Annotated in this window: 56 protein-coding genes, 1 tRNA gene and 1 pseudogene (1 of these 58 cut by a window edge); 21 read left to right on the forward strand and 37 right to left on the reverse strand. The window is 45.6% G+C overall.

The window, feature by feature from the left end; translation table 11 throughout:
* The 8 genes from JGK36_RS19270 to JGK36_RS19305 form a co-directional block, all read right to left on the reverse strand.
* Positions 1-852: the 5' end (the start) of a glycosyltransferase gene (locus JGK36_RS19270; protein WP_293197371.1), read on the reverse strand. Its footprint begins 1,278 nt before the window's first position; only the first 852 of its 2,130 coding nucleotides appear in the window; it begins with the start codon at positions 850-852; its stop codon lies off the left edge, out of view.
* 10 nt (positions 853-862) lie between these two features.
* Complete coding sequence (locus tag JGK36_RS19275) at positions 863-1,396, reverse strand: hypothetical protein (protein WP_293182890.1); 534 nt, start codon at positions 1,394-1,396, stop codon at positions 863-865.
* A 108-nt stretch (positions 1,397-1,504) separates the two neighbouring features.
* On the reverse strand, positions 1,505-2,578 hold the full coding sequence (locus tag JGK36_RS19280; RefSeq protein ID WP_293182892.1) for a glucose-1-phosphate thymidylyltransferase: 1,074 nt from the start codon (positions 2,576-2,578) through the stop codon (positions 1,505-1,507).
* 426 nt (positions 2,579-3,004) lie between these two features.
* Complete coding sequence (locus tag JGK36_RS19285; RefSeq protein WP_293182894.1) at positions 3,005-3,715, reverse strand: M15 family metallopeptidase; 711 nt, start codon at positions 3,713-3,715, stop codon at positions 3,005-3,007.
* A gap of 24 nt (positions 3,716-3,739) precedes the next feature.
* The gene (locus tag JGK36_RS19290) at positions 3,740-4,093 is read right to left on the reverse strand and encodes a DUF5615 family PIN-like protein (RefSeq protein ID WP_293182896.1); all 354 of its coding nucleotides are present in this window, start codon (positions 4,091-4,093) and stop codon (positions 3,740-3,742) included.
* A complete protein-coding gene (locus JGK36_RS19295; RefSeq protein ID WP_293182898.1) occupies positions 4,093-4,329 on the reverse strand; it encodes a DUF433 domain-containing protein in 237 nt (78 codons plus the stop codon). Before JGK36_RS19295 ends, JGK36_RS19290 begins: the two co-directional genes overlap by 1 nt.
* 126 nt (positions 4,330-4,455) lie before the next feature.
* Positions 4,456-5,118 carry a class I SAM-dependent methyltransferase gene (locus JGK36_RS19300; RefSeq protein ID WP_293197373.1) on the reverse strand — a complete coding sequence of 221 codons (663 nt, stop codon included), beginning with the start codon at positions 5,116-5,118 and terminating at the stop codon, positions 4,456-4,458.
* Positions 5,119-5,238: 120 nt separating this feature from the next.
* Positions 5,239-5,547 (reverse strand): hypothetical protein, encoded by a 309-nt coding sequence (locus JGK36_RS19305; RefSeq protein WP_293182902.1) that lies wholly within the window; start codon positions 5,545-5,547, stop codon positions 5,239-5,241.
* Positions 5,548-5,888: 341 nt separating this feature from the next.
* Between JGK36_RS19305 and JGK36_RS19310 the strand changes: the two genes are divergently transcribed.
* From JGK36_RS19310 to JGK36_RS19330, 5 genes are all read left to right on the forward strand, one after another.
* Complete coding sequence (locus JGK36_RS19310) at positions 5,889-6,359, forward strand: MarR family transcriptional regulator (protein WP_293197375.1); 471 nt, start codon at positions 5,889-5,891, stop codon at positions 6,357-6,359.
* Positions 6,360-6,525: 166 nt separating this feature from the next.
* Positions 6,526-8,208 carry an HlyD family secretion protein gene (locus tag JGK36_RS19315; protein WP_293182906.1) on the forward strand — a complete coding sequence of 561 codons (1,683 nt, stop codon included), beginning with the start codon at positions 6,526-6,528 and terminating at the stop codon, positions 8,206-8,208.
* A gap of 506 nt (positions 8,209-8,714) precedes the next feature.
* A complete protein-coding gene (locus JGK36_RS19320) occupies positions 8,715-9,347 on the forward strand; it encodes a Panacea domain-containing protein (RefSeq protein ID WP_293197377.1) in 633 nt (210 codons plus the stop codon).
* A gap of 71 nt (positions 9,348-9,418) precedes the next feature.
* A complete protein-coding gene (locus tag JGK36_RS19325) occupies positions 9,419-9,817 on the forward strand; it encodes a hypothetical protein (RefSeq protein WP_293197379.1) in 399 nt (132 codons plus the stop codon).
* A 14-nt stretch (positions 9,818-9,831) separates the two neighbouring features.
* Positions 9,832-10,188 (forward strand): hypothetical protein, encoded by a 357-nt coding sequence (locus tag JGK36_RS19330; RefSeq protein WP_293197381.1) that lies wholly within the window; start codon positions 9,832-9,834, stop codon positions 10,186-10,188.
* A gap of 101 nt (positions 10,189-10,289) precedes the next feature.
* Here the strand turns inward: JGK36_RS19330 and JGK36_RS19335 are convergent, their stop codons facing one another.
* Entirely contained in the window at positions 10,290-10,736 is a 447-nt protein-coding gene (locus tag JGK36_RS19335; RefSeq protein WP_293197383.1) for a hypothetical protein, read from the reverse strand.
* Positions 10,737-10,933: 197 nt separating this feature from the next.
* Between JGK36_RS19335 and JGK36_RS19340 the strand changes: the two genes are divergently transcribed.
* The gene (locus tag JGK36_RS19340; RefSeq protein WP_293197385.1) at positions 10,934-12,337 is read left to right on the forward strand and encodes an NB-ARC domain-containing protein; all 1,404 of its coding nucleotides are present in this window, start codon (positions 10,934-10,936) and stop codon (positions 12,335-12,337) included.
* A gap of 19 nt (positions 12,338-12,356) precedes the next feature.
* On the opposite strand, the gene JGK36_RS19345 is transcribed toward JGK36_RS19340, so the two are convergent.
* Both JGK36_RS19345 and JGK36_RS19350 read right to left on the reverse strand, forming a co-directional pair.
* Positions 12,357-12,767, reverse strand: a complete 411-nt coding sequence (locus tag JGK36_RS19345) for a putative toxin-antitoxin system toxin component, PIN family (protein WP_293197387.1) — start codon at positions 12,765-12,767, stop codon at positions 12,357-12,359.
* Complete coding sequence (locus tag JGK36_RS19350) at positions 12,757-12,981, reverse strand: hypothetical protein (RefSeq protein ID WP_293197389.1); 225 nt, start codon at positions 12,979-12,981, stop codon at positions 12,757-12,759. The genes JGK36_RS19345 and JGK36_RS19350 overlap by 11 nt, the downstream gene beginning before the upstream one ends.
* 110 nt (positions 12,982-13,091) lie before the next feature.
* Between JGK36_RS19350 and JGK36_RS19355 the strand changes: the two genes are divergently transcribed.
* The 3 genes from JGK36_RS19355 (at position 13,092) to JGK36_RS19365 (ending at position 15,198) form a co-directional block, all read left to right on the forward strand.
* Positions 13,092-13,259, forward strand: coding sequence for a hypothetical protein (locus tag JGK36_RS19355; protein ID WP_293193523.1), 168 nt, complete (start codon positions 13,092-13,094; stop codon positions 13,257-13,259).
* 39 nt (positions 13,260-13,298) lie between these two features.
* Positions 13,299-14,084, forward strand: coding sequence for an exodeoxyribonuclease III (gene xth / locus JGK36_RS19360; RefSeq protein ID WP_293182924.1), 786 nt, complete (start codon positions 13,299-13,301; stop codon positions 14,082-14,084).
* A 238-nt stretch (positions 14,085-14,322) separates the two neighbouring features.
* A complete protein-coding gene (locus tag JGK36_RS19365) occupies positions 14,323-15,198 on the forward strand; it encodes an SDR family oxidoreductase (RefSeq protein WP_293197391.1) in 876 nt (291 codons plus the stop codon).
* A 110-nt stretch (positions 15,199-15,308) separates the two neighbouring features.
* On the opposite strand, the gene JGK36_RS19370 is transcribed toward JGK36_RS19365, so the two are convergent.
* Positions 15,309-15,382 (reverse strand) — tRNA-Pro (locus tag JGK36_RS19370).
* A gap of 100 nt (positions 15,383-15,482) precedes the next feature.
* On the opposite strand from JGK36_RS19370, the gene lipA reads away from it, so the two are divergent.
* The 4 genes from lipA (at position 15,483) to JGK36_RS19390 (ending at position 21,408) form a co-directional block, all read left to right on the forward strand.
* Positions 15,483-16,352, forward strand: a complete 870-nt coding sequence (lipA, locus tag JGK36_RS19375; RefSeq protein ID WP_293197393.1) for a lipoyl synthase — start codon at positions 15,483-15,485, stop codon at positions 16,350-16,352.
* A gap of 1,155 nt (positions 16,353-17,507) precedes the next feature.
* Positions 17,508-18,776 (forward strand): RNA polymerase sigma factor SigC, encoded by a 1,269-nt coding sequence (gene sigC, locus JGK36_RS19380; protein WP_293182930.1) that lies wholly within the window; start codon positions 17,508-17,510, stop codon positions 18,774-18,776.
* A 447-nt stretch (positions 18,777-19,223) separates the two neighbouring features.
* Complete coding sequence (locus JGK36_RS19385) at positions 19,224-20,519, forward strand: hypothetical protein (protein ID WP_293182933.1); 1,296 nt, start codon at positions 19,224-19,226, stop codon at positions 20,517-20,519.
* Between the two features lie 361 nt (positions 20,520-20,880).
* A complete protein-coding gene (locus JGK36_RS19390; RefSeq protein WP_293147815.1) occupies positions 20,881-21,408 on the forward strand; it encodes a transcriptional repressor in 528 nt (175 codons plus the stop codon).
* A 175-nt stretch (positions 21,409-21,583) separates the two neighbouring features.
* Here JGK36_RS19390 and JGK36_RS19395 read toward each other — a convergent pair whose 3' ends face one another.
* From JGK36_RS19395 to rpmH, 10 genes are all read right to left on the reverse strand, one after another.
* A complete protein-coding gene (locus JGK36_RS19395; RefSeq protein WP_293197395.1) occupies positions 21,584-23,164 on the reverse strand; it encodes a peptidoglycan-binding protein in 1,581 nt (526 codons plus the stop codon).
* Between the two features lie 390 nt (positions 23,165-23,554).
* Positions 23,555-23,731 (reverse strand): hypothetical protein, encoded by a 177-nt coding sequence (locus JGK36_RS19400; RefSeq protein WP_194010918.1) that lies wholly within the window; start codon positions 23,729-23,731, stop codon positions 23,555-23,557.
* Positions 23,732-24,165: 434 nt separating this feature from the next.
* Positions 24,166-24,642 (reverse strand): SH3 domain-containing protein, encoded by a 477-nt coding sequence (locus JGK36_RS19405; RefSeq protein ID WP_293181953.1) that lies wholly within the window; start codon positions 24,640-24,642, stop codon positions 24,166-24,168.
* Between the two features lie 379 nt (positions 24,643-25,021).
* On the reverse strand, positions 25,022-26,530 hold the full coding sequence (locus JGK36_RS19410) for an AAA family ATPase (RefSeq protein WP_293181951.1): 1,509 nt from the start codon (positions 26,528-26,530) through the stop codon (positions 25,022-25,024).
* Positions 26,531-26,869: 339 nt separating this feature from the next.
* Complete coding sequence (locus JGK36_RS19415; protein WP_293181949.1) at positions 26,870-27,388, reverse strand: YceD family protein; 519 nt, start codon at positions 27,386-27,388, stop codon at positions 26,870-26,872.
* Positions 27,389-27,639: 251 nt separating this feature from the next.
* Positions 27,640-28,113, reverse strand: a complete 474-nt coding sequence (locus JGK36_RS19420) for a R3H domain-containing nucleic acid-binding protein (protein WP_293181947.1) — start codon at positions 28,111-28,113, stop codon at positions 27,640-27,642.
* Positions 28,114-28,121: 8 nt separating this feature from the next.
* A complete protein-coding gene (gene yidC / locus JGK36_RS19425) occupies positions 28,122-29,270 on the reverse strand; it encodes a membrane protein insertase YidC (protein WP_293181945.1) in 1,149 nt (382 codons plus the stop codon).
* Positions 29,271-29,602: 332 nt separating this feature from the next.
* Positions 29,603-29,998, reverse strand: coding sequence for a PH domain-containing protein (locus JGK36_RS19430; RefSeq protein WP_293147797.1), 396 nt, complete (start codon positions 29,996-29,998; stop codon positions 29,603-29,605).
* Positions 29,970-30,374 (reverse strand): ribonuclease P protein component, encoded by a 405-nt coding sequence (gene rnpA, locus JGK36_RS19435; protein ID WP_293181943.1) that lies wholly within the window; start codon positions 30,372-30,374, stop codon positions 29,970-29,972. The genes JGK36_RS19430 and rnpA overlap by 29 nt, the downstream gene beginning before the upstream one ends.
* 37 nt (positions 30,375-30,411) lie before the next feature.
* The gene (gene rpmH, locus JGK36_RS19440; protein ID WP_006632320.1) at positions 30,412-30,549 is read right to left on the reverse strand and encodes a 50S ribosomal protein L34; all 138 of its coding nucleotides are present in this window, start codon (positions 30,547-30,549) and stop codon (positions 30,412-30,414) included.
* A 256-nt stretch (positions 30,550-30,805) separates the two neighbouring features.
* On the opposite strand from rpmH, the gene JGK36_RS19445 reads away from it, so the two are divergent.
* Together JGK36_RS19445 and JGK36_RS19450 are read left to right on the forward strand one after the other, a co-directional pair.
* A complete protein-coding gene (locus JGK36_RS19445) occupies positions 30,806-31,237 on the forward strand; it encodes a DUF433 domain-containing protein (protein WP_366039122.1) in 432 nt (143 codons plus the stop codon).
* Positions 31,234-31,626 carry an ACP S-malonyltransferase gene (locus tag JGK36_RS19450; RefSeq protein WP_293191699.1) on the forward strand — a complete coding sequence of 131 codons (393 nt, stop codon included), beginning with the start codon at positions 31,234-31,236 and terminating at the stop codon, positions 31,624-31,626. Before JGK36_RS19445 ends, JGK36_RS19450 begins: the two co-directional genes overlap by 4 nt.
* Positions 31,627-31,886: 260 nt before the next feature.
* On the opposite strand, the pseudogene JGK36_RS19455 reads toward JGK36_RS19450, so the two are convergent.
* From JGK36_RS19455 to cysC, 5 genes and pseudogenes are all read right to left on the reverse strand, one after another.
* Positions 31,887-33,527: pseudogene (locus JGK36_RS19455) on the reverse strand (acetolactate synthase large subunit); the annotation flags it as partial.
* Between the two features lie 205 nt (positions 33,528-33,732).
* Entirely contained in the window at positions 33,733-35,100 is a 1,368-nt protein-coding gene (locus JGK36_RS19460) for an NAD-dependent succinate-semialdehyde dehydrogenase (protein WP_293197399.1), read from the reverse strand.
* A 496-nt stretch (positions 35,101-35,596) separates the two neighbouring features.
* Positions 35,597-37,921, reverse strand: a complete 2,325-nt coding sequence (locus tag JGK36_RS19465) for a tyrosine-protein kinase domain-containing protein (RefSeq protein ID WP_293181934.1) — start codon at positions 37,919-37,921, stop codon at positions 35,597-35,599.
* 289 nt (positions 37,922-38,210) lie between these two features.
* On the reverse strand, positions 38,211-40,016 hold the full coding sequence (locus JGK36_RS19470) for a polysaccharide biosynthesis/export family protein (RefSeq protein ID WP_293197401.1): 1,806 nt from the start codon (positions 40,014-40,016) through the stop codon (positions 38,211-38,213).
* Positions 40,017-40,053: 37 nt separating this feature from the next.
* On the reverse strand, positions 40,054-40,578 hold the full coding sequence (cysC, locus tag JGK36_RS19475) for an adenylyl-sulfate kinase (protein WP_293181930.1): 525 nt from the start codon (positions 40,576-40,578) through the stop codon (positions 40,054-40,056).
* Between the two features lie 496 nt (positions 40,579-41,074).
* Between cysC and JGK36_RS19480 the strand changes: the two genes are divergently transcribed.
* The 4 genes from JGK36_RS19480 (at position 41,075) to hetR (ending at position 46,165) form a co-directional block, all read left to right on the forward strand.
* Positions 41,075-42,958 carry an FAD-dependent oxidoreductase gene (locus JGK36_RS19480; protein WP_293197403.1) on the forward strand — a complete coding sequence of 628 codons (1,884 nt, stop codon included), beginning with the start codon at positions 41,075-41,077 and terminating at the stop codon, positions 42,956-42,958.
* A gap of 95 nt (positions 42,959-43,053) precedes the next feature.
* Positions 43,054-43,281: a hypothetical protein gene (locus JGK36_RS19485; RefSeq protein WP_293181926.1), complete on the forward strand. Its 228-nt coding sequence runs from the start codon at positions 43,054-43,056 to the stop codon at positions 43,279-43,281.
* Positions 43,282-43,960: 679 nt separating this feature from the next.
* Positions 43,961-44,179, forward strand: a complete 219-nt coding sequence (locus JGK36_RS19490) for a hypothetical protein (protein WP_293181924.1) — start codon at positions 43,961-43,963, stop codon at positions 44,177-44,179.
* A 1,080-nt stretch (positions 44,180-45,259) separates the two neighbouring features.
* Complete coding sequence (gene hetR / locus JGK36_RS19495; RefSeq protein ID WP_293181922.1) at positions 45,260-46,165, forward strand: heterocyst differentiation master regulator HetR; 906 nt, start codon at positions 45,260-45,262, stop codon at positions 46,163-46,165.
* Between the two features lie 206 nt (positions 46,166-46,371).
* Here the strand turns inward: hetR and JGK36_RS19500 are convergent, their stop codons facing one another.
* Positions 46,372-47,265 (reverse strand): TIGR00297 family protein, encoded by an 894-nt coding sequence (locus tag JGK36_RS19500; RefSeq protein ID WP_293181920.1) that lies wholly within the window; start codon positions 47,263-47,265, stop codon positions 46,372-46,374.
* 26 nt (positions 47,266-47,291) lie between these two features.
* Here JGK36_RS19500 and JGK36_RS19505 point away from each other — a divergent pair, with 26 nt between their 5' ends.
* Positions 47,292-47,747, forward strand: coding sequence for a VOC family protein (locus JGK36_RS19505; RefSeq protein ID WP_293181918.1), 456 nt, complete (start codon positions 47,292-47,294; stop codon positions 47,745-47,747).
* On the opposite strand, the gene JGK36_RS19510 is transcribed toward JGK36_RS19505, so the two are convergent.
* Complete coding sequence (locus tag JGK36_RS19510) at positions 47,731-48,372, reverse strand: alpha/beta fold hydrolase (protein WP_293181916.1); 642 nt, start codon at positions 48,370-48,372, stop codon at positions 47,731-47,733. The genes JGK36_RS19505 and JGK36_RS19510 overlap by 17 nt on opposite strands.
* A gap of 315 nt (positions 48,373-48,687) precedes the next feature.
* Here JGK36_RS19510 and JGK36_RS19515 point away from each other — a divergent pair, with 315 nt between their 5' ends.
* On the forward strand, positions 48,688-49,137 hold the full coding sequence (locus tag JGK36_RS19515; protein WP_293181914.1) for a hypothetical protein: 450 nt from the start codon (positions 48,688-48,690) through the stop codon (positions 49,135-49,137).
* A 104-nt stretch (positions 49,138-49,241) separates the two neighbouring features.
* Here JGK36_RS19515 and JGK36_RS19520 read toward each other — a convergent pair whose 3' ends face one another.
* The 8 genes from JGK36_RS19520 to sir all read right to left on the reverse strand — a co-directional run bounded on the left by JGK36_RS19520 (position 49,242) and on the right by sir (position 56,331).
* The gene (locus JGK36_RS19520) at positions 49,242-50,399 is read right to left on the reverse strand and encodes a tol-pal system YbgF family protein (protein ID WP_293197405.1); all 1,158 of its coding nucleotides are present in this window, start codon (positions 50,397-50,399) and stop codon (positions 49,242-49,244) included.
* A 191-nt stretch (positions 50,400-50,590) separates the two neighbouring features.
* A complete protein-coding gene (locus tag JGK36_RS19525; RefSeq protein ID WP_293191689.1) occupies positions 50,591-51,364 on the reverse strand; it encodes a PPC domain-containing protein in 774 nt (257 codons plus the stop codon).
* Between the two features lie 104 nt (positions 51,365-51,468).
* Positions 51,469-51,909, reverse strand: coding sequence for a hypothetical protein (locus JGK36_RS19530; RefSeq protein ID WP_293181908.1), 441 nt, complete (start codon positions 51,907-51,909; stop codon positions 51,469-51,471).
* A gap of 3 nt (positions 51,910-51,912) precedes the next feature.
* Complete coding sequence (locus JGK36_RS19535; RefSeq protein WP_293181906.1) at positions 51,913-52,269, reverse strand: lysozyme inhibitor LprI family protein; 357 nt, start codon at positions 52,267-52,269, stop codon at positions 51,913-51,915.
* 117 nt (positions 52,270-52,386) lie between these two features.
* A complete protein-coding gene (locus JGK36_RS19540) occupies positions 52,387-52,773 on the reverse strand; it encodes a type II toxin-antitoxin system PemK/MazF family toxin (protein WP_293181904.1) in 387 nt (128 codons plus the stop codon).
* The gene (locus JGK36_RS19545) at positions 52,763-52,993 is read right to left on the reverse strand and encodes a hypothetical protein (RefSeq protein WP_293181902.1); all 231 of its coding nucleotides are present in this window, start codon (positions 52,991-52,993) and stop codon (positions 52,763-52,765) included. Before JGK36_RS19545 ends, JGK36_RS19540 begins: the two co-directional genes overlap by 11 nt.
* 59 nt (positions 52,994-53,052) lie before the next feature.
* Positions 53,053-53,889, reverse strand: a complete 837-nt coding sequence (locus JGK36_RS19550; protein ID WP_293181901.1) for a 16S rRNA (uracil(1498)-N(3))-methyltransferase — start codon at positions 53,887-53,889, stop codon at positions 53,053-53,055.
* Between the two features lie 450 nt (positions 53,890-54,339).
* Positions 54,340-56,331, reverse strand: a complete 1,992-nt coding sequence (sir, locus tag JGK36_RS19555) for a sulfite reductase, ferredoxin dependent (RefSeq protein WP_293197407.1) — start codon at positions 56,329-56,331, stop codon at positions 54,340-54,342.
* Between the last annotated feature and the right edge of the window lie 24 nt (positions 56,332-56,355).

Consider the following 56,355-nt stretch of genomic DNA (forward strand, 5'->3'; position numbering starts at 1 on the left):
GATTTCCGGTTTCTGATAATCTAGCAGTTTTTTAATCGCGAAAAACAAACTCTCGAACAGCAAATCGTACTGCTTGTTACTAAAAAAATCCGAAGTATGAATCGATTTCACTAATTGCAGAGGTTCGTGTTTCGCCAAATACAAAAACCGATTGCGGTTGCAGAAATACTCGGTGAGTTTGCTACCTTTACTCGAACCTCGATACTCGTGATGGGCGATAGCTGCGGGAGTATAAAGCATTTTCCAACCGCGTTTTTGGCAGCGTTTGGAAAACTCTACATCTTCAAAATACATCACAAAATCTTCATCGATCGGCCCGACATCTTCCAGACATTCCCTGCGGAAAAGCACCGCCGCCCAACAAAGCCCTTCTACTTCCCTTTCTGTATTATACTGTCCCGCATCTTTCTCGCCAAAACCGACATCTTGCCAATAAAAATTAGGTAATTGCTGAATGCCCGCGCTGTTGATTCGCCCGTCTTTAAACAGCAATTTGCCACTAGCTGCACCAACTTTATTGTCAGTTTCTAGGCGTTTAACTAATATTTCCAGCCAGTGACTGTCAAGGGTTGCATCATTATTGAGAAAGCCGATGTATTGCCCTTTTGCTTCGCTGATGCCGAGGTTGAGGGCTTTGGCAAAGTTGTTGGCGGTATTCACAAAGATCCGAACTTTTGGAAACAGTTCGCGCAAAGCATGAACCGAATCGTCTTGAGAACAATTATCAATTACGATTAAATCGAGTTGTGATTCTGGATACGCAAGTTTTTGTAGGGATTTCAAGCAGTCTTTGGTGTGGCGCAGACCATTATAGTTAACTATAATAAATGAGCATATAGGAAGTGTAGTCATCTTTGATGCTTTATGGTTGTCGATCGCCCAATTGAGCGCTAATCTCCTCTAAAATAGCAGTATGTTGCTGCTGTACTGCTTTGATTTGCTCTACTTCAGACTGAAAATTTGCGATCGCCTGTTGTTGACTCTCAAGCTGCGCTGTCACTTCGGGAAACCCGCTGCTGAATTCCGATGTAAGTTTTTTCTCTAGAGTTTGTTGATTTTCTTGCAATTTTTGCAACTGTGTGCTCAAGGTTTGCACGACGCGGGTATTGGCGAAATTGTAAATTACTTGTCTGTCTAGTACGGGCTTGAGCAATTTTCGGACAATTTTTCTGACGGCGATGACTGCGGAACCGAGCCGCCTTTGGTAAGATGTAATTGGAATGTTATAAATGTCAAAGCCCGCTTTGAGAAGCGCAATGTCTTCGTCATCTTCATTTTGGGCGATCGCACTATTTGGTCTTTCCGACAGCGACAACTCAGCAATACCAATTCGCGGCTCCAAAGTTTGCCGCAGTTTATCTATAATTTGTTGAGTCGGTATTTCTTCGTACTGCAATCTTCCGCCTCCTTTAAATTTATGGTGCGCCGAGGGGCACCATCTCGTAGACGTAGCAACGCGCACCATCGGGTAAATTGCCGCTACGAGAATAGTGCAAATCCTAAGTTATACTAACTCGATTTGACTGTCATCACCAATCATAAACCGCAACGCTTTAGGACGCGGCGGCGCATTTGTGAGTTGAGCTCGCTGTCCGATCACGCTGTCAACAATTCGCTGGTGAATGCCAACAATTTTCGCCCCTTGCAATATTACACTGTGTTCGATATCAGCATCAACCATCGTCACGCGATCGGCAATACTGCTGTAAGGCCCGATAAAGCAATTTTCAATGCGGCAATTTTCCCCAATTACCACAGGCCCGCGAACTGTAGAATTAATGATTTCACTACCTTCCCCTACTTGCACTCGCCCGATAATTTGACTTTTGGCATCTACTTTTAATTCAGTTGAAGCTACAATACAGCTATCTAAAATGATTTGGTTTGCACTCAGCAAATCATCTTTTTTCCCGGTATCCAACCACCAACCATCTAAATTGCAGGCTTCTACGTGTTTTTCTTGATTGATTAGCTGTTGGATAGCATCAGTAATTTCGAGTTCCCCGCGGGGCGAGGGTTGAATTTGATCGATCGCCTCGTGAATAGTAGGAGCAAAAAAGTAAATCCCCACCAGTGCTAAATTAGACGGCGGAACTATGGGTTTTTCTACTAACTGTAAAACTCGCCCATTCTCATCAACCTTTGCTACACCGAAAGCACTGGGATTGGGAACTGGGCGCAGCAAAATTAGAGCGTCTAGTTTTTGCTTATTAAAATTCTCTAAAAACGGATCTAGCTGACTCTGAATTAAGTTATCTCCTAAATACATAATAAATGGAGAATCACCCAAAAATGGTCTCGCAATTTTTACTGCATGAGCGAGTCCCGCCGGCTCTGATTGTAAGATATAAGTAATTTTTGCACCGAAGCGAGAGCCATCTCCTGTTTTCGCCTTCACCTCTTCACCTGTTTCAGGACTAATAATAATCCCGATATCCGTAATCCCAGCCGCCACAATGCCTTCAATTCCGTACCACAGTATAGGCTTATTTGCCACAGGAACCAACTGCTTAGCACCCGTATAGGTGAGGGGACGCAAGCGTGTTCCTTTGCCGCCAGAGAGGATGAGTGCTTTCATTGGTGAAATCTAAGTTATCCTTTAGAGTTTGCGGTGCTGGCTTGATTTGCCTGCACTTGTTAGCTCTCGTTAATTTTAAAGCACGGCTACCCCGCTGGCAATAGCTGACCCAAAAGAAGGAAGAATTGACAGTTGACAATTGACGGTTGACAATTGACAGTTGACAATTGACAGTTGACAGTTGACAGTTGACAGAAGGAAGAAGTAATCAAAGCAGGGGTTTCAGGAATCAAGAAGGTTTTCAGTATAGCAACCGCCACATGGGTGAAGACATAAATAACTTCATGAATAGAGTCGATTCCCGTTCTGCATCAATGATTTGATTCCCGTTCTGCAACTGTCAACTGTCCACTGCTATATCTTAGCGGTTGCAATCCAAATGATTTATAGCGATCGAGCATTCAGTCGTCTCAAATCTAAAATGGTTTAATAGCGGCCGTATCGGGCGATAACTTGACTACCACTATTCTTGTTATTTGTCAACCACGCCCACATCTGATCGCCCACAGAAAAATGCCACCACTCGTTAGGATGTTGCTCAAAACCAGCAGCTATCATCGCATCTTTCAATATTTGCCGGTGCAGGTGGTATTGCTGTTGTTGCGCGTCCTTGCTATTACCAAAATAATCGGGATAAGAACGTTCTGATATTTCATCAATCGGAGAACCCATATCAATTGGTCGATTATGTTCATCGACTAAAGTTACATCTAAAGCTGCACCTGTACTGTGAGGAGGAGGCGTCGCGCGATCGAGGCTCGGCACAGCCCAAAATTGATACACGTGTTCTATAATTACTTGGCGTTTGTCTTCGGAAACCGGAAATTCGCAGCCTTGAGCTACGGCAATTTGATTGAAAGTATAATCTACCATAAATTGCTGGACTTCCACGGGTCGATAAGCATCAAATATCAGAATTTTCCAATTTTGATGATTTTGCTGTAGCTGAGTTTGAGCTGCTACTAAACTATCTACAACTCCTTGCCGCAAATAGTAAGGTGAATCTGCTTTGCTGTTGTGATAGGGAGCACCCAACTTTTGATAAGGGTGCGGAATTTCAAAGGCAAAATCTTCTGGTGGAATTGGGACTAAAGGCTCGCCGCATTCGTCAATTTCTATTTGCTGATATGGTTTCATATCAAGGTTTTACCTACTTAATTATTACTGGTGAACTACAATTGTATCGCGATTCATTTCTATCAATGAATGTTCCTCAAACATTTCAACCAAATGCGGCAAATTATTCACAAATAAGTCTATAAGTTGGTTGTTATTTATGTTGCCAGTCGTCAATATTAACAGCTTGTAAGGTTGCTGGCTAATCAGAAATGAATCGAGAAAATCTCGATCTTTGGTGATAACAATTCTGCTTTCTTGCATTGAAAGCAAGTTAATTTCTGAATCGGGAGTTGCGTTGAGTCGAGGTAAATCCTTAGTATGAATAGTATCGCAACCAGCAGATTGCAAAACGCGTGCCAGACGTACTGGTAATTGTGCATCTACCAAAAACTTCATTACACTAATACTCGATATATGCTTTTCACTTGAGTCAGCCGTGCTGCAAATAGCAAAGCAGCTAGAATATCTTCATGTTCTAAATCATCATAATCATCTATAATTTCTTTAGCATTCATACCTGAACTAAGTAATTCAAGAATCAACTCTACTGGATATCTGAGACCGCGAATACAGGGTTTTCCGTGACAGATATTTGGATCGAGTGTGATGCGTTGCAAAAGTTGGTTGTCCATGTTTTAGGAGCCACTGTTAAATATATTCTAAGAGAGAGCGTAACTCTAGCTCGGTTTGTAGTAAAGACTTTAGTGCTCAAAAAAATCAGCGGACTAAAGTCCTCACTACAAACATTTAAAAAAATCCTAACTTTGGCGGTAAGCAACTACCGCATAAAATGGATCGCCGCCTCCCATCCCCAGCATTTGCATAAAACTCGGCAAGCTAGACTGTTTAGCAATTACTTCCGGCTTGCTAAATCCGGGTATATTCGCTCCTTTGACGGAATCAAAGTAACCCTGGACTAATTTTACCCGATCGCCCTCCGAACCTTCCCGCCAAGCCGCAATTGCTTTCTGATAAAACATCCGGTTGGAAAAACTGATAATTGCGACGCCCCCCGGCTTCAAAATCCGGTGCATCTCGGCAAAAATCGCATCCGGGTTTTGCAAATACTGCACCGAAACGCAGTTGACAACCGCGTCAAACTCTGAATCGGGCAGTGGCAATTTAGGATTTGCGTTCAAATTCTGCACGAAATAATGATTCAGTCGGGGATTTTTTGCCAACTCCTCTTCATTCATGCCGTGTCCTTCGACATGAGCAAATTCCATTTCCTCGGGCAAGTGAGACACCCAACTGCTCATCATATCAAAAATCCGAGTATTCGGTTTCAGGCGTTCCCGATACAAGTCGGTTAGTTGCTGAATGAATCCCTCGTCTACGTGCGTCACAAACCGGGGATAGGAATAAAACAGATTGTCGTCGGTGTCGTCTAACTTGGTGCGCTGATTTCCTTGGAGTGGCATAACGTGCGATGTGCGATCGTAACTTTACTCTTCTTATTTTACTAATAATTAAGAAATGTAAACAGATTCCCCAGGATGGACTTTCCGGGACTCGCCTGATCCAATTTTAAATCATTCTCTTCAGAGTTTACTCAGTATTTTTATTATGCAAGACTCTGCTTCATTCAGCTTGTCACCACAGATTCCGGCTCGTTTATGCGTTGATTCAGAACTAAGAATAGCTGAATGAGCTGCTTCAAAATAAGGCATGAGCTGGCTCTTTATAGACGGATCGATCGACTCATTTTTTTTTAAATCATCACACAGGCTAGACACGGCCCATTTGGCATCACTCATCATTGTTGTTTCGTAGGCTTCTTGCACCTCGGATTGGGCGTTCTTTAATTGCTGAATGATTTGATCTAATTTTTTTCTTTGCTCTTCGCACATCACATTAATCACTCCTTGAGAGACTAAATTATATAGGAATAGAACAAATTATTATCGTCGGTATTATTGAACTTGGTGTACTGATTTCCTGGGACTAGAATAAAGTGCGATCGCAACTTTGAGCTTCCTATTTTAGGAATAATTAAGAAATCCAAACAAGTTTGACGAAAATTTAGCTGTTTTTTGCGATCGAGCGTGGGCGATCGCCCTCATTATACTGACTTACTTGCTGCCGACTCCATCTCAAATCTCAAATCCGATGACCGAAAATCCGCGATCGCCCCTTGACAGCTCCCAAATAACATCTTACACTAATAATACGAACGCTAAGTAATAAACCGATGGTTACTATATCCACAGTCGATCGCAAATATCTAGCTAGGTGGCACGACGTTCTCGCCCCCTACAGCCTGGGCTACCGCATCAAACTGCTAGGGCAGCTAGGGACTCGCAGGTTGCAAGAGATACTCGAACCATTTGGGCTGACACCATTTCACTGGTTGGTACTGTGCTGCTTGTGGCAAGAAGACGGGTTGCCAACTTCCAGTATTGGCGACAAACTGCAACAGGTAGGCGGTACACTCACAGGCGTACTCGATCGCATGGAAGAAAGAGGCTTAGTCCGCCGCGAGAGAGACACGCGCGATCGGCGGATTTGGCGAATTTGGCTAACGGATGCAGGCAGGGAACTGCAAGACGTGCTGCCACCGCTGGTGGCGGAGATCCGAGAGAAGTCAATGACTGGCATTTCCAAAGCCGATCGAGAACTCTTCTCCCAATTGATCGATCGGGCGATCGTCAATCTTTCCTAAACCGCCAACAAATAGCTCTTTCGACTGAAGCGCAGCAGCATCTACCTCAACTACATTAAAAACAACTCAAAAATACTACGCACTCTTAAAACAAGCAGTCTTACTAAATAAAAACTACGTACCCTAAACAAACGACATCTTACTAAAGTATCAGGAGTCAAATACCATGAAAGGCACAAACGAAATCAACCCAGAAGAATTCAACGGTAACGGCAAAGGCAAAGCAGTAGCCCTCTTAGAAAAGCCGATCGACAACACCATAGCAAAAAGCCTACCAGTAATCCCCGCGCCAGAAACAGAAATCAGCGCCCCCGCAGAGCTAAAAACCAGCCCAGAAACAGAAATCCAAGCACCCCTGCCGGCGCCGGAAACGCCGAAGAAAAAAGCCCCGAAAGCGATAATTTTAGCAGCGCTGGGCATCGGGGCGATCGCAGCAGGCAGCTTTGGCTACAATTATTGGCAATACGCCTCCATCCACCAAGAAACCGAAAACGCCACAGTAGCCGGACACATCCACCAAGTCAGCAGCCGCATCAACGGTACAGTCGGCGAAGTCTTAGTAGAAGATAACCAACAAGTAAAACCGGGCCAACTGCTGATCAAACTCGACCCCCGCGACTACCAAGTTAAACTGCAACAATCCCAAGCAGCCTTAGAAAACGCCCGCCGCCAAGCCGAAGCAGCCCAAGCGAATATTTCCCTAGCCTCTCAAACCAGCCAAGGTAAAACAGCCCAAGCCCAAGGAGATATCGGCACCGCCAACGCTGGCATTTCCACCGCCCAAGCAGCAATTAGAGAAGCCCAACAAGGCGTACCCGCAGCCGAAGCTGCTGTCGCTCAAGCTGAAGCCGGCGTACCCGCAGCGCAAGCGAAAGTCGCCCAAGCAGAAGCCGGAATTCCCCAAGCTCAAGCTAAAGTGACGGAAGCCGAAGCCGGAATTGCCGCAGCGCAAGCTCAGTTAGTGCAAGCGCAAGCTAATCTTGTGAAAACGCAAGCAGATTATAAACGGTACGAAAGTTTGCAGCAAGAAGGTGCGATCGCCGGCCAGCAATTAGACGCAGCGAGAGCCGCCTACGAAGTCGCCCAAGGCCAAACCACCGCAGCCCAACAAGGAATTGCCCAAGCTAGAGCCAGGTTAGCCCAAGCCAAGGAAGGCGTAACCGCAGCGATCGCAGCAGTAGCGCAAGCTCAAGAAGGAGTAAAGCAAGCTGAAGCTCAAGTCGCGCAAGCCAAAGTCGGCATCGCCAGCGCCCAAGCTAAAGTCGCTGTAGCCCAAGAAGGAATCAGCACCGCCGAAGCCAAACTGGCTGCATCGAAGGGCGGATTGCAACAAGCTCAAGCTACGGGCGAGCAAACTAAGGTCAGTCGATCGCAGTATGATGCTGCTAAGGCTGCGATCGCCCAATCGGAAGCTGCGGTTAAAGACGCTCAACTGCAACTTTCCTACACGAATATCACCGCACCCGCCGCCGGACAAATCGGGCGCAAATCGGTTGAAGTGGGGCAGCGGGTGCAGTCGGGAACTCCGTTAATGGCGATCGTCAGTAACGATTTATGGGTAATTGCTAACTTCAAAGAAACGCAACTGGCAAACATGAAACCAGGCCAAAAAGTAGAAATCAAATTAGATGCTTTTGGTAGCCGCAAATTTGAAGGTCGTCTCGATAGTTTTTCTCCCGCTTCTGGCGCTCAATTCTCCTTATTGCCTCCCGACAATGCCACGGGAAACTTCACCAAAGTAGTGCAGCGGATTCCGGTGAAAGTTGTGTTTGATGCCGAAAGCATTAAAGGCTATGAATCGCGGATTGCACCGGGGATGTCTGCTACTGTAAATGTTGAACTGAAATAAAATCAGGATTTACGCAGAAAATCATGTAGGTGTATACTGCCCTCACTGTCAAGATTTTCTGCGTCTAGAAGTCCCTCTCTCCGATTAAAACCTCATAGTTTGTGGGTGTGTATTGCTAGCCAGCGATTGGTGCGATGGCTTACCAGAAAGAATTGGTTTAAAGCCTCTCTTTTTTAGGGAGAAATTAAAATCAGACGATTCATTACTCCAATCCTCTGACTTCCAGGTAGAGGTCGCTGTCAACTGTCAACTGTCAACTGTCAACTGAATGAAGCCCCACTTCGCGACGACTCACTTTACCTCATCGTACTGGTACCCAATCAGTAATCTGTCGGCTGGCTACACGCGCTTTTTCAGAAAATGGGAGACGAAGGGCGATCGGGCTTTGACTCTCAGACCTGACTCTATTTCTATTTTTTCAGCATAAATCATACTATAATTTTAATTACGAGTATTGTAGAACAGTTTGCTATAATTATTTTAGTCAACGCTAAGAAATCCTAGCCATGACCCAAGCTCCTTCAATCAAAACTGAATATCAAGTAACTGTAAATTATCCAGTCTGGCAAAGAGTTGAGCAAATTGCTGAACAATTCAACTTGTCTGTTTCTGAACTATTGGAACATCTAGCTAAAGGTGAACTGAAAGTTGTTGCTGTTTCAACTAATTCGGAAACACTGAGCGATCGCGAGATTGCCAATTATTTCATTTGGTTAGCCTCGCAATTCGATGTAGAAATAAATGCTTACAAGCTACAAAAACTCGTGTATTACGCTCAAGCTTGGCATTTAGCAATTTATGGCACGCCACTCTTTAATGCGGATTTTCAAGCGTGGGTTCACGGCCCGGTGATTCCTGATTTACTAGAGAAGTATCAAAGCCAATTTAGCTGGGAACCAATTGTAGAAAGAATCGAGCGCCCGAAACTTTCTGAAGAAATCGGGGAATTTCTGGAAGAAGTTGCAGATGCCTATTTGGAGTATGATGATGAAACTTTGGAACGAATGATTTGCGGTGAAATGCCAAGGCAAGAAGCGAGAGGGGATTTGCCCAGAGACGCATCTTGTCATGGGATTATTTCTCAAGAATCGATGAAAAAATATTATTCGGGCCGTGTCAAAGAAGAAACCTCAGTCTAAAATCGTCCCTTCTCAAGGGAAACCGCACGCATAAATATGATACAATACAAACTACGCTCTTTGTAAAAGCCATGTCTCAAGCAACATTAACTGATGTTTCCTTGGATCCAATATTAGAGCGTTTGACGCAACTTGCCCAACTAGAACCTGACTGGGATTCTTATGGTGCATTAGCAATTTCGCCCGTTGCATTTGTAAAAGCCTGTCAGTTACTTATTCATATCAAATACTCTCTTTCGCCTTTAGTTGGCGATCTAATTTTACCCTATGATGCAGCACCAATTGCTAATGGTAGCCTACAACTGGAATGGCGAAGCCCACACGGCAATTTAGAAGTGGAAATTAAACCTGATATGAGTTTCAGCTATCTACTAATTAAGGGAGAGGGAAGCGAGAGAAAATTTGAGGAAAAAAACGAGGTGTCATTATCTGAAGTCCTGAATGTGGTGTCTCAGCTATTGATTGCATAAGTCAGGATGAGATAATGCTAGAAGAAATTGCAGACAATGATATTCTTTATCGTCGAATTCCTAATGTACATCTCTATGAGGATGGTACTGTAAAATCAGTTGCTTTCCAGGTTAGAGGAAAACCTGATAACAGTATCTCAGTTGAGTTAGCGAGGCTAACAACTCCCCAAGAAATTTTAGCTCGTGCGAGAAATCCTGACACTACTAAAGTGGGTGTTTTGGTAGCAGGATCTGCCCGTTCTTTAGGCTTCATTATCCGGCATGACCCCTTGGAGGATAATCCAGCTCATTGTCTGATTGAGGGCGAAAACAATAAAGTCAAGTGTAAACTATTGGCTGAGGCTACAACTATTTTAACTTTGCTTGAGTAAAGGCGATCGCACTTTTTGACAAATTGGGATGTAAGGGCGATCGCCCTTTTTTAGAAAATAGGGAGAGGAGTTTTTAAGACTCTATTTCCCACTTCTCTTAGTTAGTAATCTACATCGTAGTTCATCAAGAAATCAACTTGATTCCCCCCATCCCGATATCTCTTTGCGTCCAGTACATTAAACCTAAAAGAGCAAACCCCTTGTGCAAAGAAAGACCTGTTAGGAAAGTCAATATAGTTTTGACCTGTAGAACTGGTGGAAATATCTTTTGACCCAGTAATCTCCTTACCATCGCATAGCCTCGCGCTCCATCTGATAATAGCAGAAGAGTCTGGACTTGTTAGATTTACATAAAACCCAGCTATTCCCCAAGCATTAGAAGGTTTTTGATAGTCCTGATTCTTATTATATGTATCGCAAACTTGATTTACCAGACAGCTACCACGATTTTCTGGAACAGGCCATCGCTCTCCCGCTCGTGCGATTGAACCGAAAGAAAAACTCGATACAACAGTAACAAACAACAAACCCATTTTTAAGCGGTGCATCAGCTTTATTATCTTTATGGTGTCTATTTATAAATTATTTCCTAAATGCCAAAGTTTTTCAAGCCATATAAAGCCATGTTTAGTAGTTTTTTCCCCTCCCAACTAAGTCATAAAAAGTCATATTTAGCTGGTCAAGTTTGAAAAAGTCATATTTAGTTACGCTATAATCAAGTCGAACCCTTGCATCTGCGTGACTAATGGATATTGAAGAAGCCTTAAAGTTTACTGACAATCTAGCTTTAACTACTACGGGAAAACACTTAGATAGTCTGCAAAAAGCTATACTGCGCGGCGCTTGGGACAATCAAAAATATAAAGAAATTGCACAGGAACACCACCGCTCAGAGAAATATGTTAAAGAAGTTGGTTTCAAATTATGGAAACTTCTATCAGTTGCATTAGGCGAGGAACAAGTATCTAAAGCAAATTTTAGAGCAAAGCTGGAAAATTTACAAGTTTCCAATGTCTCACTCGTCGGGAATGGCTGTATTCATATTCGTAACATCTCCGCAGATACTTTTTACTCTCCCAAAGTCTCACAACCTGCACCGCAAGACAAGGATAAATTTCATGAAAAAACTAGCAATTCCGAACCTAAAATACATTTAGACTTATCCGACGCACCAGAACCCAACCTATTCTATAACCGCACATCCGAACTCTCCACCCTCGAAAACTGGATTTCAAGCCGCACCCGTCTCGTCACCATCCTCGGCTTATCAGGTATTGGCAAAACCGCGCTGACACTCCAACTAATCCCACAAATTCAACACGAATTCGATCGCATTATTTACCGCAGTTTCCGCAACTCCCCACCCCTGGCATCACTCCAAACCGACTTAATTCAATTCTGTAGGGGCGGTGCCCCCGTGCCCGCCCCCTCCCCCGAAGAAAGGGCAACCACGGGGGGATTGCCCCTACTAGAATATCTGCGATCGCACCGCTGTCTGATCGTACTCGATGATATCCAAACCATCTTCAGCAGCCAACAACTCGCAGGCCACTACCAACCAGGCTATGAAAATTACGGCACATTCTTCAAACAAATAGCAGAATCATCCCACAACAGTTGCCTAATCCTACTGAGTTGGGAAAAACCCAGAGAAATAGCCGCCTTAGAAGGCGAAAACCGCCCCTGCAAATCGCTGCAACTCAACGGTTTAGGCACGGAAGCACAAGAAATATTCAGAGAAAAAGGTTTAGCAGAACCGGAGAAATGGTCAGAACTAATCGACCTTTACCGAGGCAATCCCTTATGGTTAAATATAATTGCCACATTGATTCAAGACTTATTCGGCGGCAGCGTTTCCGAATTCTTATCCTATGATACCCTATTCTTAGGTGACTTAGAATCACTATTGGAGCAGCAGTGCGATCGGCTAACCGAACCAGAAAAACAAGTGATATCCTCGTTAGCTAGTGAAGCTGCACCAGTTGAAATATCAAAAATTTCAGCCCATCTCGAATTATCCCCATCAGCATTATTACAAGCTGTGCAATCCTTGGGACGGCGTTTATTAATTGAAAAAGTGAAACAAGGTCAGAAAACACTTTTCACACTCCAGCCTGTATTGATTGAGTATCTGAAAAACCAGCATTAATAACTGACTGAGTTGGCGATTAACTAAATCTATCAATAAACATATCGGGAGTAATAATTTCTACTGTCCTAAAAGGATTTAATATCAACAAATCCATATCCCCCGTAACAATTATATTGGCATTACCACTAACAGCCAACTCTAAAAACTTATTATCTTTTTCATCTCGACACACTGCGATTTTTTCGGTAATAGAGACTAACTGAGAAGAACTGATAAATTTCAGCAAAAATACCTTTCTGTCCTCTAAAGAAAGATACTTGTTAAACTTTTGACGATTCAGAACTTGCTCTAATTCTTTTAAAGTCGCTTCAGAATATAAAATTATTCCTTGTTTTTCTGCCAATTCGATCGCCCGAAATGGTACTGAGGTTTTAAAAAGCAAAGCACTGATTAAAACATTAGTATCGATCGCAAATCTATTCGTCATTATCGGCTAAAATCTCCTGTAATATTTCTGGTGTCAAGCCGCGCTGTTGTGCTTTATCAGAAATTTCTGCCATTACCTCTGTTAAAGTTTTGCTGTGTAAATTTTCTCTCAAAAACAATTGAATGATCGAGCTTAACTGTTTCTGAGTCTCAGGAGTAGCCCCTTCAAACGCCTTCTTAATATCTTCATCAACTTGAATTGTAATTGTTGTCATAACTAAAAAAATAAAAACTTAATAAGAAAACAATTTCTTGCTTAAATTTATTGTATCACAGGGTGTGAAGTTCAATTTCTAGGAAGACCCCATATCCCTCAGCTTGCGCCATGCTATCAGCCAAATCTGCCTCAATGCGCTTACGTGCGATTCACGCTCGGGATAGCTTCGCCGATCGCACATCCGAACTCACCAGCCTCAAACTGTACTATACTATAGAGCGTCCCACTGGCGACCATCGCTCACGAGCATCCCGATCGCACTCCGATGCAGAGTAAATCTAAAATCTAAAATCGACTAATCTATTACTTACTATAATGAAAATTGCCACCTGGAACGTCAACTCAATTCGCATCCGCATAGAACACATTACTAACTGGTTGCAAACCAACCAAATCGACGTTCTCTGCTTGCAAGAAACCAAAGTTACAGACAAAGACTTTCCCCTGCAACCCTTCCTCGACATCGGCTACAACTGCTACATCTCCGGTCAAAAATCCTACAACGGCGTCGCTATTTTTAGCCGATCGCCCCTGTCACAAGTCAGCGCCGGATTTGCCCCCATTCTCGGCGACGCAACCGTCGGCAGCTTCGACGAACAAAAGCGCCTCATAGCCGGGGTTATAGACGATATTTGCATCATTTCCGTATACGTTCCCAACGGTTCCGAGGTTGGTTCCGAGAAGTATCAATACAAACTGCATTGGCTCAAACTGCTGCAAGAATACCTGAAAATAGCACTAGACAAATCGCCCAACCTGTGCATTTGTGGCGACTTCAACATCGTACCGGACGATCGAGATATATACAATCCCAAAGCTGCTGCAAACTCCGTTGGCCTATCAATACCCGAACGCCAAGCATTAACAGAAATCACCGAATTAGGATTAAACGACCCCTTTCGCAAATTCACATCAGAAGGCGGACATTATAGCTGGTGGGACTACCGCGCCGCCGCATTTCCCCGCAACAACGGCTGGAGAATCGACCACCATTATCTCAGTTTGCCCTTGTACGAACAAGCAAAAAACTGTACAATAGACATGGCTCCCAGAAAATTAGTTAAACCCAGCGACCACGCCCCCGTAATTGTCGAAATTTGATTTATCAGTTATAAATAGGACTAAGGCAAAAGAAACCCGGTTTCTACCATAAATCTTAGGTTGAGCAACGAGAAATTCAAGAAACCGGGTTTCTAAAACCCTAGGTGATGCTTGGCAAAAGAAACCCGGTTTCTAACATAAATCTTAGGTTAAGCAACGAGAAATTTAAGAAACCGGGTTTCTAAAACCCTAGCTTCTTTCTTCTTCCTTCTTCTATAACAACCAACACCCAAAAATCATGTTCTTAGTAACTGGAGCAACAGGCCCACTAGGCCGCCGAATAGTACGAGAAATCAGACAGCAAGACAAACCTGTCCGCGCATTTGTTCGCCTCGCTTCTCGCTATTCAGAACTAGAAAACCGAGGCGCCGAAATTTTTATCGGCGACTTGAAACAAGACAAAGATATCAAAAAAACTTGCCAAGGAGTGCAGTACATCATCAGCACCCACGGCACCGGCGGCGACGTTCAAGCAGTACACTACCGCGCCAACATAGAACTGATCGACTGCGCCAAAGAAGCCGGAGTTGAGCACTTTGTATTTCTTTCTGTACTGGGAGTCGATCGCGGATACGAAGATTCAGCAGTATTCAAAGCCAAGCGAGAAGTCGAAAAATACCTGCAAAACAGCGGATTAAATTATACCATTTTGCGGCCAGCCGGTTTCGCTTCGAGTTTGCTGCCCCTAGCAGAAAGATTTCGAGAAACCGGACTTTACCTGCTGATTGGCGACGGCAAAAACCGCACCTCTGTTGTCAGTACCGACGACTTGGCTCATATTGCAGCAGACTCGCCAACAGTAGAAGGCGCGCGCAACCAAATTTTATCAGTCGGCGGCCCCGATGTGCTGACCAGAGACGACATTGCCCGCATTTTTGGCCGCTTATTCAAGCGCGAACCGATCGTAATTAACCCGCCAATGGTTGTCTTTGACGGATTGCGAAATGCCGTGGGTTTATTGAACCCTCAAGCTCAAAAAGGCTTGGGAACTTTGCGGGTATTGCTGGCTAACGAGTTTTTCTGCACTCCCGAAGAAGTCCAGCACTTAGAATCTATTTACGGCATGAGAATGGAATCCCTAGAAAGCTTTTTGCGGCGCAATTTGAGCGTTTAAAAAACTCGTTCGCAGTTGCGCTTATTTCTCGTTACCAGGCAGAGCCTGGTAATGAATATCCAGAGGCTCTGCCTCGAAATTGCTGCGGAATATCCGATTTACTTTAACAATCGGGATGACAGGATTTGAACCTGCGACCCCCTCGTCCCGAACGAGGTGCGCTACCAAGCTGCGCTACATCCCGAAATTAGTCAATAGATTTTTATGATATCACATTTTTAAGTCAAAACTTAGCCACCTCCTAGTATAATGTTTTGTAAAACACTACTCAGACGGAGGCAGGCGTGACAGTTAAGCCCCAGTGGTTGCGAGTTAAAGCCCCCCAATGGGAGCGCGTCGGCAACGTCAAAGAAATTTTGCGGGATTTATCCCTGAATACGGTTTGCGAGGAGGCGTCGTGTCCGAACATCGGCGAATGCTTCAACGCAGGTACTGCTACATTTTTGATTATGGGGCCGGCTTGTACCCGCGCCTGTCCTTACTGCGATATCGATTTTGAGAAAAAGCCCCAAGCTTTAGATCCGACGGAACCCCAAAGATTGGCGCAGGCGGTGCAGCGACTCAAACTCAATCACGTTGTGATTACTTCTGTTAACCGCGACGATTTGCCGGATGGGGGCGCGTCTCAGTTTGTCGAGTGCATTCAAGCTGTACGATCGACAATGCCCGATACAACTATAGAAGTTTTGATTCCCGACTTGTGCGGCAACTGGCAAGCTTTAGAAATTATTCTCGCAGCCCGGCCCGAGGTACTCAACCACAATACCGAAACCGTAAAGCGACTTTACCGCAAGGTGCGGCCGCAAGGAAAGTACGATCGCACCCTGGAACTCTTACAGCGCAGCCGCCAACTCGCACCGGGCGTTTATACCAAATCCGGGATTATGGTGGGACTGGGAGAAACAGATGCCGAAATTCGCGAGGCGATGCAAGACTTGCGGGCTGTTGGCTGCGATATTTTGACCCTGGGACAGTACCTGCAACCGACTCAAAAGCACTTGAACGTTGAAAATTTTGTGCCGCCGGAACAGTTTGATGCTTGGAGAAAGTTTGGCGAATCTTTGGGATTCTTGCAAGTTGTCGCTTCTCCCTTAACTCGCAGTTCCTATCACGCCGAACAGGTGAGAGAATTGATGAAACTTTACCCGCGCTAGTAATTTAAGTTTAACTGAACTGGCGCGAGAGAGAATGATTGTCACTCAAACTCGATCGGGTAACAGCATTGTTAAACAGTTGACAGTTGACAGTTGACAGTTGAGTGCGAAGTGATAAGAACGGAGATTTAAACTCCGCTCTTATCACAATCTGCCGACCTGAGTAAGGGCTTCAAACCCATGCTATTCGGTGACAATTTAACCTAGGGAAGCATTTGCTCCTCAGCAATTATACTTACAGCTTGCTCTAATTTTGGGTGAAAAACTGAGATTTAGGCGATCGATATAGCTGCAAGCTTCCCTAACGTCCGGAGTGCCATATCGATCGCCCCTCGCCCCCAAATTGCGAATTTTACACTCCTAAAAAAACAGTTTTTTCGGTAATCTTACTGATTGACAAATGCAATGCCATTCTTAACTTTTCACCAATAGGTAACGGCGAGGAAAAACCTACGCTTTCTGTGCCAGCGGGAGTTCAAAAGACCCGGTTTTTGATGCCGATCATATTGGGTGAGGTTAAATGGGAAGCCCCAGCCAACACCAAAAAAGTTATAGATCGATCGCCACATCCAACTCCCAACCTACGCCAAATACATCGATTAACCGGGTTTTTTCCTGGAATTCCTGGGTTGAAATGCCGAATTTTTGTCAGGAAACCCGGTTTTTCCCTTAACTGCCAACTCGATAAGGGAGACTCAAAAAACCATGAATCTCATATGGTGCAAGGGATTAAGCTTCCTGTGAGCTGTGGGGTATTTAATCAAGAACCCCGAATTATATAAAGTTTTATTAAAAAAATCCCTATTTTGGCGAAGTGATCGGGAACGAGGTTATTGGTGATGAAGATTAACTTAACTTCTGACCTTGGTCACTTGTTTATAGCCAGTCTCTATCTATACTAGCTATATAAACAAAGAAGTACAACGCACTTTTCGGGGCTTCAAACTGTTACATCAGAAAGTTCTTAGCGTTTTCCCGAATCTTGGTAAAACAAGTGGGGCAGCCAAAGCTCGATCTCTCCAACAGCACAAAAGTCAGAAAAGTTAGTAAAGAAACAAACAGCGGTGATGCTTCGTCTTAACAAAGTGGGCATCATAATTATAAATAACCGCTAAGCGTAGCATCTTTTCACCCGGAGCCATTGAGAAAATCACTATGCCAGCCACCTCTTTTTACGCTCAAGCTGAATTCGACGAACAACTGCGAGTCAATCCCTTGCAAGATGTAGATGTGTTGGATGAAGATGCTGAAGAAGCTGGAGACGAACCCATCGACCAAGACTCAGCAGAGACTGAAGATGCAGACACAGCATCCAAATTGCAAAAAAACGCTAGCCGCCGCACTACAGATTTAGTGCGCCTGTACTTACAGGAAATCGGTCGGGTCCGTCTCTTGGGTAGAGACGAAGAAGTCTCCGAAGCTCAAAAAGTTCAGCGCTACATCAAATTGCTGGAATTGCGCAACACCGTCGCTTCCCAGGAAGAAGGGCTGATTCAAAGCTTCGTGCATTTAATAGAAGTGCGCGATCGCCTGTCTGCACAATTGGGACACAAACCTTCCCTGGAACGCTGGGCATTAACCGCAGGCATCAGTGACGTGCCAGAACTCAAGCGAATTATGGCCGAAGGCAAGCGCCAGTGGGCAGAATTGGCCGAGATGACGGTAGAGGCGATCGAAAAAATTCAAGCTGAAGGCATCGAAGCTAAAGACCACATGATTAAGGCGAATTTGCGCCTGGTGGTTTCCGTGGCAAAAAAATATCAAAATCGCGGTTTAGAATTGCTCGATTTAATACAAGAAGGTACTCTCGGACTGGAACGAGCTGTCGAAAAGTTCGACCCGACACGGGGCTATCGGTTTAGCACATACGCCTACTGGTGGATTCGCCAGGGAATCACGCGGGCGATCGCGACTCAAAGCCGCACCATCCGCCTCCCCGTCCACATCACCGAAAAACTTAACAAAATCAAGAAAGCCCAGCGCAAAATATCTCAAGAAAAAGGTCGCACAGCTACGATCGAAGATATCGGCGTCGAATTGGACATGACTGCCGCTCAAGTTCGGGAAGTATTGCTGCGAGTTCCTCGCTCTGTTTCTCTGGAAACTAAAGTGGGCAACGAAAAAGATACAGAGTTGGGCGACTTACTCGAAACCGACAGCATCTCGCCAGAAGAAATGCTGATGCGAGAAGCTCTGCACCGCGACTTGCAACAATTGTTGGCAGATTTGACTAGCCGCGAACGAGATGTTATTCTGATGCGCTTTGGTTTGGGCGACGGACACCCCTACTCCTTGGCAGAAATCGGTCGAGCTCTGGACTTGTCCCGCGAGCGAGTCCGCCAAATTGAAGCCAAAGCTTTGCAAAAACTCCGCCAACCCAAGCGTCGCAACCGCGTGCGCGACTATCTTGAGTCTCTGACTTAAATTAGCTGGTGTGCATTTACTGACAAATAGGGTTTAAGGCTTCGTCCTTATAGGACGGCTTTCATCATAGGGTATGTATTGTGGATGCGCGAGATCTAAAAATCCGGTCTCAACTCTAGAATCCCAAAACAATCCTATAGGTTGAGGCATCAACCTATAGGGCTAGGCAATATCAAACAAGCGATGCTTGCTTTGTCTGTTTGAATCCAGAATCCCGATTCCTCAAGGTTCGGGAGTATGTCAGTGTATTGGTAATGTCCGTTTCTGGATCTAGGTAGAAGGCAGAAGACAGAAAGCATAAAGCAGAAGAAAAAATTATTACTTCTACACGATTTCTCTGTCTAATTACTAGAAACACGAATATTGGAGTATATTGGGGTAAGTCAATAGATCGGCTTTGCAACTTGATTTGAAAATCAGAGTTCAACAAACATCTCAGGTCGAAAGATGCTAAAACCTCAAAAAGGATTTTCCATTGCCACTAAGTCAGTCAAGGCGAAATTGCTTCGTTCTGGTTTTGATATGCAGCCAACTAAGGCAGCCTATAACGAGATAGTTCATTTCTATTTCCTACTAATTGCCGAAGCTCCTCAAGGCATCCTGACAAAAGAAAATGGAGGCTGGCGTTACTACGAGCTACTCACGGCTAATCATCCTTTCGTAAAAGGCTTTCCTTCTGGGATGAAGAGAGCAGCCATCAGGCAAGCAATTGGTGCTTATAAAAGCTGGAATTCAACCTATCAAAAATGGTTGAATCGCCCAAAAAGGCTCAAGCACCACAAGCCACCGCTCCATCAAGGAGCGTTTAACTTTAACCCTCAGTACGATGCTGGGATGTGGAAAGAGGATGATGGTTTTTCTATTGTTCTAAAGATGCTGGTAGGCGATTCATGGAAGTGGATAAAACATCAGTATCAATGCCCTGACGTTCCGACCCAATGGGTAAAAGGCTCCCCTAGAGTGCAGGTTCAAAACGGTTCTTTGTGGATAGTTTTTCCACTTGAAAAATACGTTCCTGCTACGGGTGGCATCAAAGGAATCATGGCAAAAAGCACGTTTCGGACCTGCGGAATTGACATGGATCTCGACAAGTTCATCGTCATTGCTAGCATCCTAGAAACCAACGACAGAGGCGAAACGACTGAAGTCGCTAGACATTTCATTAACCAGTCGCGTCATGTAGCTCGTAGGAAGCGGAATCTAGGAAATATCGCCATCAAAATGGGCAAAACGGGAATCATTTCCCGTGGCTTTGCTAAAAAAGCATGGGACTCTTTATCTGCTGTGGAAATTGAATATTCAAGAGCCGTATCCCGCGAGCTTGTTGAGTTGGCCAATCATTGGCGGGCAAATGTGATTAGCTTTGAGCATCTGGGAAATTTGCGACCCAAACGCGGGAAATATTCAAGACGCTCAAATCAAAAACGTGCTTACTGGTTGAAAGGCAAAATCTATGAACAAGTCAAACGAATTGCTTATCAAGATTATGCAATTCTCACAACTCGCGTTAGTCCGATGAATACGAGCCGTCTTACCCCTTGGGGCGAGCCTGTCTGGAGAGGATGCAAATTCCCTTCAAGCCCGACTGAGTTTGATAGCTATCGACCGGGGGCTGCATTAGTAGCAACTGTGGATGGGTACAAAGCTCATAGTGGTTTAAATGCCGCTCGTAATGTGGCTCTAAAAGCAATTAAGCGCCATCTTTCAGAGGTGATGCTTCATCAAAAAAGCCTACAGCAGTAATGCTTGAGGTGTGCAATTAAACTAGAACGGTGTTTGGCGACTACCACTTTAATTGTACGAGGCTTGGGTAAACTGCCTAAAAATTCCTTTCCACTACGCTCTATTTGGTTGGGCTAGCCCCACAAACTGAAGGAAGCGACTACGGAGGAGTTGAAAAAGTGAACTATAGGTGGAATGTTGTGATTTATTCCAATTTACTCCAATTATGGGTTACTCTAAGGCTTTATGGTATGTGTGCCGTCAAAAATTATCAAAAACTAAATTTTTACCCCAAGCTTTTTTCAATAAGCTCCGATATTTGCAAAATATCTCGATCGCTGTGTATGATTGTCAATAGGCAGACTTTCTTGAGAGGGTCACTATGGCACTTTACACCGCGTCCTCATTCAAATCCGAACTCAATGACAAAGGCTGGCGGATGACTCCCCAACGGGAAACCATCTTGCACGTGTTTCAGAACCTCCCCAAAGGCAACCACCTGAGCGCGGAGGATTTGTACACTTTGTTAAAAAATCGCGGTGAAAACATTAGCTTGTCCACCATTTACCGAACTTTAAAGTTAATGGCAAGGATGAGCCTGCTCCGCGAACTCGAACTAGCTGAAGGTCACAAACACTATGAAATAAACCAGCCTTATCCGCACCACCACCACCATCTAGTCTGCGTTCAGTGCAACAGAACGATCGAATTTAACAACGATTCGATTTTGAAAATTGGCATGAAACAAGCTGAAAAGTCTGGGTTGCACCTGCTAGACTGCCAGTTAACGATTCATACGGTGTGCCATGAAGCTTTGCGGATGGGATGGCCGTCTTTGGTTTCCAGCAATTGGTCTTGTCCGAGGTCGATCGCTCAGAATGGCAACAGTGCCCCTGATGCAATCGAGTGAGAATACACTATTTTCGCATTTCAAGTACGGCTGGTTAGAATTATTAACGAAACTCGGCGCAAGTGTGATTCGCAGTTACGCCGAAACCGGGTTTCTGAAGGAAAATACATCATTTCCAGAATGAGTCGGAAACCAGAAACCCGATGGCTTTGACGTAACACCCGCAAGTCCGCTGCTAAAAAGTTTGGCTCAACAAATCCTCGCGACTTACCCCGTAACGGCGCACAGCTCGATCGAGCGCGTCTTTCGTCGGAGCATCCAAAACTCCGGTGACGGAACCCGTGTAAAAGCCGAGGCCTTGCAGCCGGGTTTGTAATTGCTGAATGCTCGATCGAGAATTGACACTGCTAATCGGCACAGCAGGAACAGTAACTCGCCCAGCTAACCCCTTTTGGATTGCGGCCAAAGTTGCCGGAGTGGCAATACCCGTAGCCGGGGACAAATTGCGCTCGCGTTGAAAGGACAGCACCGCCCACTCAGTCTCGGCTCCAAATACTCCATTCACCGGGCCAGGGTTTTTCCCCAGACTTCTGAGCGCAGACTGAAGCTGTCGGACACCAGGCCCAGTATCCCCCCGTCGCAGACCCGTTGCGACGGGCTGCTGCGGCTTTGCAGCCTGCTTGTTGGCTTGTCTCAAAGCCGATCGAGTGCTGCGATCTACTGTACCAGTCCCGGACAGCCCGCTATCTCTCTGAAATCCGATCAAAGCTTCTTGAGTTGGTCGATCGAACCAACCGTGAATCTGGCTCCTGTAATAACCCAATTGTTGCAGCCGCCGCTGCAACAATTCTACTTCTCGACCTGTGTCGCCCAAATCCAGAAAATCTCCAGCATTATTACTCTGATCGTCATTTTCTCCTGGATATAAAGTAATTTCAGCTTCCCTCATCTGGGCATCTATCGCCTTCAAAGTAGCAGTGTCAGCGCAGCCGTCAGAAACCAGATTGAAATCTTGCTGAAAACGAGTCACAGCGTAGAGAGTGCGTTCGCGAAACTTGCCGTCAATGCCGCCCTCAAAATAGCCTAAAGCTTTTAACTGCCGCTGGATCAAGTCTACCGTCGCCCCTCTGTCGCCGAACCGCAGCCCCTTGCAACCGCCATTTTCCGAAATATCAGGAGGAGTAACGGGGGGAGTTGGCCTGGTGGAAGCAAACAGCAAGGCTAAAGTTTGCCTGTCAGCAACTCCAGTCACCCGCAGTCGATTAATGCGCTGGAAGTATCTCACCGCATTGAGAGTAATTTCGCGAAAACTCCCTGTGGGATGCGTGTTGAAGTAGCCTAGCTCTTTCAACCTGCGCTGGAGAGCGGTAACATCTGCACCGGAGTCTCCATAACGCAGCTCGCTATAGCTATAGTTTGTATAAGTTGTTTTAAAAGGTCGATCGTCCTCGTCTAAACTGTTGAGCGCTATCACCGTAGATCGATCGGGCTTACCAGTCAGCGACAGTTGATAGTCTCGTTGAAAGTTAGTCAGAGCTTGTTTTGTTACCGGGCCGAGCTGACCAGTAGAAGATCTAGGAAAATAGCCAAGATCCCGCAATCTGTCTTGAACAGAGCGCAAATTGGGATTTCCTGGATCTATTTGAGCAAAAGCCGAACCGGCTGCGCTCAAAACCGACAGCATCAAAGCCAGAGACAGCAAACGGACATAAGTCTGAGTCGATAGGTTTTGCCACTTGGGAGGATCAAAAATTTTCAACTCTTGTGCGGGTGCTTCGCAAACAAGAGCAAGTTCGAGGTAGGCGAGGGATTCCATAAATTTTTAGTGTGAAATTGTGGCTGTGATGTACGAGCAAACTCAAGCTGAGCTTTGAGCGGCCCTGGAGCTATCAAGGCTAATGTTTACCTGTTTGCACGCAGCACCCGTTTCTGAAAAAGAATTTGCCTTCAAAAATAATTACAGGGAACAACCAAGATAGCATCGCTGTTTAGAGAGACGCGAGTGTCAGGAAAATAGTTTGCAGCCACATCTTAGCCTTGATGAGGGAAAAATGACCAGTTTTTGGGTATTATTGGCTAAAAATTAAAATTTGTATGAGAAAAAAATATGAGTTGTTGACGATCGATTAAAAAACCCCACCCTTGCTAGTTGCAAACAGGATGGGGATGTTATTCGTTAACTAATCTGTAAAAATCGGACATTCACTTAAATTAAGCCGAACCGATCGCAAATCAAAGCAACTCCGGCTGCAAAAACAGTAATTGCTAACGCTACCAGAGGGTTTTGCCCTCTGCTGACTGCAAAAGAAGTGACCACTCCAGCTCCTAAAGCCGCAGTTACAGCAGCAGTCGCCAAATCTCGATCTGGACGTTTGTCGTACATATTTTTTATGGTTGATAGCTGTCAAGCTGAAAACTTAGATCTTGTTATCTAAGCTACCATTCTTGCCTCTACTGCGGTGACAAAAGCCTACGATTTGCAACTAAGCTTAAAATTTTGCTAAGTTTCTTAACATAACTCTCAGTTGACAGTTGACTGTTGACTGTTGACTGTTGACTGTTGAGGGCCACCTCTACCTGGAAGGAAGAGGATTCGAGTAATGAATAGTCTGCTTTTAATTTTTGCCGATCGGGCGGGCGGGCTTTAAACCAATTCTTTAGCGTAAATAAATTTAACTTGACTTTTCAAAAAGAATGTGATATGTAGAGTTGGTTTAAGCGGAGATTAACCTTAGACTTATTGCATACGATCTGCGATCGGGCAACCGCAGAGCAACACAGTCCAACGCAGATAATTTGTAGACACCAGCCTTGGTGCTATTCGCCTTCAACTTTTTCAGTATTGCCACCCTTCACCCAACCTTCGCGATTGCCATCCTCAACTCGAATTCGCTGCCACTCTTTGTCCGGCGAATCTTCCAAAACCACAACTTTTTCCTTATAACCTACACCGCCAATGCGGTTTGAGTCTCGGTTGCCACTATCCCGAAGAATTAAGCCGATCGGCTGAGTTACCAGAGCTCGGTAAGCTCCCGGTTCCAGGGGTTTCTCAGACGCAGCATCGCCAGACGCAGCATCGCTAGACGTAGACACTGGGCTGGCCTTGGCTGTTGACTTCGCCCCAGCACCGGCAATCTGAGCTGCTGTTTTGTCGTTGGGAAAAACAGGTCTGTCGGGCACAGTAGTTAGCTTAGCGGCAAAGTAAAGTGCAGCCGCCACGCTAGCGCCTGCCATCAGCACGATCGCTAGCAGAAAACCCACTAAAAACTTGAAAACGCTATATATACTGTTCATAGGGCGGAAGAGTTGACAGTTGACAGTTGACAGTTGACAGTTGACAGTTGACAGTTGACAGTTGACAGTTGACAGTTGACAGTTGACAGTTGACAGTTGACAGTTGACAAGAGAAGGGTTGACAGTTGACAGTTGACCGAAGGAACAAGGAAGAGCGAATGGGGAAATTTGGGTTCGATGGGATAGACGCTGGGAGGGAAATTTCAGCTTCGGGCGAAGGCCGAATGCTTGGGAGCATCTCAGTTTTACAAGAAGCATTTTTTATTGTAGTGCGAGCGTCCCCGCTCGCGTGCTTATAAACCCACGCGAGTTCTCGACAGCACTATAAATGCAAAACTAAGATGCTCCCGAATGCTTTCTGCACAATGTTTTCGATCGACTATCCTTGAATCCGGCGGCTCAAACTGCCGTATCTCGAAGCAAGGCGAGCTTTACCCGCCGCCGCCCAATCTTGCAAAAATTGGATTTGCTCGCTCGCTGTTCGGGCTAACGGCACCATCTGACTAGCTGATTCTAAAATATCATCTGTGGTAAAGTCTCGATTTTGGCTAAACCCAATGTGCATTGCTTCAATCAAAGTTTGCTCGATTTCGGCTCCTGAAAAATCGGGAGTTTCGTAAGCCAAGCGCTCTAAGTCATAATTTTTGATGCTGTGCGATCGCAACCGCAACAAATGTACCTCAAAAATCGCCCGCCGTTCCTCCTGACTTGGCAAACCTACAAAAAATATTTCGTCAAACCTGCCTTTTCTCAGCATTTCCGGCGGTAAAGACTGGATGTTGTTCGCCGTGGCGACGACAAACACCGGTGAAGTTTTTTCGCCCAACCAAGTAATAAAAGTTCCGAACACGCGGCTGGTTGTCCCCGAATCGCCTTTACCATCCAATCCCGAAAAAGCTTTGTCAATCTCGTCAATCCACAGCACGCAAGGCGCCAAAGCTTCCGCTAGCTGAATCATTTGTCTGGTGCGCGATTCTGATTCCCCGACTAATCCGGCAAACAAGCGCCCGACATCCAACCGCAGCAAGGGCAAATGCCAGTGGTGAGCGATCGCCTTTGCAGTTAAGGATTTGCCGGTGCCTTGAATTCCGACTAATAACAAGCCTCTGGGATGCGGCAAACCGTATTGGCGGGCGCGATCGGAAAAAGCACCACCGCGCCGCAGCAGCCATTCTTTGAGATTGTCCAAACCGCCGATATCGGAGATGTTTTCGCGGGCTGGGTAAAAATCGAGAATTTGAGTTTGGCGGATGGTTTGGCGTTTTTCTTCTAAAATCAGTTCGGCATCGTCGGGATGCAGTTCGCCTCTGGTGGCGATCGCCTTTGCCAAAACTCGGCGGATTCGTTCGATCGACAATCCTTGACAGGAGCGCACCATTTCATCCAGGAAACGCCCTTCTATGCTTTGTCCGGTAGCACTTAACAGTCTTTCTACCTCAATTTTGATTTCCGCAGCCGCAGGCAGAGGAAACTCCAAAACAGTGATGACTTCGCTGAGGTCTTCCGGGATCGAAGTTATCGGAGATACGATGACTATATTTTTGGGTACAGATTTGAGGAGTCTCGCCAAATTTCGCAACTTCCGAGAAATCGAGACATCTTCTAAAAAGCGCTGAAAGTCTCGCAAAATAAAGATTGCTGGTGCGGATGCCGGCAATTTTTCCAGAAACTCTAAAGCTTGTAGCGGGTTGCGCTTGCCAAAACCCGCATCGTTGGGATTGCCTTGATAGCCATCTACAAAATCCCAGATGTAGACGGCGCGAGAACCCTGTTTTTTGGCGCATTGGGCGATCGCGACTTCGACGCGCTCTTCTTCCCGTGTGGGAATGTAGATTAGGGGGTAGCGCGATCGTAGCAGCAGTTCAAACTCGTCGCTAAAAATAGTCATTAGTTATTAGTCATTAGTTATTAGTTATTAGTTATTAGTCATTAGTTATTAGTTATTAGTCATTAGTTGTTAGCGGGTGTTTTTTTTCGTCGTTATTCCACACTTATTCGTGGTTAGCTACGAAAGCATTTCTTTCCGAGAGTAAAAAGAGTTTTTGTTAGAGTGCGAATTCTTCAAGATCGCAGCAAAGCTTATATACATCTAGCAAATGTCCCGATCGCGGACAGTAAAAGCAAAACTGAAATGCTCCCTTAGCTATTGACTATTGACTGCTGACTAATGACTAATGACTAATGACTAATGACTAATGACTAATGACTCTGGACTGCTGACTCTTGACTAAGGCAATTGCCGTTTAAGTGCCGCCAGAGACGCCCAGCGACTGTCAGAGACTGTTTCTGAACTTTCTGTCTCTTCTGCATCATCCTCATTTAAATCTATTCCCGGACATTCAACATCGCATAGCTGTTTGTGCGGCAGTTCCAAGCACATTTGTTGGTACACCCAATCACTCGGAGAGAAATAGCCTGTGGGAGATAAATTTTCCACTAAATCTTCTAAATCCACTTCAAATTCTCCTGAACTTGCATCAGGATCGCTCACTTTTTCTTCGAGCCAAATTATTTCCGATGATTGGATTTTTAAACGGTGATTGTATTGTTTTAGGCATCTATGACAGCTAAGAGTCACAATTGTTTCAGCTTTCGCCTTCACATCAAGAAAATTACCTTTGTGAGTAACTTGCAGCCGCCCCCGCACGGGAGTCAGAGTTGCTAAATCGGGGATAATTTCTTCAAAATCAATGACCTCTTTCCGCTCGGTTTTTGCGAGTAGGTGAGGGATATAAATTGTCTCCATAATCATCTTTCGCCGTTTTATTATCCTCGTCTCAAGTCACAAGCCAGTCGATTTTAGATTTTAGATTTTAGATTTTAGATTTATTTCACAGATGAATCTGGGAGCTTAAACACGATTCTAAAATTTTCGGATATCTACTTTTGGCATCGGGGCTTGTACTTGTTTTTGGGCGGGTAAAAAGTTAAAAGTCAAAAGGAATAGCTCTTTTTTGGCTTTTTCCTTTTTCCTTTTTTCTTTTTTCCTTGTTACCGTCAGCGCAGTCGCACTACCAAACGCCGATCGGCATCTTGGCCTTGACTGTAAGTTTCTATATCCTCACATTCGCTCAAAAAACTGTGTACTTGACGGCGTTCTGCCGAAGACAGCGATTTGAGTTCAACTTCCCCTCCAGTCGATCGCGCTTGATCTGCTGCGTACTCTGCCATCGATCGCAATTCTGCTTGTCGCCGGATGCGATAGCCGTTCAGTTCGACTGTATAAGCAATGGGTTCATCTGATTCGTGAGCGATGTTCGCAACTGTGTTGCAGAGGTACTGAATCGCATCTAGTACATTACCGTCTGGGCCGATTAAGATAGCAACTTGTTCGGGTGTCAGATTGCTTTCATCTATTGTCATCCAATAGCAATCATCTTGCTGTTGGCTTACCACTGTTGAGGGAATTGCGGACAGTTTTAGCAATTCTTCTAACCATTGCTGTCCGCGCTGCATTTCTGATTCTTTCATTTTAACAATCAAGCCTTTTTCTTAGAACGGCCCGGCTCAAAGGGAAGTGCATCTAATCCCTGTTCTTTTTTTGTTTTCGCTTCTGCTTCGTCCACGATTTTTTGGAGATTTTCGGGCAGCGGTTCTCTAGACAAAATAAACGATTGAACTGTTTGGAAGATGTTAGCAATCAGCATATACATCAACACGCCGGCGGGCAGCGGGAAGAACAAAAACATCCCCGAAAATATCACTGGCGTCAGTTTGTTGACTGTAGCCTGTTGGGGATTGTCGTTTGGCCCTTGTGCTTGTCCCGAAAGAGTTTGGTTGATATACAAACTGATACCGAAGCCGAGGATCATCACCAAAATATCCCAGTGGATTGTGCCGTCTGGGTCGATCGCGCCCACGCGGCCTAGAGCTTCGATAAACAGGAATCCTTTGTTGGTAGCCAATCCGGGGATTGTGCCTTGAACTGTGGCTTCACCGGTCGCTAAAGCCACGATGTTGCCCTGTTCGTCTACCTTGACGAATTCTTCGCCTTTGATGACTTTCCAACTGGGAACAAAGTCAATTTCGCTCTTATTTTCTGCCGCTAGAGCTTGGAGAGGTTTACCGTCTGGGGTCTTAAATTCAACCTTGGTTGTATCGCCGACTCCGAGTTTGTCACCTGCTGGAATCACGCCCACAACTGGAGCGTGAAATGTACCCGTCACGTAAATATTTTGTGGTGGCGTAGCAAAGGCTTGCGGTTGAACAGTTTCGATTTGTTCTTTCGGCAAAACTTGGACGTTGACGCTGTAATTTACGTCAGAAAAAGGCGAACCCCTCAGCGTTGCAAACAGTGCAAACAGCACCGGCATTTGCAGCACCAACGGGAAGCATCCTGCTAGAGGATTGCCAAATTCTTTGTATACTTTGCTCATTTCCTCCTGCTGTTTGGCAGGATTTTCTTTATACAGTTTTTGAATTTGATCTACTCGCTCTTTCATCAACGGCTGCGCTACTTTCATGCGCCGCATATTGCGAAGAGAGCCTGCATTTAGAGGATAGAGAGCAAAGCGAATCACGAGCGTCAGAGCTACGATCGCTAAACCGTAGCTTGGCACGATCCCGTAGAAAAAATCTAGGATCGGCAGCATTAGGTTGTTGGAGAGAAACGAGATACCAAAATCCATTCGCTTTGAGTTAATTTAGGTGCTCTTAGTTTACTGTTGAGAACTATTTTTACCCGCTGAATGCGGGCCGTCTCAACTTTTAGGCTTTTGTCTCTATCTTAGGACATTGCCTGTCGATCGACCGCCCGCTACCAGATTTTTGTAATGACTAAAGCCAATACTCGCGCTGACTTCACCCAAAAAACGCACGCAAACGCCCGACAATCGTCATAAATATCCCCAAATTTTAGACTAAGAGTTCAACCTGGCAGATTCATCTGTGGAGTAAATCTCAAATCAAAAAATGGAAAATCGACAGATTTCGCCTTCAAATCAGGGTAAAAGCCTTTCGGTTATTTAGCTTTTGCTGCTGCGTTGGCTTTTTGAGCTGCTGCGGGCAGTTTTTCGTTAATGTAGTCATAGACTGCTCGAAATTTCGGAATCGATCGCAGTTCCAAGCGGCTGCCATTTTTCATGGTCAGCACCATGTCTCCGTAAGTCCCGAAACCCCGAGGTACTGTGACAATTTTGACTATATCTGAGTAGATAACGTCGATGCGATCGCCCCCCATCCAACCGCTAGTTACGGACACTCGGCGGTTGGTGATCCGGTAGCGCAGCCACAGAGCCCGAACAATTGCTCCTACTGCGAGGGGGATTCCCACGACAGTCAGCCCCAGGAGTAAGTTGATAATCAAGTCTCCCAGCGCGGGGCCGCCTTCATAATATACTTCCTCTCGAATTCCCATCTAGTACCTCGGCTTCTACCAACAACTGCTCTAATTCTTGCAGAATTTCTGCATAATTGCACTCTTGTGCGATCGGACGCACCACAATTACTAAATCCCATCCGAATTTTAATCGGGGCAATAGCTGTCGCAAAGCGGCGCGAATCTGGCGCTTGATCCGGTTGCGGACTACAGCGCGCTTGCTGACTTTCAAGCTGATAGAAATGCCTGTGCGACTCGGTTGCAAGGATTTATCGGCTGTGGGTTTGCCAATCTCGACGCTTTTGGGTTTGCGTAGAGCTCTTAAGCTGAAATGAGCGGAGTTGCGGCGGATTCCCTTGCGGTAAACGGCGCTGAAGTCTTTTCGGTGCTTGAGTCGGTTTGTCAGGGGCAACATGGTGGCTGCGTGCGATCGGGCTCATTCTTGGGCCGTGCTAGACTGCGAGGCGGTGACGACCTTTGCTGCGGCGTGCTTTGATTACCAATCGACCAGTTGCGGTACGCATTCTGGCGCGAAAACCGGATGTTCTTTTTCTTTTGCGGCTGGTTCCGTGCAGGGTTTGCTGTGTCATTTCGATTTCTCCGGGCTGGTTACTTTACTTTTGATTAATATTCACAATCTTCTAGTATACCATAGAGTGGTTTTCTTGGCAATAATATTTTTCCGAGTTGATATGTATTGAGAGTTGAGTTAAGTTGCGATCGCAGCCTTGAATGATTGGTCAAGGCTATAATCCCGACTTATTTAAAAAATGTGGTTTATGAACGGCTGACATCTCTTGAAAGCATTGCCAAAAGAATTTGATGTTTGAAAAACAATGGGTTAAAATGCCAAATATTATAACCAACCGGAAAAAACAGATGGATGCCACAGTATTAAATCCTAATCCGAATCCTAATGAAAAAGTGACTATTGTCCGCACAGAAAGGGGGCTTACGATCGCGGGAACACGCATAACTCTTTATGATGTAATAGATCATCTCAAAGCCCACTATCCCCCTAAATTCATTCGCGATGTATTTAACCTTACGGATGAGCAGTTGGGCGCTGCCATTTCCTACATTGAGGCGCACCAGACAGATGTAGAAGCTGAGTATCAAGAAGTTTTGAAATCAGCCGAAGCAACTCGCCAGTATTGGGAAGAACGCAACCGCGAACGCTTTGCTCGCATAGCTGCAACTCCCCCTCGCTCTGAATATGAAGCTGCGCGAGTCAAACTTCAGCAACGCAAAGCGCAGCGGGAAGCAACAAAGCAATGATGATTCTGGCTGACTACAATTTGAATCGGCAAGCTCTCTTGCTTTCTGGAAGTCTGGTGGCAGGAGGGTGGTTAGATATTGCTCCCATTCGGTTAGTGACATTTCAAGATATTGGCTTAGCGTCTAATAGCGACGATCGAGTTGTTTGGCGATTGGCTCAATCTAATCAAATGCTTTTATTGACAGCAAACCGTAATGCAAAGGGTGAAGACTCTCTGGAACAGGTGATGCGCGAAGAAAATGAGCCAACTTCATTTCCCATTATCACGATTGGCGACCCGGATCGCGTTAACGAATATGATTATCGAGAGCGTTGTGTTGAAAAGCTTGTAGAAATCGCGATCGATATCCAAGACTATATGGGAGCAGGTAGGTTATTTATTCCGTAAACAGATATATCAATACTTCGGACAGTTTTTCTATGGCCCAATGACTTATCCTCTATGACTTTGAGCCACTGTGGATAATTAAATCAAAGTCATGTCCACCCCTGACTGTAAAGCTTGTAGTATCGTTCCAAGAACTGTCCGGAGTATTGGTGTACCAATCTGTTGTTGAATTGAAGAGTGTCCCTTACCCGAAATACAGAGGATTTCAGGTAAGTGAACCATGTTGATTTAGGCGATCGCAAAAAAGCCAGTTTCCTAACTTAGATATTGCAACTCATATCGTCAGATAATTGACTGAAACGAGCATTTTCCCGATAGTCTACCGGGCAGTCAATCACGCAGGGAACATCTTGAGCCAGCGCTTCCTTCAGGATAGGAATAAAATCGGTGGCGGATTCCACGCGATAGCCTTTTAAACCCATACTTTCGGCATATTTTACAAAATCGGGATTGCCAAATTTGACGAAATGTGAATGACCAAAGTGATCTTCCTGCTTCCATTCAATTAACCCGTAGCCGCCGTCATTAAAGATGAGAGTGACAAAATTAGTACCGACGCGCAACGCAGTTTCTAACTCTTGAGAGTTCATCATAAAACCGCCGTCGCCGGTGGCTGCTACTACTTTGCGATCGGGATAAACGAGTTTTGCCGCCACCGCACCGGGAATCGCAATCCCCATCGCAGCAAATCCGTTGGAGATTAAACAGGTATTCGGGCGATCGCAATGATAGTGCCGCGCGATCCACATTTTGTGAGCCCCCACATCAGATATGAGAATATCTTCCGGGCCCAGCACTTGCCGCAAATCGTAAATCAGTTTTTGTGGCTTGATCGGGAAACCATCATCCTTAGCATATTGTTCGTACCCAGCGCGAATATCTGCCCGCAATTGCTTAGCAAAAGGATCAGTCTTCTCCATGCGATCGGCACGCTGCAAAATTTCATTGAGCGAATCCGAAATATCCCCCACAACTTCTACAACAGGAATATAACTGCTATCAACTTCTGCTGGCAGAGCTCCTACGTGAATAATCGGAATTTTGCCGTCAGGATTCCACTTTTTCGGGGAATATTCAATTAAATCGTAGCCAACAGCAATCACTAAATCCGTTTCTTCAAAAGCACAGCTAATGTAATCCCGTTTTTGCAATCCCGTCGTCCAAAGTGCCAAAGGATGAGTGTAAGGAATTACGCCTTTGCCCATAAAAGTATTAGCGACGGGAATATTTAATCGAGTCGCAAATTCTGTCAAAGCATCGCTAGCATTAGCCCGAATCGTGCCATTTCCTACTAAAAGCAAAGGACTTTTCGCCTTGGAAATTGCCACAGCAGCTTTATTCAGACTTTGGTAAGCACCAAAAGTTTTTTCGCGGTTATCTTTAGTGAGCGGCTCTCCTTCGACAGGCATTGCTGCGATGTTTTCGGGCAAGTCAATGTGAACTGCTCCCGGTTTTTCACTCTGAGCTACTTTAAAGGCTTTGCGGACAATTTCTGATGTCGTACTGGGGCGGACAATTTGAGCATTCCACTTAGTAACCGGAGCAAACATAGCCACCAAGTCCAAATATTGGTGCGATTCTATGTGCATTCTATCCGTGCCGACTTGTCCGGTAATTGCTACTAGAGGAGCGCCGTCTAAATTCGCATCAGCAACACCTGTAATTAAGTTAGTTGCGCCGGGGCCCAAGGTGGACAAGCAAACGCCTGCTTTGCCGGTAAGGCGGCCGTAAACGTCTGCCATGAAAGCGGCGCCTTGTTCGTGGCGAGTAGTAATAAATTTAATTGAAGAGTGTCTTAGGGCTTCTAAAACTTCTAAATTTTCTTCTCCGGGAAGTCCGAAGACGTATTCTACGCCTTCGTTTTCTAAACATTTGACCAAGAGTTGAGCTGTGTTCATTTCCGTTTTTTCCTCGGTTACTCAGGATTTGTTGTTCTCAAACAATTTACAAGGTTGGGATTTATTGTACAACTTTTGAGGCTGACAAAGTTTTTAGCCGCCCTCAGTCAACTTCTTGCAAAAATCTAATGTTGAATTTTTAACCGCAGATCAACGCGAATTAACGCAGATGGATTGAGGTTTTTGCAAGAAGCCGATCGAGCTTTACTTATTTTACCCACACTGTTTTAATGTTGACAAATTCGTGAATTCCTTGGATGCTCAATTCGCGTCCGTAACCGGAGCGTTTGATGCCGCCAAAGGGCAATCTGGGGTCGGATTTTACTAAGCCGTTGATGAATACGGCGCCTGCTTCTAGTTCGGAAATAAATCGATCGCCTTCTGAGCTTACTGTAGTCCAAGCTGTCGCGGCTAAGCCAAAAGATGTATTGTTGGCTAGTTCGATCGCCTCATCGATGTCTGCAACTCGAAATACTAAGGCTACGGGCCCGAAAAATTCTTGTTGGCGCGCCGCAGCATCCAGGGGAATATCTGTCAAAATAGTTGGCAAGTAGAAATTGCCGGCTTTCTCTGACAGTGCGCGGCCGCCTGTCAAAAGTTTTGCTCCTGACTGAATGCAAGCTTGCACTTGATTGTCCAATTCTTTAAGAATTGTCGGAGTAGCTAAAGGGCCGATATCGGTTTCTGGCAACATCGGATCGCCTACTTTCAATTCCTCGAATTTTTTGACAAATCCTTTGATGAATTCATCGGCGATTTCTTCTACTAAAATAAAGCGTTTAGCAGCTACGCAAGTTTGGCCGTTATTTAGCATCCGCGATGTTACAGCAGTTGATAAAGCTGCTGGTAAATCGGCGCTGGACATCACAATAAATGGGTCGCTTCCTCCCAATTCCAACACTACTTTTTTCAAATTTTTGCCCGCATTTGCTGCTAAACTTTCGCCGGCTGGTTCGCTACCGGTGAGAGTTGCTGCTTTTACGCGATCGTCCGCAACGATTTTAGCTACTTTGTCGGCGCCCACTAGCAAAGTTTGAAAAACTCCTTCGGGAAACCCTGCTTCGGCGAAAATCTCTTGAATTTTTAGAGCGCACTGAGGCACGTTGGAAGCGTGTTTGAGCAAGCCGACGTTGCCCGCCATCAGCGCCGGCGCGGCAAACCGAAAAACTTGCCAAAATGGGAAATTCCAGGGCATGACGGCTAAAATAGCGCCCAGTGGCTGGTAGCGGACAAAGCTGCTGCTAGCGTCGGTGGTTGCGGGTACGTCTGCCATAAATTGAGCGGCATTTTTGGCGTAAAAGCGGCAAACTAAGGCGCATTTTTCTACTTCGCCGATCGCCGATTTAAGCGTTTTGCCCATTTCCAGCGTCATCATTTCCGCGAAAATTTCGCGATCGCGCTCCAAGATATCGGCAGTTGTCTGCATCCAGATGGCTCGCTGCTCAAACGGCTGGTGGCGGTACTTGTTAAAAGCTTGCTGTGCTAATGCCAGCTTAGCTTCTATGGCCTCATCTGCGATCGGCTCGAAAGTTTTCAGCGTTTCTCCCGTTGCCGGGTTGATAGTAGAAATACCCATTGTTCTATCTCCGTTTCAAAATATACAAAACTCCCTTATAGTTTTGAAGCTAGTTCGGGAGTTGTATTGATGTATTACAAAATTTGGATTTACCAGCCATACTTTTAGATATTGCTAATTTGCAAGTGCCGGGATTTGTTTAAATCTCTCTGTTTTTAATTATAGTGCAAAGTATTAATTGCAAATCTTAAGAAATTTTGTTTTTAAAGTTTATGTTGGCGATCGAAGTGGCAAATGCTTCCCAGGCAGAGCCTCTTGGGTGCATCTGGTTTTTGAAGCCTGAAGAAGCATGACCGCATATAAGTTATTAGTTATCATCTTATGTTGACTACGGTCATGCTTCGCCCCTACGGATATATTTGCCTTGCGCCAGATGCACCCGAGCCTCTTAACCCATATTCAGAGGCTCTACCTCGGCTGGGAGAATCGACAATGGAGGCAGAGCCTCCGCATCTCCGTTACCAGGCAGAGCCTGATAACGAGTAACTACACGCTCCTAAACAGACTTTTCCTCGATGTAATTCTGCACGTAAGACTGATAGTAATACCTGCTGCCTTTATCGTTATTGGCCACCATTCCCAACAGCGGAATCCCCGCCATTTTCAAATCTTCAAAAGCCAACAACAGCGCCTCCCGCTCAGTTTGATGCAGCCCCACCACTAGCATCAATCCGTTAGTATGAGCCGCCAACAAATTCGCATCTGCCAAACCCAACAGCGGCGGAGTATCGTAAATAACTAAGTCAAAATGACTTGCCAAAGCTGCCATTAAATGCTGCATTTTTCGGGAAGACAGCACCTTTGTGGGATCGGGAGGCACTGGCCCGGATGTTAACACAAATAGGTTTTCATCGCGGGGCGATCGCAAAATCACCTCTTCGACATCCACATCCTCGGCAATTACATTGTGCAAGCCTTGCCAATTCGGCAAACCCAGCATTTCGTGCACCTGCGGCCTCCGCAAATCCGCATCCACCAACAGCACTTGCTGGCCCATTGCCGCCGCCGCCCGTGCCAGATTTACCGCCACCGTAGACTTACCGTCAGCTACTTGACAAGAAGTAATTACACAAGATGCGATCGGACTATTAACATTTAACAACCGAATATTAGCATTGAGCGATCGAAAAGCCTCTTGAAAAGCATCCGTCGGCACCGGCGAACTTCCCACATCAATCGTAGTTCCCTCAGCAGGTGGCAGTCTCAAAATTTTATCGCTAGCAGGAATTACCCCCAACAAAGGCAACCGAATCGAATGTTTGACATCCTCAGGAGAATTGAACACAGTTTTATTATTAAACCGTTCCGCCAACTGCGCCGCCAGCATCCCAAACAACAAACCAGCCAATCCCCCCAAAGCCAAATTCAAAGGCATAATCGGAGCAACAGCCATCAACTCGCCATTTTTGTAGCGCGGAATTTCCGGCTTAGCAATAACTTCCCAAGCCACCTCTTTTTTACCCACAGCTTCAAGCTGCAAAGCTTGCTGTTTTGCCAGCAAACCATTCAGCGTATTGTTAGTCAACTCCGCCTCCCGTTGCAAATCCGAATAGCGCCGAAAAATTACCGGGAATCCTTGAGAATATTGATTCAACTGCTTAGCAGCCTGTTCCAAAACTTGATTCCGCACGCCCAAAATCTGAATTAAATTAGCAGTACCGATAAACTGTTCGATTAACTTAATCCGCACCGGATCTTGAAAAGCCAGCACTTGCGAATTCACCTTAGCCAAATCAGTTCCCAGAACCTGTTGGGCTTCTTTCTTCAGCAAAGGAATCAGATTTTTGCGCTGTTCTCGCAACAACTGCATTTGCGGAGTTTGGTCTGTATATGTCGCCGAATTAATCGCAATTTGTCCTTCCAATTGCTGCAATTGAGTTAGCATTCCTTGATAGCGGGGAGCTTGACTCAGCGCCGAAGCCATCAGCGCTTGTTGCTGGTTTAATCCGAGCTGATTTTGCAGGTTAATATAGAGCAATCTTTGCTGGTTAAGCTGCGTTTGCGCGTCCAATCTTTGCGTTTGAAGTTGGCTGATTTGCTGCGCGAGTTGTTGGGTTTGAATTTGCGGATCAATGAAATTGTACTGCTGCCGCAACTTTTGAATTTCTGTTTGCAGAGCTTGTTGGCGCTTTTGCTGGTTGGGAATTTTGGATTTCACAAAATCCAAACTCTGGCTAATTTGAGTTTTGGTATCTTGCACGCTGTAGTTGCGGTAGCCTAGGGCAACTTTTTCCAAAACAAACTGAATTTTTTTCGGATCGAAATCCCGATATCTAACTTCAATAATCTTGGTATTTTTGAAGCGATTGATTGACAGCCTAGTTCCCTGAGAATATGGCAGATTATCTGCTTTTTCGTTCAAAAGATAGTTGTAATTTATTTCTGGATACTTCGCTCGCAACTGTTTGATAATTGGCGACATTACTTGCGGGCTTTGCAAAACTTGAATTTGCGATTCGTAGTCAAAACCTGGATTTTCTGGCGTCGCGGGACTCGCTGGTTGTAGTTTCAGCTCCCCGGAGTAGACTTTTGCTAAAGTGTTTTGCGTAACAGGGGTTTCTACTAATAATTGAAAGCGTCCTTCATACTCGCTTTTTTGAGTTAGAGTCCAGGCAAAAACTCCGGTTGTCACCGCCGCTGCTACGCCGATAACTAAGAACGAACGACTGCGGCAAACTTCCCAAAAACTTAACGGTTCTTCTGTATTTTCCCTGCCGAAAAACTGCTCTTCATCATAAAGTACGGAAGATAACTTTTGCTGTCCAAGGATTTTTTTATTGTGATTAAACAGTGCTATTGAAGATTTTTTACCTGGTTTCATTTGATTGCTACAACTTATTAGTTTAAACGTTTGTAATGCTGGCGCAGTTTCATTAACCCGGTTTCTGACTAGAGATATCGCTACCAACTAATTTTTTTTGTAGAAACCGGGTTGATGAGGTCTTATACCAATTTAATGTGAAGTTGCACATATTCCGATCCCCCTAAATCCCCCTTATTAAGGGGGACTTTGAGAAGAATCTTGTCCCCCCCTTATCAAGGGGGGTTAGGGGGGATCGGAATTCTATGCAGCCTCATAAAAAATTGGTCTTAGGGCTAGTCTATTGAAATCATCGAAAAATATTGAACAACCGGAAAATTCCCAACAGTGGACTGAAAGGAGCGAGAGTGCCACCTACATTATCCGAGAACGCAGCGCGACCCGATCGCCTTACCATAATTACATCATTATTTTGCAGTTTGGGATTACTTTCCTCATTGGCGGTTGCAGAAAAATTCACCTTAACACTTAGCCGCGAAACAGTGCCGTTAGGATTGAGGCGAATTAAATCCACCGAATCCATTTCTGCCCGCGATTTATTAAAACCTCCCGCTGCTACCAGCGCTTGATTTAAAGTAGTGTTGGGCTGCAATGCAAAAGACCCCGGTTTGACGATTTCTCCCACCAGACTAACCTTAATCGAATCCGGTGAAAAATTAGAAGTAGCCACTTGTGCGCCTTCGAGTGCATTGAGATTTTCGGCTTTGGGCACGATTACCGTATCTCCCTGTTGCAGTGTTAAATCTTGGGATACATCTCCTGCTTCCAAAAGTTGCCACAAATTCACATTAATAATTTGTTCGGTGCCCGCCCGCGTCAGGCGGCGAACTTGTATTTGTCTGATATCAGCTACCGGCGTAATGCCGCCCGCCATTTTAATAGCCCTAGTTACAGTTTGCTGCAAAACATTTTCCCCTCCACCGGGAGTTTCCTTAGCAGCAAACAAACCAGAATCTGCACCCGATTCATTCTCTTGTAACCTACTTTGAAGCTCTTTTGCCAGAGTATAAGTACCGGGTCGAGTTACTTCGCCCACTACAGCAATATTAATTGGTTGAGTGCTTTGCCCGGTAATGTTAGCTACTGCTAAAGTCGGTGCTTCTTGGCGGTTGAGGCTAGTTACAGTCGGAATAAATATTGTGTCGCCGTCGCGCAAAGTCATATCGGCGCGCAAATCGCCGTTTTGCAATAATTCCCACAAATCCACACTGATAATTTGTTCTGCTGCGTTGCGCTGGGGGCGGCGGATTTTGATTTGGCGCACGTCTGCTGACTGGGTAATTCCGCCAGCTAGTCGCAGCGCCCGCGATATTGTGGGCATTTGAGTGCCTATTTGCTCTGAGGTGCCTCCAGGGCCTGCTGCTGAAGATATTGTATAGGCTCCGGGGCGGTTGATTTCGCCTGCGATCGCAATTTGTAAAGGACGCGCAGCCAGCAGTTTCAGCGTAATCCAAGGACGTTTGAGATATTTGCCGTATCGCTCCTTGACAGCATTAGAAGCTTGTTCTAAGGTCATTCCGGCCACTCCCAGGCTGCCAATTAAGGGCAAACTCAGGGAACCGTCAGCCTGTACTTGGTGTTGACCGTTGGGGCCGCTGTATTCTGGGACGTTGAAAATGTCCATTTGAATGCGATCGCCCGCGCCCAAAGTGTAAACTTCCGATCGTACACTCGAAGGTGCACTGGCCGGAACTGACGGAAATCCCGGCGCTGCCGGTACCGGTACGCGAATCGGAGAACCCGAACCCGAAGCAGGAGGAGGAGGAAGAGGATAAGAAGGGGAAGGAGGAGGATAAGAAGGGGAAGGAGGAGGAGAAGGAGGAGAAGGAGGAGGAGGAGGCAAAAACTGGGCCACCGCGACAGATGAACCCACAGTCGCCGCCAGCACTGACACAGTTAAACTTTGGAAAATTAAATTTTTGACTGCATTACTTACGCCATAAACCTGTTTGCAGATTGTGCTGAAAACCTCTCCCTCAGACCCTTTCCTGCAAAGATAAGGGAGAAAATCTCCCCTTTTCCTTTTTGCCAAGACAACCGCAGGGTGAGGTTTTTTCTCAAGTTGCGCGCCGCGCGAAGAACTGTTCACCACCATCGCTTTTTGCCCCTATCCTCTTCCTACCCCGCCAACATTAAATGTAACCCAACTGTTCCAACTTGCTCAGAACTTTTTTGACACTATCTTCCAAACTTTCCTCGTCTGTGCAACAAACAATCTCGGGATTGAGGGGTGCTTCATAAGCATCGTCAATGCCCGTAAAACCCTTAATCTCTCCTGCTCTGACCTTAGCGTACAGCCCTTTGACATCTCGAACTTCGCACACTTCTAATGCCGCTTTGACATACACCTCAACAAAATTTGGCTCCATTGCTCTAATTTCGTCGCGAATAGCTCTGTAGGGGCTAATAGCTGCCGTGATTGCCACAACTCCATTGCGGCTGAGTAGGTTTGCGACAAATCCAATCCGCCGAATATTAGTATCTCGGTCTTCTTTGCTAAATCCCAAGCCTTTTGACAAGTTGGTGCGAACGACATCTCCATCCAATATTTCAACTTTGCAGCCTCGGGTCTTCAATTCTGGTTCGAGAGCTTTGCTGATAGTTGTCTTGCCAGAACCGCTGAGTCCGGTAAACCACAAAATAAAACCTTTTTCCATTTTCAACCATTAATAAGTAACTGGGAAATTATAGAATGTAAAATTTTCTATATCTATTCTCCCTTTTCTATCTTATCGTGGTTTGCGGTGTCATCTTGATAAGATTTACCTGCGAAAAATGAGAACTCAAAATTTGCGAGTTCTGCGGTCATCTCACCACACAAATGCGCGACAGTCACATAATTTACGATATATTCTTTATAAAGACTTAACAAATTCAAATCAAAGTCGCGATCGATCGCAAACCTCGAAGATCTAACAGTATATTTACGGCATTGAACACTTAAAATTATTATAAATATCGAGCATATATCCGTAGATTAACGGTACTCAACATTTGATATTATCACAAGTGTTTAAAATATATCCGTATATTCACGGCACGAATTGCTGGTAATTATCACAAGTGTTTAACATATATCCGTATATTCACGGCACGGCTCGCCTACATAAGCCTTGAACAATCCCAAATCTCCAATCTCCAATCCTATTGCCTATGTTTCCCGTCTTAAAAGCAGATGTTTTAGTAGTTGGTGGCGGCACCGGCGGCACTTCAGCAGCAGTCCAAGCAGCCCGCCGAGGTGCCAAAACTATTTTAGTCAGCGAATTCCCCTGGCTGGGAGGAATGCTGACTTCGGCCGGCGTTTGTGCTCCCGACGGCAACGAATTAGCAGCATTTCAGACTGGTTTGTGGGGCGCGTTTCTCCGGGAACTCCAGCAGCGACAACCGGGAGGTTTGGATTGGGGCTGGGTCAGTTTTTTTACTTACGATCCCCGCATCGGTGCTGAAATTTTTGCTGATTGGGTTAAGTGTTTGCCGAACTTGCAGTGGATTTCTGGACAAACAGCTCAAGATGTGATTTTTGAAGACAACAGAATTTCTGGGGTGAGATTTGCAGATTTTACGGTTTCTGCCAAAATCACTTTGGATGCAACGGAATTGGGAGATTTGCTGGCTTTAGCGGATGTTGGACACTGCTGGGGTTGGGAATTCCAAGCTGAGTGGGGAGAACCTAGCGCGCCGATCGCCTCTAACGATCTCACAGAACGCTATTCGGTGCAAGCTCCAACTTGGGTGGCCATCATGCAGGATTTTGGCGAAGGCGCGGTGGCGCCAGAAATTCCCGCGCCACCTGTTGACAATCCCGATCGATTTTTCGATGCTTGGAAAGATTACACTCCCGAACAATTTCTCAATTACGGCCGACTTCCTGGGGGATTGTTGATGATTAATTGGCCGATTTGTGGTAATGATTATGGTGAAAAGGTCGATCGACTAATTGAATCTCAAGCATCTCGACAACAATTTCTCCAAGAAAGTCTTTGGCACAGCCAAAGTTTCGCCCGCTTCATTCAAACCCAACTCGGCCCCCGCTACGGTTTAGCACAAAATATTTTCCCCATTTCCAATATCGAAAATCAATCAAATTCTTCCCTACTGTCTTCCTTCGCCTTGCACCCCTACTACCGAGAAAGCCGCCGTTTGCGAGGGATAAGTACAGTCAAAGAACAAGATATTTTGCCGGTTGTCGGGGGTAGAGTCGCGAAATTGCCGATCGATTCTGAGGGAATTTGCGAGACAATTGCGATCGGCAACTATGCCAACGACCACCACTACACCAGTGGCGACATTCCCTTACAGCCCAAATCCATCCGCTGGGGCGGCCGCTGGACTGGCACTCCGTTTACAATTCCCTACAGTGCGCTAATTCCTGCGAGTACAGACGGATTGCTAGTCTGCGAAAAAAATATTTCCGTGTCTCACATCGCCAACGGTGCAACTCGCTTGCAGCCTTTGGTGATGAATATCGGACAGGCGGCGGGGATGGCGGCGGCTTTGTGTGCGGAAGTTGGATGTCAGCCGCGCGACTTAGCTGTCAGAGTTTTGCAAGAAGCTTTGCTGCAAGATTCCGAGGCGAGGGCGGCAGTTGTTCCTTTATTTAATTTGACACGGGAGCGATCGGACTGGCTACATTGGCAGCGCTATTATCTCGATCGACCTCAAGCATATCCCGCCAGCGGCGAATGTCCTGTGTCAGTCAAAAGCGATCGAGAAACCGGGTTTCTCAACGAAATTTCTGTATTAGAACCCATAACTTTGAAAGTTGAACCCGGTTTCTACGTAAATCCGCGTAGTAAAACAGCAAATACCGAGAGTCAATTTTCGGGCATTTTCCGCCGTCTGGGCGCACAAGACTGGACACTGACGCTGACAAGTCCCCCATCCTTAGCCGATCGAACTTGGCAACTCGTGACTTTGGACTGGGAAACCGACAGATTTCTACAGAGTTGCGAAACCGAAAAGCCTCTGACGGTATGGGGCAGGCTGAATTTTGCTGGTGCTTGGCTCCTAGCGGGTGCAGTAACATCGAAGAGGTGAGGTTTTTTGCAAAGTTCCGAAAATTGCCAGAAATTTATCCTGATGGATGGGGGGAAGTCTGTATCAGGTTATAGACACTGACACGGAAACTACCCATGCACACCTACACTGCAATTGCTTTACTGAGCCTGTTGGGCATTACCTTGAGTGCCAGCGCCGCTCGATATTTTGAACGCCTAGTGGAACTGCTCGTAATTGCCACTGCTGATTATATGTTCTTGGCGTCCACTCAATCACAAAAAGGCGATCGTTCTCCAGAAAGAGGCAGCGGACGCAGAGAGTTTGCTCAGCACGATCTTTACACACATTACATACTAGCTTAATGGCATAGGACGAAAGAAAGTTCTGCAAATGAGTGGGTTTCTGCCGCCCGTGTCGATCTGATTTTCTGGGATTCTAGTTGGTCACGTTCGTTTGGCAACTGCACTTCTTGTTGACAGTCATTAGGATATTTTTGCGTGTTAAAAATAATAGCAGATCGAGCTGCAACCGCCATCTATTGAGGGATTTACTCTTTCAATATTTGGCGGTTTTGTATGTTCCAGGCTGGAGAGACTTTTGGGAGCATCTCAATGAATGCAAAAAAGCAATTTCTTTACAGTGCGAGCGTCCCCGCTCGCGATTATAGATCGCGAGCGGGGACGCTCGCACTATAAAATCAAAACATCAAAACTGAGATGCTCCCAGACTTTTTACCTGTCAATTCAGGTAACTAAAATTTATTTTGGGTGAGACAATTTAAAAAATTGAGGACTTACGTATTAAGACCAAAGAAATCGGTTTTTTTACCTCATCTGTGGAGTACAACGCAAGATTTTCGTAAAAAACTGCTGGTTAAGCGGAGTCGAAACCCGGTTTCTGCTCGCCCGTGCGTCCAGGACTAAAATCAAATAATTCTCCCATCATGTTTTTTTGGGTAGTCTGGCAAATTCAAGGAAATCAATCCTGATTAGCAAGGGAAAAGTCCGTATCTGTAACTAGACACTGACACGGATACTACCCATGCACACCTACACTGCAATTGCTTTACTCAGCCTGTTGGGCCTTAGCTTGAGTGCTACCGCCGCTCTAAGCATAGAATCCCCAGTCCCACAGCTAAAAACTTCTACCGCTCAATATATGTTATCAGCGCAAACTCAACAAAGAGGAGATCGCGCTCCCCGCAGAGGCACCGGACGGTATGATTTGATGCAGGTCAACACTGACACTCAGGCACTATAATAATTTTGATCGCATTGCCAGAAAGCTAGTTCCGCAACTGACTTGTTTCTGGTTTCGAGGCTGGTTTCGAGGTCGCCCGTGTCGATCGATCGCATTTTCTGGGATTTATAGTTTGTCAGGTTCGTCAGGCCACTGCACTTTTTATTGATACTCCCTAGAAGATTTTTTTTGTAACAAATGTCACAATATAAACTGGAGCTGCCATCTACGTAGAGATATATTCTCGTAGGTGGCGGTTTTGTATTGAAAATGCTCTTTCTCTTTTTCCCATTCTCCCCCTCTCTGAGTCGCCTCAAATTCTTCCGATCGCAATAGTTCTTTACGTTTTCCCCCCACAGGTGGGGTTTAATTTTTAACCGCTGCACTATAATTGACGTGCGATAACTAACTTAATATATAGCTACACCCTGAGTGCAGAGGGTGCAGCTCTCGACTTAAATTCGCCAATAAGAACCACTTATTCGGTGTCGATCGCCTTTAAGCTAAGGCCCGAGTGACCTCAGGAAAATTAACCGGCCTGAATCTTAGGGTAGCTGCCAAGCTTTCCGGCGACTGTCGGCTATGCTTGATTCGGCGGTCTCGCAATATTTCTTTTATGGAGGATGAAAAGATGCCTCCAAGTTTTACTATTTCGGAGATTGTCAGTAACTCAGGGAATCAACGCCACTGAGCTTGTAAGAGTAATCGAGCAAGCTGTACTGACGGGCCTCAGACTTTCGAGGTCTACGTTATTTGAGTCAGGACACTCCTTGAATGCGACGCTAGTTTTCCGCTCTGTCGCTTGTAGTTAAACAGTCTTAAAGTCACTCTCGTCAGTGCTGCAAGCCTCACAAGCTCTTATAACATTGACCGACAAGCGAACATTACCCCGCTTTCTTAGGCTCCATCAGGAGCAAACATTATGCGTACAGGGTTGTAAGGTTTGAGGTGGTAATTGTCCCATCGAAAGTACATTACAAAAGTACACCTGATCGAACAACCCCAAGGCGGTAATGGAAAGATTCAAGGCGATTGAAATCGCCTGGTCGTTTTCCTCTCAGGTCTTTCATACTCTGAGTTTCCCACTTACCTAGTGTTTTTATGAAAAATGACTCTTTAGATCTGGTCAAAAGCCTGAGTCCCAGTGCAATGGATCAGATCATGCTATATCTGGCGTTTAGCGCCATGAGAACCAGCGGACACAGGCACGGAGCGTTTTTAGACGCGGCGGCAACGGCAGCTAAGTGTGCCATTTATATGACCTATATGGAGCAGGAAAACAACCTGCGGATGACCGGACACTTGCATCACATTGAGCCTAAACGGGTGAAAGTCATCGTCGAGGAAGTCCGGGAAGCTCTGACTAAGGGAAAATTGCTGAAAATGTTGGGTTCCCAAGAACCTAGATATTTGATTCAGTTTCCTTATGTCTGGCTGGAACAGTATCCTTGGGTTCCGGGACGCCCTCGGATTCCGGGAAACAGCTTGACGGCGGATGAGAAAAAATATCTCGAAGGCAAGATTCCTCCCAATCCACCTGATGCTCAATTGATCAATTCTTTTCAGTTTATGGAGTTGATCGAGTTTCTACATAGACGATCGCAAGAAGAAATGTCAGCAGAAAGGCGAATGCCTTTAAGCGAAGCTCTAGCAGAACACATCAAGCGCCGCTTGATCTATTCCGGAACCGTGACTCGAATTGACTCTCCTTGGGGAATGCCTTTTTATGCCCTCACCCGCGCTACTTACTCTCCCGCAGAACAGGAAGAGCGCACGTTTACGATGGTGGAGGATACGGCTAGATATTTCCGACTGATGAAGGATTGGGCGGAAAAACAACCGAAAGTCATGCGAGTTATGGAAACTTTGGATGTTCCGCCGGAACGCCTAGAACAGGCTGTTGAGGAATTAGATGAAATTATTCGTAATTGGGCCGATCGCTATCACAAGCGGGGCGAACCAACGATGATTGTACAAATGGTTTTTGGGCCAAAAGACGACGATTAGTCAGTTGTCAGTTGTCAGTTGTCAGTTGTCAGTTGTCAGTTGTCAGTTGTCAGTTGTCATTGGTTGATTCCTTGAAACTAATGACTAACGATTAATAACTCATATTTCTGGGCGCAGAAACCGGGTTTTATACGAAAATATTGCGTTAATGCCTTGAATAATCGTGCAAAACCCGGTTTCTTGGGTGAGATTTCGTGCAAGCTGGACTAGGCTAAAAAAGTTCTCCAAGCGGAGGCTAGGACGATCGCTGCGATCGCTCCGATGAGTGTATTGAAAAAATTCACTACCTCGTTCGTGAGCCACTCAAACTTTGATTGCACCGTCGCACCAATCACGCTCTCGATGTTCGTAGCAATAAAAGCTGCAACAACACAAAAGACAATTCCTGTCAAGTCAATTACACCCACAGCCCAACTCACAAGAGCAATCAGGATCGATCCGACAATACCTGCGATCGTTCCTTCCAAACTTACCGCCCCTTCCGTACCCCTAGGTACAGGCTGCAAGGTAGTAATCAAAAACGTATGCTTCCCGTAAGCTTTGCCGATTTCGCTAGCGCAGGTATCGGAAAGTTTGGTGCAGAAACTCGCCGCATAGCCCAGCAACAACAAGGAAATCACATCTTGTGACACAGGCCAAATAGCATCTTGTGGCACAGGCATCTTGCCTGTGTCTCCTAAAATACCGCCTGTGTCTCCTAAAATACCGCCTGTGTCTCCTAAACCTGTGTCTCGGAAAATACATAATGCCAAAACTGCCACAGCACAAATAGCAGCGGTTAAAGCCGAACCCCAGACATTTTCCGGGCCTCGGGCGCCCGATCGCTTTTCGGCAATACCTTCAGCTTCTTTTTGGGCTTTGCCAATGCGGGTAACTCCAGATCCGACCAGAAAGTAGAACATGACCACAGCATAGCCTTGCCATCCCAAACTGCCCCAGATGATAACACCCAGCAGCCAACCGTGGAGTTGTCCAGCCGGAGTAAGCAATTTTTTGGGAGCAAGGGTGGCGATCGCGAGTAAAAATGTATTCAGGGCGATCGCCACCAGCCAAGGATTAGACCAAGACAAATAATTAAAAAAGAATTCTGAGTTTTGCATAGCCTCTAGTAGCGTCTCTTATTGTTATGAACAGTCAAGTCTTATTTCATCTTGCCTTCCCCGTAACCGATATCGATCGAACCAAAGCATTCTATGTCAGCGGGCTCGGCTGCGAATTGGGTCGGGAGTCACCCAGTTCTCTCATTTTAAATCTCTGCGGCCATCAGATTGTCGCCCACGTCACCCACGAACCTCTAACACCCCAGCGCGGCATCTATCCCAGACACTTCGGCTTAGTTTTTACCTCGGAGTCTGACTGGGAAGCGCTGTTAGAAATGGCGCAGCAAAAACAGTTGAATTTTTATCAAGAATCAAGACGGCGGTTTCCAGGTTTGCCCACAGAACACCGCACCTTTTTTCTAGAAGATCCGTTTGGAAATTTGTTGGAATTTAAATATTACTGCGATCCAGAAGCAATTTTCGGTCGCAGCGAATACGCTCAAGTTGGAGATTATGTACTAGGAATCAGAGATTGTTACTAGAGATTGTTTGGGTAAATTTAGAGGGTACAATAGGAGCCTCTAGTTCTCGAACTAATGCGTTAATACTTTGAGAATCTGTCACCATTTGGCGGTGCAGCAAAACGTTGAGTTTAACTTCTTTACCTACTGGCATTTGGGAGCTGTGCGACGGTAAAATCATCACATCAAATGGCGTCCACATTGATGTAAAATTTATGCGTTTGAGCATAGTCGCATCTTGGTTCAAATCGCGCAACAAGCCACTATCGGGGCGCATATCCAGGTATCCTGGTAGGCGCAGGGAATAGGCGGTGAGGGTTCCTTTGTGGGGGGAAGATATGGTTATGAAACGCTGGACTCGGTTAATGCCTCCGAGTCGCTGGACGTAGTAGCGGCTGACGATGCCTCCCATGCTGTAGCCTACTATGTCGATCGCCTGTTCTGGATCGAACGTCTCAGAAATGTAGTCTGCCAGTTGCTTGGCTAGGGAGTCGAGGCCGAGGCTGCCGTCGTTGGGGGTGAGGTTGAGGCTGTGGACACACCATCCAAGTTGGGTGAGGCGGGCGGACATTTTGTCAAAAATAGTCTTTGTGTCCCAGATGCCGTGGATGAGAATGACGGGATTGCGATCGAGCGAACTGTTCATTTGAAAAGAAAATTGCTTGCCGATTACAGCATAAATTACTCCCCTAGGGAGTTTGACCCCGAGTAGGACAGATGGCGAATCGGCTTGAGGTATCGCTGGCCAATAGCAAATCAGTCATAAATTCTGAGATAATCGTAAATAAGTGCAAAGTTAAAACTGGCATTACTGAGTAAAAATTACTAGAAGCTCTGCATTTTTAATCAAAAAATGTAAATTTTGATTAAGAAATATAGACAAAGGTTGCCTTAGCTCGTAATCTAACTTTGTTGACAAACTTGTACAAATTTCTCTAAAAAAACAAAAGGAGTAAGTCTAATGTTTGGTTTTATCAAAAATTTCTTCGGCGGTATTTTCGGCTTTTTCGCTGGACTGTTGGGCTTGAAAAAGTCTGAATATTTCCTAGATTTGGGCGAATCTTCGGATAAAGAACCTGCGAAGGTTGCACCTGCGAAGGCTGAGCCTGTTGCAGCCGCACCGGCAAAAGTTGAGGCTGTCAAGTCTGAGAAGTCTGAACCGGCGAATAAAGCTAAGGTAGAGAAAAAGTCTAAGAAAGAAAAAGAACCAGTCGCTAGCGCTGCTGCTAAGACTTCGGAAGTGCCGAAGGTACCTGCTGCTGCAACTAACGGCAAAGTGTCGAGTCAAGCTGAACCTGTTCTGACTTTTGCTCCTAATAATTTAATGCCGACACCAACTGCAAATCGTCGCACCCCAGGCCCAAGCATGAATAATTTCCGGGAAATGGCTCGTCAGGTGAAAACCAAGTAGGAAATGGAGAATTCGCAATAGGGAATTGGGGATTGGATAATTCCAAATGCTGGGGTTGAAAAATTAAAAATGGGATTCCTCATTTTTAATTTTTAACTCTTTTTTTATTCCCTATTTCCTGGGTGTCTGAGAAAGGCTAATCCGCTGTATAGCTGGAACGCCGAGTCCCAAGGAGTTTCGGATTTGCGCTCTACCTCTACATGAGATTCGATTTTGCTTAACATATGCGTGTAATCGAGAACTGTCTCCGCAAAGGGAGTAAATTCCGACCAAACTGTAACGTCAAGCTGTTGGTCAAATATTTCTAGCAAATGATTCCAGTTAATTCTGGTGGTACTTTGAGGTATTTGTGGGGATTTTTTGACACTAGATTTTTTGTTTTTTGACTGCGGTGAAGCTACGCTAGTTGCTGAACTTTGAGTGAAGTCAACGCCTTGTTTAAATTCGTAACTTTGGTCACAAATTCGCAGAATGCAGTTGCGGCTGGGAATGTGCAAGTCGCAGATTTGAGCGTAATCTTGGGTGATTTCTTTGTGGCGAAATTGCTCGTTTCTGCGGTTGGGCGAGTAGTCCATGATTTCCATGAACATTGGTAATAAGCCTTCTACTCTTTGGCTGACTTCTGACCAGTTAAATTCTATAGCACCGAGCCGATTTAGGTTATCTTTACAAACAACCGCTGGAGAAGAGAGAGACTGGAAGTGTTGGACTCGGAAAATTTGGATGTTTTTAATGTCGGCTAGGGTTGCCCAAAATACGGGAATTCCGGCGTTGAGAAGTTCTTGGCCGTAAATTCTGAGTTCGGCAATGGGGCCGGTTTTGTAGAGTCTCCAGCCGCGGCTTTGGATTTGCATCCGGGTTGTGTACGCGTCGATTTTGAAGATTCTGCTGATATTTTGTACGGCTGCGGGTTTGTCTTCGGGACTCACTGGTTCGAGGATGAGGAGTCCGGGTTCTAGGCTGCTGGGGTCGTTTTTGGCAGTTTCGATGGCTTGTTGGCGGAGGTTTTGTTGTGCCGTTTCAATGCGTTGAATGCCTTGGCGGGCCTGGGAAACGATTTTGGGGTTGGTGATGTCGCGGAGTATTTGTTTGTAGGTGGTTTGGGCTTTGTCGGGGTTGTTGGTGAGTTCGTAGTAACGACCGATGTAGTATTGTACCCAGGGATTTTCGGGGGATTCTGTTTGCAGTTGTTTGATGAGTTGGGCGGCTTGTTTGTAGTCTTGGCTTTCGAGGGCGGTGGCTATTTGGTGGATGTCTGTCATGGCGGTTGGGGGAATGGGTGTGTTTCTATCTTGGCTGATGTTTGGTTGGTTTTGCCAGTGATTAACAAGTTTTGCTTTGATGTTTGTGGGTAATTTTCGGCTGTTTGCAAGGATAAGATTTAGATTTTATAACCGCGGATGAACGCGGATGTGTCCTGAGAAGTGCTATATAATATTTGGGCTGGTGTTTGTTAAAGTTGATTGGAATTAATGCTGAGGGTGTATGAACCTTTGCTGGTGCGATCGAGTCCTTGAACAACTATTTTGTAAGTGCCGTTACTGGGCAATTTTACGGTTATTTGGGATTCTCTCTTGTTGACGCGAACTGCTTTGATATCTACAATTTTATTGTCACTGGGTGCGATGAGGGTGATGAAGTGCTCGAAGGATCTGCTTTTGAGGTCGATGGTGATGGATTGATTTGCATTTCCTTGGAAGCTGTGTTCGCGGTAGAAGCTGCCGTTGGGAAGGCTGGGGTCGCCGTCTTTGAGGGTTCCGCGTTGCTGTAGGAGGGAAAGGGAGGTGAGTTTTGGTCGATCGACATTTTTGAAATCTAGGCCATAATTTGTCATGGGTGTGTCAAGACCATTTCCTTCTCTGACTGTGACGATAAAGGCAGTTTGGTTTTTGGTATCTCGGACTATTTTATCAATAAAATTGGCTTGTATTTTGGGTTGATTTAAATGTTTTGGTTGGTCAAAATTGGGTTTTGATATACACAGAACCACGCCTCCATCTTGATAGCGGGCGCTGTAGAACCAATATTTTTGACCGTTAGTTGTGAATTCGTTTCTGAAGAAGATAGTGTATCTTTCAAGTTGCGGTAGTTGTTGGTTGGGGCGACAATTTTTATCGATGTTGATTTCGGTGGTTGATGGCTGTCGCTGGGCGAAAACTGCTGGGATGCTGGCGGTGGCTAAGACTGCTGAGATAATGGCGGTGATTGTGGGCGATCGCATTTTCATGAATTATACTCCCGTTTTTTGATTTTCTTTGAACCGTAGATGCACGCAAGTTAACGCAGATGTCGGAAAATTAATCTTTGTTACGATCGAGGTTTTGTTGGATTCTAAATTTTCTTATTTTTCTCGAATAACTTGATACATTCTGTCAGCCTTTGTCTGCCATTTACCTGAGTGTCTGAACCATTGAGTCTCTGAAAACTATTTAAATCTATAGATTTAATCTGATAAAGTTTATGTCCTGCGGGGCCGTCCGTGAACTCAATCACGGTGGGATGGATCATAGTGTTTTTATTGACATTACCTCGAAAACAGTAACGATAACTTGTATTTCTTTGGTAGCCAAATCCTGTGACAGTCTTCTTGGATTTCCTTAAGAATATGTACTCTTTACCGGGCTGATTTGTTTTGCTTGTTTGTCCGTAAAAGTAGTCGCCATTGGGGATGCTTTGAATGGTCGGTGTGGATTGTGCTAAGATTGGGAGGGAAGCTACACTAAAAATTAGTAAGTTGATTGTGAAGCTTAAGGGCGATCGCATTTTCATCATTGTTTATCTCTGTAAATATTTCTCTAATTCGGCTGTGCGCTGTTTAGTAGCTCGTTCCAAACACTCATTCAGAAAGCCTTGAAACCCGCTACCACCGCGATTTCTATACACTTCAAATTCGCAGCTATTATCTCGCACTTTGATCCAGCCTAACTGAGCTTCCGCAAGTAGGGCTTTCTCTTCCTTGCTCAATTTAGCAGCCAGTTGCTTGTAAACCTCGTTCAGCCGTTTATCCGAGGCTTCGTACCTTAACCTAATACAAGATCTGACTTGTGCATCTCCTTGGGGGCGATCGCAATTAATCTGTTGAGCGATCGCAGAGTGCTCAGATTGTGCGAAAACTGATGTTGTAGCTAACATTGTCAAAAGCGCGATTGACCAAAAGAGCGATCGGCTTTTCCTTAAATTTCTTTTCATTGCCCTTAAACACCTATTTTACGAATTCTCTTAACACAAGACAGATTTGATATAATAAATTTAAAACTTTTTTTGATATTTGGCTGTTCGCCCTGTCGATGGGATTGCCAAAGTATATTTGATAGCTGCATCTACTCTCGCCATATTTGACCAAGTACCAATTTTGCGATCGATTTCAACTTCTAGAAGCGTCACCAGATTGTCTGTCATGATTACGGAATCAGCTAACAATCGTGTTTGCTGGCCCTCCGGTGTTGCTAGGGAAACAAAAACCCGGCTTGGGTGTCCTGCGCGGGCTAAATTGCTAGTAATCATCGCTGTAATAGTTTGTCCTAAACCAGTGCCCAGATTGTCCGCTTGAACTATCAAAACTGGACGGCGTTTCGCAGTCCGCAAATCAGCGTTGGGAAACAAAGCCAGCACTACATCACCTCGCCTATAAAGCATCGTAAGCATCCATTTCAGGTCGTTCCCAATCCTCTGCAAACCTGCTCAACCTTACCCGTAAATCTCCTGCTTGTTGCCGATCGATACCGAGAGATTGCAGCTCTACTAATCCTGATTCTGCCAGAAAAGTAACGATAACTTTCCCTTCAGTTAAGTCGCCCGGAGTTTCTAATAACACAACTTTGCCGTCTCGATATATACCCTTTACTGATTTTAACATTTTAGTTTTATGCCTAATGACTCATTGACATTTTAGCTTCGTTTACCATATCTAGCACTTCAGGGAGATATTTTTTGGGATGGGTACTTTTCAAAAGCGGCTCCTACCAAGGATAAAGCCACCATTGGTGCTGTTACCGCCCTCAAGATTCTCCTACCCAAAGAAACAGGTTCAAAACCAAACTCGATCGCCCTTTCCACTTCTCCATCAGTCCAGCCGCCCTCCGGGCCAATAGCAATCGCGATCGATAATTCTCCCCGATAATCTTGCTCCCCCCTTATTAAGGGGGGCTGGGGGGGATCTTCCCCATCTTGCTCCCCCCTTAGCAAGGGGGGCTGGGGGGGTTCTAAACCAATCAAACAATCCCACAAATGTCGATTATCCCCGCGAGCCACACAAATAAATCGATGTTTTTGACAGCAATCTTTTACCGCCAAATCAAAGGAAAGAGGCTCATAAACCGTCGGCACAATTTGACGTTCCGACTGTTCCGCCGCCTCCGCAGCAATTCTTCTCCAGCGATCGACCTTTTGAGCGCTTGGTTTGAGCAAAGTGCGATCGCTCGTTACGGGCACAATACTTGCCACGCCCAACTCCGTCGCCTGCCGAACAACCTCGTCAAAGGCGTTTCCTTTGGGCAAAGCGGCGATCAAAGTTACTGCGACCGGAAGCTCCCTGTTAACGGCAATCTCCTCTTTTATCGAGGCAAATAACCCGGTTTCCTGGGCTTTTAGAATTGCTGACCACCAATGTCCTCGGCCGTCCATTGCTATAAATCGATCGCCCGCTTGCAACCGCAACACGCGATTTAAATAATGCTGTTGTTCTTTTGTTAAGTCGATTTTGTTAGCACTAATTTGGGCTGCGGTAACTGCTAATCTTTGTAATTGAGCCATGAGATTTTGGATTGCTCGCTTTGTATTAGATTTTTTTATTTAACCGCAGAGGCCGCAGAGAACACAGAGGAAGAGAGGAAGAGAAGAGATATAGGACTTCTCAGAAAGATGAGGTATTACTGTAATTGGAGTTTTTGATGCGATCTCGCTTACTATATAATCACCATAAGAGGGCTGAAGCCCAACAACATACCTCACCTATCTGAGAAGGGCTATAGACTATTTACCCGACTTATTTCTTAGTCGGCGGAGGCCGACATTGTTTGTATAGAAGCGATTTCAATCGCCGTTTTTATCTAAAAAAAAACTGTTCAGAAACAATAAAGGCAAAGCATTTACAACCGGAATTATTTGACAAATTCAAGGTTTTTTCTGCAAATGCTCTGCCCTTATGTTACTTTGGTCTGAACTTTATCTGATGCGATCGAAAATTGACAATCGAAAATCGGCTTATCCTTCCTCCTTAATCTTCTTCAAATAAGTGGAAATTGCCTCTGTAGCTAGCTGCGTGATAGGCTTGCCCTGACGGGCTGCTTCTTCCTTGAGCTCGTTGTAGATTTCATCGCGGACGCTGATTCGACGGCGGACTTTACCACCGCCAGCAGTGGCAGTCTCGTTTTCATCGCCGTTACTAGACGTAACATCTAAATCATTAATCTCAGTTGTCATCGAGTCAGCAGATTGGTGATTGGTTACAAATTGACGGATAGATTCTAACCCAACGCGATCGCAAAAATCGCCAAAACTCTCGCTTTGTTGCCGTTTTTGCTTGAAATAAACAAAAATTGGCTCGAAAAAAGCTTCAAAATCATTGACGTGCAGCTTTTCCTCAATGGGTTTTGCCAGCCGGGTTTGTGAGGGAGAACCGCCCAGCCAAATCTGGTAAGATTCCGGGAAACTCCCAACAAATCCCAATTCTGCCATATAAGGGCGAGCGCATCCATTGGGGCAGCCAGTCATCCGCACTACAAAATGCTCGTCTGGTAAGCCAACTTTGGTCAAAATCGCCCGAATCCGCTCTAAAATGCCGGGAATCGCGCGCTCGGACTCGGTAATCGCTAGCCCGCACGTGGGAAATGCCGGACAAGCCATAGAATAACGTACTAAGGGGTCGATCGCAGTTTCCGCTTGAATGCCGCGGCGATCGAGTATTCCCTGAATTTCTGATTTGATATCCGGCGAAATATCGTAAATCGTCACGTTTTGGTGCGGTGTCACCAGCAGAGGCAAATTGTACTTCTGCACGATTTCCCGCAAAGCCGTTTTTAGCTGAAACGAGCCTTCATCCTTAATCCGACCGTTTTCTACGGAAATGCCGACAAACAGTTTGCCGTCGCCTTGTTCGTGCCAGCCCAAGAAATCCAAATACTTCCACTCAGGCAGAGGTTTAAACGCTTCTAGCGGTTTGCCAAAATATTCGGCTACTTTTTCTTGGAACCACTTGACGCCTTTGTCGTTAATCAGGTACTTGAGTCGGGCGTGTCGTCTGTCTGTGCGATCGCCAAAATCTCTTTGGGTTGCTACAATTGCCTTGACCAAGTTGTAAACATCATCCTTGGCAACATAGCAAATCTCGTCCGCAACGCGAGCAAAAGTTTCTTCTTTATTGTGAGTGCGGCCCAAACCGCCGCCGGCAAACACGTCAAAACCTTGCAACTCGCCAGCTTCATTGGTAATTACCACCAAGCTCAAATCCTGAGAGTACAAGTCTATTGAATTGTCTCCCGGTACAGTAACAGAACACTTGAACTTGCGCGGCATATAATGCTCGCCGTAAATCGGCTCTTCCTTGTCGTCGCTAAAGATTGTGCCGTTCGCGTTTTGCTGTCTGGCGGCCTTAACTGCGGGGTCTTCCTCAGCGGAAATAGCCTTTTCGCCATTGAGCCAAATTTCGTAATAAGCACCGGTTTGCGGTGTCAGCAAATCGGCGACATTGTTGGCGTATTGCAAAGCATACTGGTATTCTGGGCGATTTTTGTAAGGTGCTGGCGGTGCCATGACGTTGCGGTTCAAGTCGCCGCAAGCTCCCAAGGTTGACCCCATATTTTTAATAATTGAGGAAAACACTGCTTTAAGATTTTTTTTCAGCACGCCGTGAATTTGGAAACCTTGGCGGGTTGTGACGCGCAGCGTGTGGTTGCCGTATTCTTCTGATAGCTTGTCTAACGCCAAGAAGAGCTGGGGTGGAACTAACCCGCCGGGATTGCGGGTACGGAGCATGAACTGATAGTCTTTTTCTTGTCCTTTAACTCGATTGTCGCGGTTGTCTTGTTGGTACGAGCCGTGAAATTTGAGAATCTGAATCCCGTCTTCGGTGAAGTGGGTTGTTTCTTGTAACAGTTCAGTCGCAACGGGTTCTCGTAAATAGTTGCTGCGTTCTTTCAAACCTTCTGATTTCGAGGGCTTGCGCGCCGTAGGGGTTGAAGTGGTGGATGTGATCATGGGAATGTATAGTGCCAGTTATAA

Origin of the sequence: Microcoleus sp. PH2017_35_SFW_U_B (assembly GCF_020737865.1) — a bacterium.
Classification (GTDB): domain Bacteria; phylum Cyanobacteriota; class Cyanobacteriia; order Cyanobacteriales; family Microcoleaceae; genus Microcoleus.

Excerpts from the sequence above, each read along its gene's own strand:
- JGK36_RS19280 (WP_293182892.1), bottom strand. The coding sequence starts at position 2,578 with ATGAAAGCACTCATCCTCTCTGGCGGCAAAGGAACACGCTTGCGTCCC.
- JGK36_RS19330 (WP_293197381.1), top strand. The coding sequence starts at position 9,832 with ATGCTAGAAGAAATTGCAGACAATGATATTCTTTATCGTCGAATTCCT.
- JGK36_RS19350 (WP_293197389.1), bottom strand. The coding sequence starts at position 12,981 with ATGACAACAATTACAATTCAAGTTGATGAAGATATTAAGAAGGCGTTT.
- sigC (WP_293182930.1), top strand. The coding sequence starts at position 17,508 with ATGCCAGCCACCTCTTTTTACGCTCAAGCTGAATTCGACGAACAACTG.
- sir (WP_293197407.1), bottom strand. The coding sequence starts at position 56,331 with ATGATCACATCCACCACTTCAACCCCTACGGCGCGCAAGCCCTCGAAA.
- JGK36_RS19420 (WP_293181947.1), bottom strand. The coding sequence starts at position 28,113 with ATGAAAGAATCAGAAATGCAGCGCGGACAGCAATGGTTAGAAGAATTG.
- JGK36_RS19385 (WP_293182933.1), top strand. The coding sequence starts at position 19,224 with ATGCTAAAACCTCAAAAAGGATTTTCCATTGCCACTAAGTCAGTCAAG.
- JGK36_RS19430 (WP_293147797.1), bottom strand. The coding sequence starts at position 29,998 with ATGGGAATTCGAGAGGAAGTATATTATGAAGGCGGCCCCGCGCTGGGA.
- JGK36_RS19470 (WP_293197401.1), bottom strand. The coding sequence starts at position 40,016 with ATGGTGGTGAACAGTTCTTCGCGCGGCGCGCAACTTGAGAAAAAACCT.
- rpmH (WP_006632320.1), bottom strand. The coding sequence starts at position 30,549 with ATGACACAGCAAACCCTGCACGGAACCAGCCGCAAAAGAAAAAGAACA.
- JGK36_RS19505 (WP_293181918.1), top strand. The coding sequence starts at position 47,292 with ATGAACAGTCAAGTCTTATTTCATCTTGCCTTCCCCGTAACCGATATC.
- JGK36_RS19390 (WP_293147815.1), top strand. The coding sequence starts at position 20,881 with ATGGCACTTTACACCGCGTCCTCATTCAAATCCGAACTCAATGACAAA.
- JGK36_RS19290 (WP_293182896.1), bottom strand. The coding sequence starts at position 4,093 with ATGAAGTTTTTGGTAGATGCACAATTACCAGTACGTCTGGCACGCGTT.
- JGK36_RS19335 (WP_293197383.1), bottom strand. The coding sequence starts at position 10,736 with ATGCACCGCTTAAAAATGGGTTTGTTGTTTGTTACTGTTGTATCGAGT.
- JGK36_RS19485 (WP_293181926.1), top strand. The coding sequence starts at position 43,054 with ATGCACACCTACACTGCAATTGCTTTACTGAGCCTGTTGGGCATTACC.
- JGK36_RS19395 (WP_293197395.1), bottom strand. The coding sequence starts at position 23,164 with ATGGAATCCCTCGCCTACCTCGAACTTGCTCTTGTTTGCGAAGCACCC.
- rnpA (WP_293181943.1), bottom strand. The coding sequence starts at position 30,374 with ATGTTGCCCCTGACAAACCGACTCAAGCACCGAAAAGACTTCAGCGCC.
- JGK36_RS19320 (WP_293197377.1), top strand. The coding sequence starts at position 8,715 with ATGACCCAAGCTCCTTCAATCAAAACTGAATATCAAGTAACTGTAAAT.
- JGK36_RS19295 (WP_293182898.1), bottom strand. The coding sequence starts at position 4,329 with ATGGACAACCAACTTTTGCAACGCATCACACTCGATCCAAATATCTGT.
- yidC (WP_293181945.1), bottom strand. The coding sequence starts at position 29,270 with ATGGATTTTGGTATCTCGTTTCTCTCCAACAACCTAATGCTGCCGATC.
- JGK36_RS19325 (WP_293197379.1), top strand. The coding sequence starts at position 9,419 with ATGTCTCAAGCAACATTAACTGATGTTTCCTTGGATCCAATATTAGAG.
- JGK36_RS19305 (WP_293182902.1), bottom strand. The coding sequence starts at position 5,547 with ATGTGCGAAGAGCAAAGAAAAAAATTAGATCAAATCATTCAGCAATTA.
- JGK36_RS19315 (WP_293182906.1), top strand. The coding sequence starts at position 6,526 with ATGAAAGGCACAAACGAAATCAACCCAGAAGAATTCAACGGTAACGGC.
- JGK36_RS19365 (WP_293197391.1), top strand. The coding sequence starts at position 14,323 with ATGTTCTTAGTAACTGGAGCAACAGGCCCACTAGGCCGCCGAATAGTA.
- JGK36_RS19415 (WP_293181949.1), bottom strand. The coding sequence starts at position 27,388 with ATGGAGACAATTTATATCCCTCACCTACTCGCAAAAACCGAGCGGAAA.
- JGK36_RS19480 (WP_293197403.1), top strand. The coding sequence starts at position 41,075 with ATGTTTCCCGTCTTAAAAGCAGATGTTTTAGTAGTTGGTGGCGGCACC.
- xth (WP_293182924.1), top strand. The coding sequence starts at position 13,299 with ATGAAAATTGCCACCTGGAACGTCAACTCAATTCGCATCCGCATAGAA.
- JGK36_RS19550 (WP_293181901.1), bottom strand. The coding sequence starts at position 53,889 with ATGGCTCAATTACAAAGATTAGCAGTTACCGCAGCCCAAATTAGTGCT.
- JGK36_RS19445 (WP_366039122.1), top strand. The coding sequence starts at position 30,806 with ATGCCAAATATTATAACCAACCGGAAAAAACAGATGGATGCCACAGTA.
- JGK36_RS19540 (WP_293181904.1), bottom strand. The coding sequence starts at position 52,773 with ATGCTTTATAGGCGAGGTGATGTAGTGCTGGCTTTGTTTCCCAACGCT.
- JGK36_RS19515 (WP_293181914.1), top strand. The coding sequence starts at position 48,688 with ATGTTTGGTTTTATCAAAAATTTCTTCGGCGGTATTTTCGGCTTTTTC.
- JGK36_RS19525 (WP_293191689.1), bottom strand. The coding sequence starts at position 51,364 with ATGAAAATGCGATCGCCCACAATCACCGCCATTATCTCAGCAGTCTTA.
- JGK36_RS19460 (WP_293197399.1), bottom strand. The coding sequence starts at position 35,100 with ATGGGTATTTCTACTATCAACCCGGCAACGGGAGAAACGCTGAAAACT.
- JGK36_RS19465 (WP_293181934.1), bottom strand. The coding sequence starts at position 37,921 with ATGAAACCAGGTAAAAAATCTTCAATAGCACTGTTTAATCACAATAAA.
- JGK36_RS19310 (WP_293197375.1), top strand. The coding sequence starts at position 5,889 with ATGGTTACTATATCCACAGTCGATCGCAAATATCTAGCTAGGTGGCAC.
- JGK36_RS19520 (WP_293197405.1), bottom strand. The coding sequence starts at position 50,399 with ATGACAGACATCCACCAAATAGCCACCGCCCTCGAAAGCCAAGACTAC.
- JGK36_RS19545 (WP_293181902.1), bottom strand. The coding sequence starts at position 52,993 with ATGTTAAAATCAGTAAAGGGTATATATCGAGACGGCAAAGTTGTGTTA.
- JGK36_RS19345 (WP_293197387.1), bottom strand. The coding sequence starts at position 12,767 with ATGACGAATAGATTTGCGATCGATACTAATGTTTTAATCAGTGCTTTG.
- JGK36_RS19410 (WP_293181951.1), bottom strand. The coding sequence starts at position 26,530 with ATGACTATTTTTAGCGACGAGTTTGAACTGCTGCTACGATCGCGCTAC.
- JGK36_RS19450 (WP_293191699.1), top strand. The coding sequence starts at position 31,234 with ATGATGATTCTGGCTGACTACAATTTGAATCGGCAAGCTCTCTTGCTT.
- JGK36_RS19535 (WP_293181906.1), bottom strand. The coding sequence starts at position 52,269 with ATGTTAGCTACAACATCAGTTTTCGCACAATCTGAGCACTCTGCGATC.
- JGK36_RS19490 (WP_293181924.1), top strand. The coding sequence starts at position 43,961 with ATGCACACCTACACTGCAATTGCTTTACTCAGCCTGTTGGGCCTTAGC.
- JGK36_RS19530 (WP_293181908.1), bottom strand. The coding sequence starts at position 51,909 with ATGATGAAAATGCGATCGCCCTTAAGCTTCACAATCAACTTACTAATT.
- JGK36_RS19405 (WP_293181953.1), bottom strand. The coding sequence starts at position 24,642 with ATGAACAGTATATATAGCGTTTTCAAGTTTTTAGTGGGTTTTCTGCTA.
- JGK36_RS19500 (WP_293181920.1), bottom strand. The coding sequence starts at position 47,265 with ATGCAAAACTCAGAATTCTTTTTTAATTATTTGTCTTGGTCTAATCCT.
- JGK36_RS19300 (WP_293197373.1), bottom strand. The coding sequence starts at position 5,118 with ATGCCACTCCAAGGAAATCAGCGCACCAAGTTAGACGACACCGACGAC.
- cysC (WP_293181930.1), bottom strand. The coding sequence starts at position 40,578 with ATGGAAAAAGGTTTTATTTTGTGGTTTACCGGACTCAGCGGTTCTGGC.
- JGK36_RS19285 (WP_293182894.1), bottom strand. The coding sequence starts at position 3,715 with ATGAAACCATATCAGCAAATAGAAATTGACGAATGCGGCGAGCCTTTA.
- JGK36_RS19340 (WP_293197385.1), top strand. The coding sequence starts at position 10,934 with ATGGATATTGAAGAAGCCTTAAAGTTTACTGACAATCTAGCTTTAACT.
- JGK36_RS19400 (WP_194010918.1), bottom strand. The coding sequence starts at position 23,731 with ATGTACGACAAACGTCCAGATCGAGATTTGGCGACTGCTGCTGTAACT.
- JGK36_RS19510 (WP_293181916.1), bottom strand. The coding sequence starts at position 48,372 with ATGAACAGTTCGCTCGATCGCAATCCCGTCATTCTCATCCACGGCATC.
- hetR (WP_293181922.1), top strand. The coding sequence starts at position 45,260 with ATGAAAAATGACTCTTTAGATCTGGTCAAAAGCCTGAGTCCCAGTGCA.
- JGK36_RS19355 (WP_293193523.1), top strand. The coding sequence starts at position 13,092 with ATGCTATCAGCCAAATCTGCCTCAATGCGCTTACGTGCGATTCACGCT.